6 protein-coding genes (2 of these 6 cut by a window edge) are annotated in these 57,671 nt (G+C 46.3%); 1 reads left to right on the plus strand and 5 read right to left on the minus strand.

From position 1 onward, the window contains the following. Positions 1 to 552 carry the 3' portion of a cytochrome P450 family protein gene (locus ACY3LV_RS07565; protein ID WP_464863600.1) on the plus strand. 666 nt of this gene lie to the left of the window's left edge, so the window shows 552 of its 1,218 coding nt (coding positions 667-1,218); its start codon lies beyond the left edge, outside the window; its stop codon occupies positions 550 to 552. Positions 553 to 594: 42 nt separating this feature from the next. Here ACY3LV_RS07565 and ACY3LV_RS07570 read toward each other — a convergent pair whose 3' ends face one another. From ACY3LV_RS07570 to ACY3LV_RS07590, 5 genes are all read right to left on the minus strand, one after another. Beyond that, positions 595 to 8,214 carry a beta-ketoacyl synthase N-terminal-like domain-containing protein gene (locus tag ACY3LV_RS07570; RefSeq protein WP_464863601.1) on the minus strand — a complete coding sequence of 2,540 codons (7,620 nt, stop codon included), beginning with the start codon at positions 8,212 to 8,214 and terminating at the stop codon, positions 595 to 597. Positions 8,215 to 8,228: 14 nt separating this feature from the next. Continuing rightward, the gene (locus ACY3LV_RS07575; protein ID WP_464863634.1) at positions 8,229 to 24,686 is read right to left on the minus strand and encodes an amino acid adenylation domain-containing protein; all 16,458 of its coding nucleotides are present in this window, start codon (positions 24,684 to 24,686) and stop codon (positions 8,229 to 8,231) included. Between the two features lie 67 nt (positions 24,687 to 24,753). Next, positions 24,754 to 37,506 carry a type I polyketide synthase gene (locus ACY3LV_RS07580; protein ID WP_464863602.1) on the minus strand — a complete coding sequence of 4,251 codons (12,753 nt, stop codon included), beginning with the start codon at positions 37,504 to 37,506 and terminating at the stop codon, positions 24,754 to 24,756. 15 nt (positions 37,507 to 37,521) lie between these two features. Beyond that, positions 37,522 to 51,195, minus strand: a complete 13,674-nt coding sequence (locus ACY3LV_RS07585) for a type I polyketide synthase (RefSeq protein WP_464863603.1) — start codon at positions 51,193 to 51,195, stop codon at positions 37,522 to 37,524. After that, positions 51,179 to 57,671, minus strand: partial view of an amino acid adenylation domain-containing protein gene (locus tag ACY3LV_RS07590; RefSeq protein ID WP_464863604.1) — the 3' end only. 8,645 nt of this gene lie beyond the right edge of the window; the window shows 6,493 of its 15,138 coding nt (coding positions 8,646-15,138); the start codon falls outside the window, past its right edge; its stop codon occupies positions 51,179 to 51,181. Before ACY3LV_RS07590 ends, ACY3LV_RS07585 begins: the two co-directional genes overlap by 17 nt.

Consider the following 57,671-nt stretch of genomic DNA (forward strand, 5'->3'; position numbering starts at 1 on the left):
GGCAGCAAGTTAAGCGAAAAAGAGCTTTATTCGATGCTGTTTTTACTGGTTGTAGCGGGTCTTGAAACAACTGTTAACTTGCTAGGATCGGGCACTCTCGCATTGCTTCAGCACAAGGAGGAATGTGAGAAGCTCAAGCAGCATCCTGAAATGATCGCTACAGCTGTTGAAGAATTGCTGCGATACACCTCGCCTGTTGTGATGATGGCAAATCGGTGGGCCATCGAGGACTTTACATACAAGGGGTTTTCGATCAAAAGAGGAGACATGATCTTTATAGGCATCGGATCTGCCAATCGCGATCCAAGCTTTTTTGAGAACCCGGAAATACTAAATATAAATCGGTCGCCTAACAGACATATTTCTTTCGGCTTTGGCATTCATTTCTGTTTAGGAGCGCCGCTAGCCAGACTGGAAGGCCACATTGCATTTAACGCGCTTCTGAAGAGATTCCCGGATATTGAACTCGCGGCAGCGCCTGATGACATCCAATGGAGAAAAAATGTCTTTTTAAGAGGGTTAGAAAGTCTCCCTGTGTTACTTTCAAAATAACATATTCAAAACGCCCCCTTCAAAAGGGGGCGTTTGTGTTTCTCAGCGCTTCACCAATTCATCTTCTTTCGCTTCATGTTTTTTCCGGAAAGCCTTAAGGAAATTCGCGTTAACAACTCCCCTGTTTGAATAGAGTTTTTCGCAAAATTCTAACATGGCTTTGGAGGCTTTAGGTTCTGTTAATATCATGAAGTGGTTGTTTGATTCGACATCCACCAGATGGAAATGTGGCATTTGCCGCTCCCATTCCTCCCAGTAGGCAGATTGATCAAACGGTGCTTTTTCATTTGAGAAAGTGAAATAAATGTCTAAATCTCCAAAGAAAGACCTGCTTTTATTGCGGAAGTAATAACATTTTACCGCCTCAGGATCAGGCAGAGGCTGAACAGTGTACGATTCAACATCATAGGCACGCTGGGTTTTCATCATTTGCTGAGTCTGCGCGCGTATTTGCTTCTCCACTTTGTTCAATCCCCGTTTTCTTGCCAAATCAATCAGCTCAGACAGGAATTCTTCATCCTCTGAGTTTGTGTCTACCTCTTCACGGCTGATGAGAACGTCAGTAAGCTTATCCGGCTTCGCAATCGATGCCAGCATCGTATTGATCGTTTGCAGCATTGATGTTTTCATAGAAGCTTCATTCTCTTTCATCTCAGAACTGTATGGAGAGTCAATCATCACCATGCTTTTGACAGCAAGACCTTGGCTTTGCAGCTGGCGTGTGACTTCATATGCAATCATTCCGCCTAAGGAATATCCGCCTACATCATAAGGGCCTTCCGGCTGAATGGCTCGGATGATCTCTATATAATAGGAAGCCATTTGTTCAATTCCGTGCAAAGGAGCATGTTGAGTCATAAATCCCCTTGCTTGAATACCGTAAAAAGGGCGCTGGCTTTTTTCTGCAAATGACTGATAGATTTCAACGCCACCTACCCCGCCATGAAACCAAAATACAGGGCGCCCCCGCTTGCCGTCATTTAACGGTATCAATTCCGGGAACGTACGAGTGTGCTCGTTTCGTAAGGAGGCATCCGCCTGTTTCTTTGCGATCAAGTCCGTCATATCCTGCACAGTTTGGCATGCTTGCAGCTCCGCCAAGGTGATGAAAGGATCAACCTTTGCTTGCAGTTGCTGCAATAACTGTATGCAAGAAATCGAATCAAACCCGTAATGCTGCAATGGCTTATGAGGATGCAGTTCTTCTGGATCCATCCCTAATACATCAGCTAACATGTGATGATCGCTACTGTTGATATGCATCTCATGTGAAACAGAAGGCGTATTCTCTAATGCTTGAAAGCCATTCCAGCAGCTTCTCTTTTCAAATGGATAGGTTGGCAACGGTATTCTGCTGGCGCCTTTTCCTTGATAAAACTGCTCCCACGGGATTCGCACCCCTTTTGTCCAGCAAAATGCGATCTTTTCAAGGTTATTCTCAGACAACAGAGTTCCTATCACCATTTCTCTTAATGGACCATCAAGCAAGGTTTCGATATCTGACGAGCCCTCTTCTGCATTCCCGCAAAAAACAGGCACAGAACTTTTTGGCTTTTCGCCTTTTTCCGCAGCTGTTATGCAGTCTTGCAAGCAAATAACCAGTTCTTCTTTACTTCGGACGACCAGCGCCAGGCGGTCCTCCATCTCCTCTCGTCCGGTTTGAAGTGTATAAGCATAATGTGGCAACGACAGTTCTTGTTGTTCGTTCACATAATCAAGCTGCTGTTGAATAACTGCTTTTAGCCTGTCTTGATTTTTTGCTGAAAGAACCACAATATGAGCTTCATTCTCGTTCATATTAACCGGTGCTTTTGATGAAGGAATATATTCTTCTAAAATGACGTGCGCATTTACGCCTCCAAAGCTATAGCTGTTGATACCCGCTCTGCGCGGGATGATTCTGCCTGAGTCGTCCTTTACATCCTCCCATTGCTGGTTCTCCGGAATCATTCGGAAACGGGTGCCCTTTATTGACACCTGATCATTCAATGAAGAAAATCCGGAAATGCCTGGTATTGTTTGATGCTTCATCGCCATGCTGACCTTCATGAGAGCAGCCATACCGGAGACCAGTTCACCGTGTCCAATGCTCGGCTTTAAGCTGCTGATATAACACGGCGCTTCCTCCTGTACTTCCTGTGGAAGTTCAGACTCTAGCTGACTTAAGCCTGAAGTTAACGCACCTATTTCTATCGCGTCTGCCAATGGAGAGGCGATCCCATGCGCTTCGATATAGGCCACCGTTTTGGGATCAATTTGCGCTCCTTCATAAGCCTTCAGCATTGCATCCTTCATACCGGCCGGATTTGGTGCGTGCAGTGACATTCCCCGGCCGCCATGCGATACACCTGTACCTTTAATGACCGAATAAATATGATCGGAATCTTCAATGGCTTTTGGCAAAGGTTTAATGATGAGAACCCCTGCGCCTTCACTTCTGACAAAGCCATTCGCATCTGCTTGAAAGGATTTGGCCTGTCCATCCGCACTCAAATATCCCATTGAGTCGAAGCCAATGAATCCTTTTGGTGAAAGCAGCAAATTCACAGCCCCGACAATGGCTTGTTCACATTCGCCGTTTCGGATGGATTGTATAGCTCTGTGCAAAGCCACAAGAGCGGAGGAACAGGCAGCTTCGTAATATTCGCTTGGCCCTTTTACATTCAGCGCATAGGATATACGGTTTGGAATTAAGGAAGGAATCACAGCTGCATCCGTATTGCCAGCTGCGACGAATACGCCTGTCGGACGGCTTGATAAGGCCTGTCCTGTTAAGCCTGCGTCTTCCATCGCCTTCCATGCATGTGTCAAGAGCAGAAATTCCTGCGGATCCATATGTGCCGCTTCTTTAGGTGATATGCCAAAAAACAGCGGGTCAAACTCACCTATTCCTTCTATAAATCCGCCCCATTGAAGGCTTGATGATCCTTCTTTATCAACTGAGGCAAATTCACGCCAGTCCCAGCGTTCTTTCGGCACTTCAGAGACACAGTTTTTTCCGTGAATGATGTTGTCCCAAAATTCCGTTACGCTGTTTGCTTTCGGAAACTGTCCGGACATGCCGATAATGGCTATGCCGTCGGCTGCATGTTCGATTGCTTTATCCGTTTTCATCTCATCAGCCGGCATCTGTTTCATTTGGTTTTCGATTTGGGCTGATCGTTCCTGCTGCTGATCAACTCCACCAAACAGCTGAACAAAAGATGTTTCATGGTTGTCCGCAAAAAATTCAATAAGCTCTTGAACAGTCGGATATTCAAAAAACAACGTCGGGTTTAATTCGATTTTTGTTTCTGATTCGATCTCCCTTGTCAGCCCAACCAATTGAGAGGAATCAATACCCAATTCCATAATATGAGCTTTTGAGAGAGCCAGTTTTGACGGATCGGCCATGTGTACTGCCAGTTTATTTGTTACATAGCTTTTGATACGGTCTTTTAGACCGCGGACTTTGATGTTCTGATTTTCATTCCTTATTTGATTTGTAACTCGCAGTTGTTTTAACGAGTAACCCGAATAGCGCAGCACCGTTTCTGACGATTCATTGATCACATCTACATCGAACAGCAGCATGTCACCTGTATTCTTAACCAATGTAATCAGAAGCCAGCAATCCTCTTGTATCGTATGTTTAGTAAATTGGATATCATTGATTCCAAAGGGCAGGAAACTGCCTTCAATGTCAAATTGCTCCAAGAAACTAAGGATAGCCAAGTAGGCGCTGTTTGTCATCAATGGGCTTACAGTGTAATGATGCCCGTTTGCCAGATCGCTTTGAGGCAGGCGAATTTTTGCCAGTACGGACTTATGATCTCTGTAAAGATGTGTAATCGTCTTAAATAACGATCCCCACTCAGGGCCATTTCCCGCTTTATACATCTGATCGATGTGATGAAGCTCGGTTAACGAATGCTTTAAGCTTTCGATATTGACTTTTTTTGTTTCAACCAAACTTTTTTGGCATTGCCCGATTGCGGCAGGCTTCCATGTATCAGAGGCCAGCTCACGGTACATGATTTGTAATTCTATGACTTGATTTTTTTGAAGCGGCTTTGCCTGCAGTTCAATGGTCTCGCCTTGTTTGATGACAATTGGATTGATATAGCTTAATTTGCTAATACGGCCGCTGTTTTCCTCAGGAAACATGTTAAAAAATGCGTCAATAGCCAGACTGCTGTATGTTGCGCCGACAAGCACCCGTTCATTGTTGAAGACGTGGCCTTGCACGTAAGGCTCATCATATGTGAATTGATCTTGTATGACCGGATGATTGTTATTGCTTTCGACAGCTGATGGTTTCCCCTGACCCGCCGGAACATCGAAATGAAATGATGTATGATGATCAAATGCATAGTGCGGCAGGCGAACCCAGCTGGATCGGTTCCCTTGAGCTGCTTCTTTAAAATCAACGGATGCCCCTGCTGCCCATTGCTCTGCTGCGCTTGTTTCTCGTTCCTTTTGGGCTGATCCCGCGCATGGCTGTAAATCGAATGATGTATAAATACCTTGCTTGCGTGAGCTTTCTTTTGATGTACGGAACATCTTCAGTTTTTCGATCAGTTCCTGAGTCGATGTTACTGTAAATGCAACCCTATGCTCTAAATCGTGGTTTATTCTTTGTAAAGCCTGTACAATTGGTTCAATATCCAGAGCAGCTTCCTTCTCTAAAAACAATTGCATGTTTTCAAGATAGCTGAGCAGGCTCCATTTTGTTTTTGCTGAAAAAACGGCTGTACACTTCGGCTGGCGGGAAGTAATCCGTCTCTCAGGAGCCATCTCTATAAATTCTTCTATAATGAGATTGGCATAGGCTCCCCCCGCTCCGAAGGAATTGATCATGCTTCTGCGAGGCAATTGCTTTCCTGTTTCAGGATCATTCAAGCGATGCCATGGCTCCGTTTGTTCTTGAAGATAAAAAGCCGTGTTTTCCAGTTTAATATTTGGATTGATAGGTGTTGCGTTGATTGTCGGCACCAGCGTTCCCTTCTTCATCTGCAGTAGCACTTTTGTCAGCTGAGAAATGCCGGAAGCTGCCTCCAAATGTCCCAGATTGGATTTGACAGAACCTATCGCGCAAAACTGTTTCTTATTCGTGTATTGTTCAAATGCGTTTGTTAATGCAATCATTTCAATAGGATCGCCCAGCGCTGAACCATTTGCAGCTGATTCAATATAGCTGATTGTCTCCGGATCAATGCCCGACTGCTCAATCGACCTGACGATTAATTTTGCTTGCTGCTTCGGATCTGGTGCTGTATACATCTGTCTTCCGCCGCTATGATTGGCAAAACTGCTTTTGATCACAGCGTAAATATGATCCTGATCTTCCATTGCCTTCGAAAGCGGTTTTAACAGGACTGCTCCGACACCTTCCCCGGGAATAAGTCCGGTTCCTGTGCCAAAACTTTTGCTTTGGTTTCCGCTTTCCAGCAGATTGGCCCGCTCCAAAGAATCATACTTTGAGAGATCGAGTGTTAAATTGACTCCTCCCGCAATTGCCATAGAGCTGCTGTTCAATTTCAGGCTTTCACAGGCAAGATGGATGGCGTTTAATGAACTGGAGCACGCTGAGCTGACAGCGATACTCGGTCCAGTCAGGTTGAAAAAGTGGGAAATGCGGTTTGCGATATGCCAGTCTCCCCCATTTGAACTGAGCACTGCCTGCTCTAATGATGGGATATTCCAAAAATACTGGTTATACATATTCCCAATAAAGACACCCACTCCGGCATCATCATCCCGCAGTTTATCCAGCCGGGTTCGGGTATAGCCGCCATCCTCAAATGTTTCCCAGACGGTTTCTAAACATAAGCGCAGTTCAGGCGTCATTTCCATCACCCGGCTTGGCTCCACCTCAAAAAGCTGATGGTCAAATGCTTCAATGTCTTGTAAAAATCCGCCATACCGCTTCTTATCTGCCATCTGGATTGAATCTTTTGATAATGTTTTCAATAAAGATGTGCGCCATCTGGATTCCGGCGCCTCTGTAATACAATTGTCTCCAGCGATTAAATGCGCCCAAAGCTCTTCTAAGCCAGCAGACATCGGATAGCGTCCGCTGATCCCGATTATTGCGATATCTTCTGTACCATGATCATTCGTCTGTGCCACTTGGAAATGGCTTGTCTTTTCTTTTTTTAACTCACTATTTGATGCTTGCTGAGTTTCTTTGATCTGCTGCTCTCCGGCAAAGCGGCGTGCGGTAAAAGCAAGCGGCTTACTAGCAGCTGCACGCTCCCTTTGAACAGGTGCTTCGTATTTTGCAGGCTGCTGTGTTTCTTTTAACAGCGCTGTCCGGAGCTTACTTTCGTACTCCTTTACTAAATAGTCGACGAGTTCTTTTGTGTTGTTATGTTCGAATAAAATGGTTTTTGGAAGATCCCCCGTCACTTTTTCTAATTCACGAATGAAATTGACCTGCAAAATCGAATCGATTCCATACTTCTCGAAAGTCGTATCTTCGTGAATACGCTCTGGTGATAGTTTGATCGATTTTGCCAGCGTATGTTTCACAAATTGAATCGTTTGTTCAATGAGAGAATCGTTATTCTGTGAATGAACTTTTTCCGCATCGATTTGTAAATGTGCTGTATCTTCTATCTCAGTTTTCTTTTTTTGACGAACGACTCCGTTACTTTCAGCAGCAATGATCTGCTGGCCGAGCTGATGTGATTGTTCAGCCATAAAGGAAACATGGCGATATCCCTCACTCTCAAGCACCATTTCCCAAGTGTCCGGATACAGACCCGGGCAGCCCGGTATACGGAGAGCAGGATCCTCATACAGCCACCAGCCCTCTAAAAGGCCGAACGTCAAATGCGAATATATATTATGATCACTTATTTCATTTAAGAGGAGCAGTCCGTTCTTTTTCAAAACTGCTTTTGCGTTTCGCAATGTCTGCCGGATATTTTTCGTGGCATGCAGCACATTCGCTGCGATGGCCACGTCATAGCTCCCCGCATCAATATGCTGTTCAGATGCAGGCTTCTCCACATTAAATCGTTTAAATGTCAAATACGGGTTATCCGGGCCGTACTTATTTTCTGCGTGCATTAAAAATGCTTTAGACAGATCTGTATAGCAGTATTCTTTTATATGTGTCTGCCAGGCTTTCAACTTTTGAAAAACAGCCGCGCTTGTACCGCCGGTTCCGGCTCCGATTTCTAATATACGAAACTTTGCCTCAGGCTCTTGCTTCAGACGTTCTTGCAGATAGGCCGTTAGTGTGTTCGCCAGCACATCATTAAAATAGTCTGCGACTTGGTTGTTTTTATAGACGCCTTCTACTAGATCCATTGATGAATTCGGAAACAGGATATCGGTGGCAGACACCTTGCCGGTCAGAATATCCGGCAAGGCTTTAAGTGCTGTCTCCACCAATGTCACCATGGCTTTCATATTATTGTCTTGAAGCAGGTCTGATTTTTGTTCATTCCATTCCTTCCACAGCTCACTCACGGTTCCTATTGAGCGCGTTGGAACATGTCCATTCGCCGTCCGCTTGAGAAATTGATGGCGTTCTAAAATCGAATGGCTTTCTTCTAACCATCTGCCATAGAAATTCTCCAATACTGGCTGGGATTTACTTTCTGTGAAAAAACCTATGGACTGCAATTGTGCGAAAAGCATTTTACAGAGAATGTCTTCTGTGTTCAGCATTGGCGCTCCCCCTCCTATAACAGTTGTTGAATCTTTGTGCTGTCACCCAGGTGATAGCTTCGCAGCTTTTGAATGGCTGAGCTGTGAGTTTCCGGGTAAACTTCAATTGTTTCTTCCATCTGTTCCGCTTCATCATTCATATCGTTTGCCAGTTTCATCATCACCAGCTGCTGCAGCGGTCCCCCGAGCAGCAATTCCAATGCCTCCATCGCTTCAGGGGCTTCAATAGAGCCGATGCCTGCCTGAGCCATTCTCTTCTGATAATCCGGTGAGGAAACCACACCGACGCTTCCCCAATAACTCCAATTCATCACGGCTGCTGCACAAGGCCATACTTGAGAAAGCCGCTGTGCAAAAGCATCCTTAAAACTGCAGCCGGCAGCGTAATTGCTTTGTCCCGAAGCTCTCGCAAACGATTGGACGGAAGAGAAAAACAAAACAAAGTCCAGTGGTTCATGCCGGAAAACTTGAGCCATTCGCACACTGACATCTACTTTTGCAGAAAGAACGTTTCTGAAGCATTCCTCGTTCATGTTCATCAGGCTTTGGTCTTGCAAGACAATGGCAGAATGAATGATGCCGTTGATTTCTCGATACATTTGTTTCATTGTTTCATAAGCGCGCTCCAATTCCTCTCGGTTAGCCGCATCAGCTTGAATGTAAAGCGGGGCAGGCCCTAGGTGCGAAAGTCTGTCGATTTTACTTTGAATAGCCGCATTCATTTTTGTTCTGCCAATCCAAACGATCTGCGCCTGATATGTTCTGATCATGTATTCGCTCCAGACTTCGCCAATTCCGCCTGCGCCGCCTATGATGACATAAACACCTCCGCGCTTATACTTATTTTGCACCGGTTGATTGTTGTGCACTGGAATCAAGCGCAATTTATGCCAGCTCTTATTCCGGTAGGCCCAAGTATTCCCTTCTTCATCAGCAGGCAAGGAAAAGATTTCAGGCACAGGCAAGTTCTCATGTTTCGTGACATCAATCAGCTTTGTCTGCCAATTTGGATATTCTTTTGCCATCGAACCGATCAGGCCGTGCACACCAGCATCGACCGGATCGACAATATCATGCTGATCAACATATTGCGTGTTCGCCGTCACGACCGTCCAGCGTATCTCCCTCTCTCCATAGCCTAAAGACTGGATCGCCTTAATGATTCTGTATATTTGAATCACGCCTTGATCTTGGGCTTCAATCATTTCGTCACCGACTTCACATTCTGTCACACGAGAAGGAGACAGCCACACAATATGGTCAAACGATCCGAGAGTTTCAAGGTGGCTGGCAATCTCATGAATCGATGTGTTCGGCTCAATGTATAGCTCCTTGGCAAACGGGTACTGCCTTTGAACAGCTTTTCTGCTGTTGTCATCCCCTCCGAGGATGACAACACGCTCATCAGCAGGCGGCATGACGCTCTTCACCAATTGAACTTGATCCCATACCGGCGCCATTAGAAGCGCTCCATCAAGAGATGTCTTGATATCCGGTGACTTCGGCTCATCTTGCGGTTTGTCTTCTTCCAGCACCCTTGAGGAAATACCCTTGATTCGCACACACACTCGGCCTTGTTCATCACAGAGATCAATATCCAGTCTCTGTATTCTGTCCTCATTTGGACGAGACGTCACAGAAGCCCACATTTTATCTGTACACGGGCTGAATATTTCGAGCTCTTGGAGCGCAAAAGGCAGGGAAAGCTGCTCGTCATCGGAATTCAGTTTCAGCCCGATTGATGCTTGTAAAGCAGAGTCTGCCATACTTGGATGAAGAACAAATTCGTCCAGCGTGTGAGACACACAAGGAGGCAGGGAAAGCTCTGCCAAGGCTTGATTACGGCCAATATAAAGCCGATCTATTCCTTGAAAACCAGGTCCGTAGTCAATGCCGATTGCCTTAAATAATTCATAACATTGCTCGTGGGAAAGGGTGCTCAGACTGCATTGATCTTGAAGCATGCTGATATCCTGAACTGGAATACCTCCTGCTCGGTTGATTGCAGCACTGCCTTGACAGTGTATTTTCCGCCCATTGTGCCCATCCGCTGTGTAGATGTTAAAGGCCATCTCACCGTCCTGCTGGGGATCTAGACTGATATCGACTTGAACAGGCTTCCCGTCCGCCACAATCGGCTGCACCCACACAACATTTTTGATATGGATAACAGCTTGCTTGTCTTTAAGTTCTCTCACTGCTCTCGAAACGGCGGCATGAACCATCTCAAGATATGCTACACCCGGCATGACCGGGCTTCCCTTCACCTTATGATCGGTGAAAAAGAACTCAGCACCTGTAAAGGTCGAGCTGAAACGCTGCTCTGACAAATCGGATGTATTGGACTGTACTAGCGGGTGCAATGCTGCTGTTTCGAAAATATTTGTTTCATGATGTGTGACTGCTTTTTCTTTCATATCCGTTATCCAGTAGCGTTCTTTTGCAAATGGATAGGTTGGGAGGCTGATGCGTTTCGGCTGTTTGCCGCCATACAGTTTACTCCAATCTATTTCCATGCCTTTTATCCATAATTCAAGCAGTCTTTCATATATTCCGGGCTCCCAGCTGCTTTTGAGCGTTTTCTGTATTTCATCATCTGATCTCAATGTCTGTACAATCCCTTTGTCCGCTCTGCCTGACATGTACTTCGCACTCGCATGTCCAGCTATAAAGAGGTTCAGTTTTTCCAGCAAGTCCTCCGCCGAGACAGCGATGATCCCTAATCTCTCCTCCATTGGATCACGCCCTTCTTGGAGTGTATAAGCAATATCAGTGAGATCACGAGATGTGACAGGTTGGCTGCTGATAAAGTCTGCTAATTGCTGGGCTTGGTCTTTCAGACGATTTTCATCCTTTGCCGACAAGATAAAGATGCCCGGGTGTTGTGCTGTCACAGCTGGCGCTTGTGCAGGTCGAGTGGTTTCTTTTGGAATATATTCCTCAATGACCACGTGGGCATTGACGCCGCCTATGCCAAATGAACTGACGCCGGCGCGCCGTGGCAACTCTCGGCCAGCTTCATCCTGCAGCGATTGCCACTTTTTGGATTCCTGCACAATATAAAACGGGCTGCCTTCCAGTCTGATATACGGATTGATGGTTTCACTGTACAGGCTTTTTACAAGCGTCTTATGTTTTAGCTGCAATAACACTTTAATGACACCCGCCACACCGGCCGCCAGTGATAAATGACCGATGTTTGTTTTCGCTGACCCAAGTCCGCAATGGCTTCCTTGAACAGCCGGGTCACCCGTTTTTTCATACAGCTCTTGAAATGCCGCTTTCAGGCCGTTGATTTCTACTGGATCACCAAGCTCTGTTCCGGTTCCATGCGCTTCAATGTAAGTAACGGTTCTTGGATCGATTCCCGCTTTTTCATATGCTGTTTTTACGACATCCGCCTGAGCCTTCGGATTAGGAGTCGTCAGAGAGTTTGCGCGGCCTCCGTGGTTTACCGCACTTCCTTTGATGACACCGTAAATATGATCACCGTCTCGTTCAGCCGCTGTCATTTTTTTCAGGAAGAGAATGCCGGCGCCTTCACTGACTGCGAACCCATCGGCTCTATCAGAAAATGTTTTGCACCTTCCTTCTTTACTCAGCGCCCCGGCCTTATCATAAGCGATATGGCCTTGCGGCGTTACGACTGTGTTGACACCTCCTGCAATCGCCATTTCACAGTTTCCGTTTTCAATTGCGCATACTGCATGATGAATGGCGACCAAAGAGCTTGAGCATGCAGTATCTATCGGTTCGCTCGGTCCATGAATGTTCAGGAAATAACTGACCCTATTCGGTCCGGCAGAAGGACTCATATTCGCAGCTGCTGAGCCTTCTATGTCTAGATTTGACAGCAGTGAACTATACCCCGTGTTTCCAGTCCCAATGAAGATGCCCGTTTTGGTTCCTGACAGGCTTCTCGCTGAGTACCCCGCTTCTTCTATCGCCTTCCACGCATAGGTCATTAACAGGCGTTGCTGAGGCTCCATCTGCTCAGCCTCAAGCGGCGATATGCCGAAGAACAATGGATCAAAGTCAGCGACTTCATCAATAAAACCGCCCCATTTGACGTTTGTTTTATTCGGTTCTTTTAGAGGGTCTCCGTAATACTCCTGCCAATCCCAGCGGTCTTTTGGAACCTCTGTAATACAATCCGCGCCCGCTTTCAGGTTCCTCCAGTATTCCTCGATGTCCTTTGCCTTCGGGAAAACACCGCTCATCCCGACAATCGCGATAGGCTCAGGCCTATGATCAGCTGTCTTTTCTACTGGCGTTACCGAAGGGTTTACAAAGCGGTTTTCAGTCGAAAACGTCATATTTTTTATATTTTGTTCGACAGGCTGTATCAGCATTTCAGATTCGGCAGACAATTGGGCTGTAAAAGCATTCGGATATTCTTCTGACAGATACGCTGCAAATGCATAAACAGTTGCGTGCTCAAAGAAGATCGTAGGCGTGAGATCCAGCTTGTACTGCTCATTCAGTGTATTTGCGAATTCAGTTAACGTAATCGAATCAAAACCATATTGATTAAACTCCATATCCGTGTCAATCTCTTCAGGTTTGATTTTAAGCAATTGAGAGATTGTTTGCTTCAAAGCTTCTTGAATGTGGTCAAATAAATTGTCTTGACCCATCCTGGCTTCAGGTATCACCGGTACTTGCGCTGTTTGCATTGGCACATCATCAGAAGACGGCTTTTGAGTCAGCTTTTCCCTCATCATGTCTCTGATCCCTTCCATGACAATGACGTGATCTTTGCCGAATGCCAAACCTTTGTAAAGCGCCTGAATGCCGGTCTCGGACCGCATTGGAGTCACACCTGTGTTTTTCAAAGTCATGTTTTCAATTTCTTTATTCGCGCGCATGCCGCCTTCTTTCCAGAGCGGCCAATTGATCGACAGCGTTTGCCCGTGCCTGTACATGGCGGTCACGAGCCCATTTCGATAAGCTGCATAACTGTCCATAAACGCATTAGCCATCGCATAATCCGCCTGCCCCGCGCTGCCGGCAACACCGGATATTGAAGAAAAGAGGATAAAGAAATCTAACGCGAGATGCTCGGTAGCCTCATCCACATTCACAAGCCCTTTTACCTTAGGGGCAAAAACTTGTGTCAGTTCTTCGTTGGTTTTGTTCATGAGATAGTTATCTTTAATCAGGCCTGCGCTGTGAATGACGCCATTCAAGTCTCCGTAATCAGACGTAATGCTTGTGATGAGCCCGGAGGCTTCTTCCGCTTGCGTCACATCAACCCGCCTATATTCTGCTCGGGCCCCTAATCGCTGAAGTTCGTTAAGCTGCGTCTCTTGATCCGCATTCAATGCAGATCTGCCTGTCAGAATGAGCACAGGCTGTTCAGCTTTACGAGCAACCTCTTTTGCAAAAATAAACCCAAGTCCTCCTGCGCCGCCTGTGATGAGGTATACTCCCTTATCTCTCCACGGCAGGCTTATTTCCCGATCAGCCATTTGCATTTCACGCAAATCATTGATGTACCGTTTGCCCTTTTCGTATTTGATGCGCTGATCTCCTGCGTGTCTTTTATTCTCTCTCAGTTTTTCTGCCATACTTTCAATGTTTTCGTTTGAATCGATTTCAATCGTCTGGCCTATCAATTTTTTATTCTCCAGGCTGGCGGTTTTAAGGAGCGCCGATAGCCCTGAAAATGAGTACTGCTTTCTTGCTGCAGAAGTAAGCAGCTGAATCAGGACATTGTCTTGCGGCTTGCTTTTGAGAAGATTCTGTACCGTCTTAAGCGCTTGTTCGGCATAATCTTGGAACCTTTCTGCCAGTCCTTCGCGGAAAGAATCCAAAACGATGCATTCCGCTCCTTTAACTCTTGATTCAATGCTGTCTTTTGTGAGGCCATTCATGTCACAAAGCAAAACAATGTGCCGTTCGTAATGAGGCTCAGGACTTTCTTTTTCACAATCCTTAGGCACCCATTTTTCTTCAAACATCAAGGTTTCCAGCACTTGATCAGGTTCCGTCGATCCATTTCCGCCTTCCGCTGCTCTGAAAGATAATCCTTTCAGCCGTACGCAAACTTTGCCGTTCTCATCTAACATATCAATATCCCGTTTTTGCACCTTATCAGTTGCCTTGCTGCCTTGACTGTACCTTGCGTATACCCACATTTCTGACGAGCATGCTCCGAAGACTTCAAGCTCCTGAACCGCAAAAGGCAGTGTCAGTTGGTTATCTCCGGCGCCTGTCAAAATGCTTGACGCCTGCAAAGCAGAGTCCATCAGCCCCGGATGCATGTTGTATTGGCTGAACGTATCTAAAGCAGACGGATGCAATGACAATCTTGCTAAAACAAAATGTTCGGCTGTATAGATTTTTTCCATGCCGCGATAAGCAGGACCATATTCAAAACCGATCATTCGATAGGTGTCATATACTTCGTCAACGCTGAAATGGCTTTGCTGACACTGCTCCCGCAAGGACTGCAAATCAACCGCTGGCTGATTTTCAGCAGGACTCAATACAGCGCTGCCTTGGCTGTAGACGATTGACTGTTCGCCCGCAATGTCTGGATTACCGTAGATTTCATAGGAAATCTCACCATTTTCCTCCGGTAAAAGCCTAATGTGTATGTGCTGAGGCTGGCCCTCTACAACAATGGGCCGCACCCACACCGCGTTCTTTAGCTTCATGGTACACGGAACACCTTGTACCTCTGCCGCCTGCTCAACGGCCGCCCGCGCCAATTCAAGATGCGCCACCCCCGGCAAGATCCGTTGGCCTTTGACAACATGATCAGCAAGGAAAAACTCTTCTCCCGTATAGATTGAGCTAAACCTTTGTTCCGAGAGGTTCGATGTGTTTTGATGCATTAATGGATGCAGCACGGCTGCGCCAATGCGGAAGGTGTCTTTGTTTGCTACAGGGCTGCCGCTTTTTTCTATATGATCAGAGATCCAATAACGGTCTTTTGCGAAAGGGTATGTCGGCAAGCTGATGCGCTTAGGCACATTCTCGCCATACAGTTTCGTCCAGTCTGCATCAAGGCCTTTTACCCATAATTCAAGCAGTTTTGCGTACTTTCCCCGTTCCATCCATTTTTCGACGGCTTCTTGAATCTCGTCGTCCTCTGTCAGCATTTGCAGTGTGCCTTTATCAATCCTGCCTCTAAATAAATCTTCCACATCGCTTTTGCCTGCTGCAAAGTCTTTTAACTTTTGCTGCAAATCCTCAATGGAACCGGAAATAATCCCAAGACGTTCTTCCATCGCGTCCCGTCCGGCTTGCAGGGTATAAGCGATGCGGGTGAGATTTGCGCCACCATACGTTTCCTTATCAAGCGCATCAGCCAGCTGCTGTGCCTGTTCTTTTAGCCGTGCTTCATTTTTAGCCGATAAAACGAAGATACCCGGATGTTCAGATGTGATGGACGGTACAATCTCATCGGCCGCTTCTGGAATATATTCCTCAATAATCACGTGGGCGTTTACGCCGCCGATCCCAAATGAACTGACACCTGCCCGGCGTGGCAGCTCTTCCCCCTGTTCATTTTTCAGCGCTTTCCATTCTTCCGTTTCCCGTACGATATAGAACGGACTGTTTTTCAGCTGAATGTATGGATTCACGGTTTCGCAGTGAAGACTTTTCGCTAAGGTTTTATGCTTAAGCTGCAATAATATTTTAATAACCCCTGCTGCACCTGCTGCCAGCGATAAGTGGCCAATGTTTGTCTTCACAGACCCCAGTCCGCAATAAGGATTGGCTGATGCATCGCCTTCATTCATACCCAATGCTTGAAAAGCTGATTTCAATCCGTTAATTTCAACCGGGTCTCCAAGCTCCGTCCCGGTTCCGTGCGCTTCAATATAGGTCACGGTTTTCGGATCGATACCCGCTTTTTGATATGCCGACTGAATGACATCCGCCTGCGCCTTCGGATTAGGTGTCGTTAAAGACGCTGCACGGCCGCCGTGATTAATTGCGCTGCCTTTTATGACTCCGTAAATGTGGTCTCCCGCTTCTTCAGCCGCTTTTAACTTTTTCAGAAACAGGATGCCTGCCCCTTCCCCATGAGCAAAACCATCGGCTTGATTTGAAAACGTCTTGCATTTCCCTTCTTTACTGAGCGCACCCGCTTTATCAAAGCTGATATACACTTCAGGAAGGATAATCGTATTCACGCCGCCCGCTAATGCCATCTCACAAGTGCCTTCCTCAATTGAAGAGATGGCGTGGTGGATAGCCACCAATGAGCTGGAGCATGCTGTATCAATCGGTTCGCTCGGCCCATGAAGATTCAGGAAATAACTGACCCGGTTCGGACCGACTGAAGGGCTCGTATTGGCTGCCGCTGAGCCTTCTATTGCCGAGTCGGCTTTTGACAAAAGGGAGCTGTACCCTGTATTTCCGGTTCCGATGAAGACGCCTGTTTTTGTGCCTGACAGACGTTTTGCCGAATATCCTGCATCTTCGATCGCTTTCCAGGCGTAAGTCAACAGTAAGCGCTGCTGAGGTTCCATTTGTTCAGCTTCACGCGGGGAGATGCCGAAGAATAATGGATCAAAATCGGCAATTCCGTCGATAAAACCGCCCCATTTTACATTCGTTTTATTGCCTTCCTTCGCCGGATCACCTTCATATTCCCGCCAATCCCAGCGGTCTTTCGGAATTTCCGTCATGCAGTCTTTGCCCTCTTTTAAAGTCTCCCAGAACGCATCAACATCTTTTGCCATAGGGAAAATCCCGCTTATGCCTACAATCGCAATTGGCTCATGGCCAGCATCACTTTGTGCGGCGTTTGGCAATATGACTTGCTGCTTTCGGCGTCTTTTAGCTTTGACATGCAAGGCTTGCTCCTGTTTGGCAGCAGGCTGAACCTGAGCCGATACAGCGCGCACAGCAAATGTGTTCGCAAATACCGCTTGATATTCTTCGGCCAAATGCTTGCCAAACGCATGAATCGTCGGGTAGTCAAAAAAGACGGTTGGCGTCAGCTCTAACTTATAGGCGCGGTTCATATGGTTTGTGAATTCCGTCATTGAGATAGAATCAAATCCATACACTGTCATCTCGACATGATCATCAATCGTTTCAAGCTTGACCTTTAACAGCTTGGCGACCTCCCGTTTTAACATCGCCTTTACTTTATCCAGTAAACTGTCTGTATCAATGCTTTTTACTTGTTCAGTCAAGTTCTCTGTTTCCTTCTTTTCCATAGGTGCTGAGACGGTTTTTGCGAACATGTTTTGTTTTATCTTATGCCCATCGCCTTCAATCACCATTACTTGGTTTGCTTCGGAATGAAACGCTTGATATAATGCCTGAATACCTTTTTCTGCTCTCATAGGAACAATCCCGGCCAGTTGCACAAGCCTTTTCTCTGTTTCTTGGTCGACCTTCATGCCGCCCTCTCTCCATAATGGCCAGTTTATGGAAAGTGTCTTTCCGTGCCGCTGGCTGATTTCGGCAAGCCCATTTCGATAGCCTGCATACATATCCATAAATACATTGGCTGCCGCATAGTCAGATTGACCAATGCTTCCTAAACTTCCTGAAATAGAGGAAAAGAGAATAAAGAAGTCCAATGGCAAGTCCTTGCTCGCTTCGTCTAGAAAAACAATCCCTTTTACTTTAGGCGCCAGTACGTCGTGCAGGTCTTCTGCCGGTTTATTGACCATGTAGCTGTCTTTGATGATTCCCGCGCTATGAAGAATGCCGTCTAGACGGCCGTACGTTTTCTGAATTTCGTCGATGAGCTGGCAGACTTCAATCTTATCGGACACATCTGTTTGCCGATAGGTGACCTCAGCCCCCTTGTCGTGAAGCTCTTTAAGCTTTTTCCTTTTGCTTTCGCTAAGAGGTGAGCGGCCCGTCAAAATAACTGTTGCATTCTTCGTTTGTTCCGCGATTTCGTTTGCAAAAATAAGGCCTAATCCTCCGGCACCTCCTGTAATGAGATAAACGCCATCGTCTTTCCACGGCTTGCTGATGTCACGGCTGGCCGTTTTGATGTCACACCAATCAGCAATGTACCGAGTGCCGTTTTGATATTTGATATATGAATCGCTGCTCATTTGATTTTCTTTCAGTTTGCCAGCAATGCTTTCTCCGCTTTCTTCACTGCTGACTTCAATCATTTGGCCGGTTAGTTTGGCATTTTCCTGTCCGGCTGTTTTCAGCAGTCCTGTCAGCCCTGAAAACACCTGCTGTTCTCCTTCGGAAGAGGTTACGACCTGAATAAGCGTGTCGCCTTTCGATTTCGTGCGAATGAGCTCTTGTACCTTTTTAAACACTTGTTCCGTATATGAATGGAAACGCGCCTCCATTGAAGAAGGCCTTCCTTCCAGGCTGAAAACATGGACACCCTCGAGTACTGCTTCAATCTGTTTTCTCGTCTCATGATCATATTCACATAGGAACACGAGATGCTCCGCATATTTTTTTTGACCTGCTCCGTCAGCTGCCTTTTGTTCTTGCCAAACGGGCTGAAGCAATAAAGTTTCAGCTTTCATTTTTGATGGTTCGGTTTGTATATCTGCCTCCATTACTCTCGTCGAAAATCCTTTCATCCGCACGTAAATCGTGCCATGCTCATCGCATAGATCGATATCGACTTTCTGTATCAGATCCCCCGGTTTGTTTTTCGAGTTGAATTGAACATAAACCCACATGTCAGAAACGCATTGCTGAAAGATCTCAAGTTCCTCCAGGGCAAATGGGAGTGCCGCCTTAAAGTCTTCACCGCGTGAAAGCTCCGCCCTAACGACGTTTTGCAAATATTCAGCCGCCTGCAACGCCCCATCCATTACACTTGGATGAAGAACATAATCGTCTGACGTATGCATGACAGATTCCGGCAGTGATAATTTGGCAAGCAGCTGCCCGTCGCCTTTATATACGGCTTTTACACTCTTGTAGCCAGGACCGTAATCGGCACCGATCATTCCTTCATAAAACAGGGCAGCGTCCAATCTGTTTTGATCACATCGGTTTTTGATCTCAGCAAGATCCAGCGCTTTTTCTTGGTTTATCTGAATCAATTCCGCTATCCCCTGGTTATATACCACCGGTTCTGCATCAGCAGATTCCGGCTCACCATACATCCGATAAAGAATGTGTCCGCCGTCTTCGTCATAAAGTCCGATGTTTACTTGAACTGGCTCATTTCCTGCTACAACTGGACGCATCCAAACAACATTTTTCAGGCGGATTCCGGTTTCTTGATCTTCTAAACCGCCAATTCCTTGTTCTATCGCGGCTCTTGCCATTTCAAGCGTGACCGCTGCCGGCAAAATTGCCATGCCTTTAATGATATGCTCGGCAATAAAATACTCTTGTCCTGTAAAGATGGAGCTAAACCGCTGCTCTGACAGAACCGATGTATTATGGTGCACCAAAGGATGCAAACACGATGGTTCAATTGTTGTTACATCGCTGGTGCTGCTTTCAGGCCAGTATCGTTCTTCAGCAAAAGGGTACGTCGGCAAACTGATACGGCGCGGCTTCGTATTTGGATAAAGTCTGCGCCATTCAACATGAAAGCCTTTTGCCCACATCTCAGCAAGCTTTTTCAATTCTTCTTTTGATATTCGTGATGAAGCCAATTCTTCTGCTTCAGCGTTTCCAAGCAGCTGTTCAGCGGATGTCATTCTCGTTTTTTCTCCTTGAATACTGCTTTCTGCTAGGGTCTTTCCATTCACAAAAGCTTCCAGCTGTTGTTTCCATTCTTCCAGATCGTTCACCATAAAAATAATCCTGCTGTCCATTGCTTCCCGTCCGACCTGGAAGGTGTATGCAATATTTCTTAGAGACATATGCGCTTGCTCGTTTTGACTGATATAGATCAGCAGTTCCTTCACGTATGCTAGGAGCCGCTCTCTATTTTTTGCCGATACAGGAATGAGATAGGGCGGATTGCCTTCGTTCTCCGCTCTCATATCAGAGATGTTTTCATATTGCTCAAAAATAGCATGGGCGTTAGTGCCGCCAAGACCGAATGAGCTCAGAGCCGCCCGATGGACACCTTCTCGTTTCTCTAATGGCTTTCGTTCACGGACTAGATAAAAAGGCGAGCTTTCAAACTTTATATTCGGATTCGGCTCAGTGCAGTTGATGGTCGGTGCAAGTTCATTATGGTATAAGCTCATCGCAACTTTAATGCATCCGGCTAGCCCAGCAGCTGTATCCATATGGCCGATATTCGTTTTCACTGAACCAATTCCGCAAAATTGTTTTTTGTCCGTGTATTGCTTGTACACTTTATTTAATGCAGACATTTCAATAGGATCGCCTAATTTCGTTCCCGTTCCGTGCGCTTCAATATAGCTGACCGTTTCGGGATGAATGTTGTTTTGATCCAATACATGCTGTATCACTTCTGTTTGGCCTTTTACACTTGGCGCATAGAAGCCGGCCTTATCTGCCCCATCATTATTGATGCCTATTCCGCGCATAATGGCATAAATATGGTCTCCGTCTTTTACGGCATCCACAGCTTTCTTCAGCAGGATAACCGCTACGCCTTCGCCCCCGGCCATTCCGTCTGCTGAAGCATCGAAGGCCTTAACATGTCCGTCGCTTGAAAAATTCAACCCGTTTTGGTGCACGTAGCCGATCGCTGATTGTGCGTGCAATGTTGCGCCTCCGACAAGCGCATATTGAGATTCACCTGATGTCAGGCTTTTGTATGCCTGATACAAGCCGACTAGTGATGAAGAGCAGTTAGAATGAACAAAGTAGCTTGGCCCTTTTAATCCGAGCTTATGTGAGATCATCGTCGGGATGGTTCCGCTTTGGGCTAAAACCCACGAAACATAGCCATCAGGTGATTCATGCCCTTCTATTGCCTCCTTCGGCAATAACGTTCTGTATGAATTGCTGCTTGCAGACATATATACACTTGTTGCCGGAATCTCATTTGCCACATATCCTGCATCCTCAATCGCTTTCCAGGAATGCAGCAATAAAAGGCGGAGCTGAGGGTCCATATACTCAGCATCTCTCGGAGAAATTTGAAAGAAACCAGGGTCGAATAAATCTTTCCCCTCGATCGCAGATTGCACAGGCACATAGTCAGGATGTTGAATCAATTCTTCCGGAACTCCGTTTTCGCGAAGCTCTTCTTCAGAGAAGAACTGAATGCTTTCTTTGCCTTCTTTGATACGATTCCAAAAGTCATGATGATGCTTCGCCCCAGGAAACTGGCAGGATATCCCCACAATCGCAACACTATCGTCAAAATAGGAAGGAATCGTCTGCTGCGAGTATTTTCCATCTTCTTTGAGATCATGATTGTCTTCAATTTGAGTTATGGCTTGATCTGCGTTTTTCATTTCCAAAATGTATTGGCTTATGGCACGGATCGTGGAATGCTCGAATAGCTCAGTGACACTAAACTCACAATACAATTCTTTTTTGATTCGTTCAGCCACGGCTACAGCCAGAAGCGAATCGCCGCCCGCATCGAAAAATCCGTCTTCCGGCCCAAAGCCGCTGACCTTGAGCGTTTCCTCCCAAATGCGAAGCACCTGATCCTCTATTTCCGTTAACTGCAATTGATTTGATTTCTTTCTATTGAAAACGATCTCTCGTTTTTCCAGTTCTTTACGGTCCACTTTCCCGCTAGGCGATAACGGCATCTTATCTAAGCGGATAAAGTGTGAAGGTATCATATATTCCGGCAGACTGGATTTTAGATGCCGGCGCAAATTTTTTGGATCTGCAGGGGAATGTCCGCTTTTCTCTGTATAATAAGCAGCGAGCTGTTGATGGCCTTCCAGCTGCTTCACCACAACCGCCTGATCTAAAATGCTCGGTAATTCACCCAGCTTTGTTTCTATTGCGCCAAGCTCGACGCGAAAACCGCGTATTTTGACTTGGCTGTCAATCCGTCCTAAATACTCTATGTTGCCGTCAGGAAGCCATCTTGCTGAATCACCTGATTTATAAAGTTTGGTCCCCGGTTCAAACGGATTATCAATAAATTTTTCAGCCGTAAGGCCAGGCTTATGATAGTAGCCTCTTGCCAAACCGGCTCCCGCAATGCAAAGCTCACCTGGTTTTCCGATCGGGACAGGCTTCAAATGCCGGTCCACAATATGAATTTTCGCGTTGGAGACGGGCTTTCCAATCGGTGTATGGTGACTTGCGATATCTCCTTTTCCGCATCCGAAATACGCAGCGTAAATGGCGGCTTCCGTAGGTCCGTAAATATTTTCAACATGGCAGTTTTTAAAGATCGATACCGCCTTTTTCACTAATTCTTTAGGGAAAGCTTCGCCTGCAACCATCATATACTTGAGCGGTCCATCCTCTGTGAGCTGCTTGTTGTCTTTCGCCGTTTCTAAAAAGACATGCAGCATAGCCGGCACAAAATTAATGTGGCTCACTTGGTATTTTTCTATATAATCCATACAAAGCTGCGGTGATTTTTCTCCATTAGGCGGAAGAATCACAAGGCGGCCGTTTCCGATAAACCATCCGAATAATTCCGAAATCGATACATCGAACACATAGTTCGTTTTCAGTAAATATGCATCCTCAGCAGTCACGGGATAGTGGGATTCAAGAAAATTCAGGGTATTCATAATGCTTCGATGCTCTACCATTACCCCTTTAGGCTGTCCTGTGCTTCCCGATGTGTAAATGATATAGGCGAGATGCTCCGGTTTTACTTTCCGCTTTAAATCGCTGCTTTGCTGATCTGTATAACCGTTTCGGCAAGCCAACTCGATATTGATTGCTTTTACATGGCTGCCAGTTAATCCGCTGATCGAATGACGAACGTTAGGTTGGGTCAGGACAATGGATGCCTGACTGTCATCGAGCATGTACTCCAACCGTTCTTGCGGGAAGCTTGGATCTAACGGCACATACGCTCCGCCGGCTTTCAGTATCCCTAAAATCCCGATAATCATATCAAACGAACGCTCTGCACAAATTGCAACGGGGTGTTCAGGTCCAACCCCCTGATGTTGAAGGTAGACTGCCACAGATGTGCTTTTTTCATCTAGTTCTTTATATGTAAGAGACCTGTCTTCGAAAATCACAGCAACCGCATCCGGGTTTTGTTTCGTTTTTTCCTCAAATACTTCATGTATACACTTGTCATTTGGCGTGTTTGTCCCTGTCGCATTCCATTGTTCCAGCAAACTATTTTGTTCTTGATTTAACTGAAAAGAGTAGGTTTCAAGCGGCAAAGACGGATCCTCCATCATATGCTGCGCGAGCTTCATATAGTTCTCCATCATACCTTCAATGGAGGACAATTCATATAGATCAGGATTGTACAAAAGATGAAGCACTGTATCATTTTCTTGCTCATATATTTCGAGTGCCAGCTCAAATTCTCCCTCTTGCCGAATATCCTCCATATATTCAATGCCAAGCGTTTGATATGATTCGAGCACTTTTTGTAAGCCTGTTGTCTGAAAGAAGTTTTGGTACAGAAAGGCTGTTTGAAAAACCGGCGAATCCGCTGCCGAGCGGTCTACATTCAGCTCTCTTACCAATGCAGGGAACGGATACGCCGCATGGTCCAGACCGTCAGCCATTGTCAGCTGCAGCTCCCGAATAAATGCTGTAAATGGCTGGGATCCGATATTCTTGCTCCGAACAGCCATCATGTTGATAAAGTATCCGATAATAGATTCAAAGCTATCTTCAGGCCGTCCCATTGTCGGAACGCCGACAATGATATCCTTTTGTTTTGTATAGTGATGCAGCAGTACCTTGTAAATGCAGAGAAACACAGCCGATTCATTCACATGATAGGTGCGGGCAAACGATTTGATTTGATTCCTCAGGTTATGAGGGAGCAAGCTTTTATAAGCTTGCCCCTTGAATTTTCGTGCTGAAGACCGCGGACGGTCAGCAGGAAGATCAAGAACTGGCAGATTCCCAGACAACTGTTCTTTCCAGTAAGCGAGATGCTCTTCCCCTTTTCTGCTGTTCAGCATCCGGGTTTCCCATTTGACAAAATCATAATAATCAGCCGTTAGCGTCTGCTGCACCGGTTCAACCCCATTCAGCAAATGTTGATACGCCTCGAAAAGCGACGATATCAAAGTCAGCATCGACACACCGTCAAATATGATATGGTGAATCGTGATGAGCAAAATGCATTCTTCGTTTGACCGATGAAAAAGATGTGTGCGCCATAACGGACCAGCTTCCAAACGAAAAGGCACTTTTGCTTTTTCTTTTAGAAAAGGCAGTATCTCTGCTGATTTCATAGTCGATATATCCTCTTCCTCAAAAGAAAGAGCCTCTGAAGACTGAACCGTTTGAAATGGAATGCCATTCTCCTCTTGAATCACACTGGTTAAAACAGGATATTGTCTCTGTACAAACAGAAGGGCTTTCTTGAACGTCTCTGCATGTATTGGTTTAGTGATGCGAAAGCATAAAGGAATATGATAAGCACTCATTTCAGGAGACATTTTTTGAAGCATCCACAGCCCTTTTTGCCCTTCTGAAAGCGGGCTTTTGAACTGCCGCTTCATGCCTTGAAGATGTTGTTCCACCTCAGAAATGGTTAATTCTCCTGATCTGAAGGCATCGAGAATTTCTTTATGATTCATACGATTTACTCCCTTCTATGATGTTTTGCACACTCTTAAAATCCAGTTTTCCTTGCGCCACCTCTTGCATCAATCCGATGATTTGCTCGTCTGTATACGTTCCCTTTGTTTGATGTGCTGCCGCGCTTTGATTGCGTTTTTCAGCTTTTAAGGCCAAATGAGCGGATAAATCTTGGACTGTCTGATATTCAAGGATTTCCCGGCCAGTCACCTTCATCTGCGTGATTTTTTCGATATGACGCATCAATTTTCGGCCAAGAATTGAATCCATCCCATAATCCAAAAAGTTTCTTTTGAAGCTTATTCGCTCCTCAGATATGCCCAACTCTCGTGCTAAAAATTGAACAATGATCTTTTGAATGTGTGTTTCTCCATTAGGCTCGTCAATCTCTGTTTTCATGTCTTGTATATGCGGTTTAGCGGCCTTTGTTTGATGATTGCCTGACGAAACCCAATACCGCTCCCTTGCAAACGGATAGCCAGGTAAAGGAATCGTCCGAACGTCATCGCCTTCATGAAGGAATTCCCACGGGATCTGATGTCCTCGCACCCAACATTCCGCAATGTTTTCCAAATTTCTTTCTTTTGTGAGAGCTTGCAGGAATGTTTCATCCTGTTCTACTAACATCCCTTCCGTATGTCCTATATAAAGGGATGCCTGTTGGCCTGATACCTCACCATTCTTCATTGCTTCCGCGTATTCCTTCAATTTTCGCACCAATTGCTCCTGATTGTTCACAACAATCGCGATCCTCGCTTCCATGGCTTTTCTTCCAGCCTGAAGTGTATATGCAACATCAGGTAAAGATAGGTTCTGATTCTGCTCAAGATACACAATCATGCGGCTGACAGCATCCTGAAGCCGATCGTCATTTTGGGCCGATAGTACGATAACCTGCGGGCATTCAGCTGACTCTTTATGCCGCTGTGTGAACGGCTGCTCATCCGGGATGTATTCTTCAATGACTGCATGGGCATTGGTGCCGCTGATACCTGTCGTGCTGATGGTTCCCATCCTCGGATTCTGATTTTTCCTGATCCATGGAAGGTTCTCTTTGCAAAGCACAAACGGGCTTTCTTTAAACTGAATATACGGGTTGTCCGCTTTACAATGATGAGTAGCAGGAATCGTCTGGTTTTTTATTGCCATCAGCATACTGATTAAAGCAACCACCCCTGACGCTGCAAATGTGTGTCCGATTAAAGGTTTAATCGAGCTCATCATGCAGAATTGCTTCTGCTTCGTGTATTTGCTGAACACGCTTGTTAACGCTTGGACCTCAAGCGGATCACCAAGATTCGAGCCGGTACTGTGCGCCATCACATATTGAATGTTGAGCGGGTTGATTCCATTTTTTTCATAAATGTTCTCGATCAATTCTGTCTGGCTAAAAGGATTTGGTGCCGTAATGCCATTGGTTTTGCCATCGTAATTCACACCGCTGGCCTTTATGCAGCCATAAATGTGATCATTATCTTCAATGGCCTTTGATAATGGTTTCATGAGAACAGCAGCCACCGCTTCACCTGGCACCAGACCATTGGCATCTTGGTCAAATACTTTACATTGTCCGTTCGGAGACAGCATCTCGGCTCTTGTCAGCGCCTCAAATGACATTTGAGAAATATTCAGGCTGACGCCGCCGGCTAAAGCCATTTCACAATCTCCCTGACGGAGGGCTGAACATGCCTGATGAATCGCCACAAGTCCAGATGAACATGCTGCTGTCAATGCCATATTAGGTCCTTTTAGATCTAATGCGTATGCGATTCGCGCAGATAATGTGGCGTTTTGTGTTCCGTTAATGTAATCCGTATCTCCGGTTAAATGCGCATATTCTCCTTCTTCCACACCTACGTAAACACCGCATGATTTTCCTTTTATTCGATGTCCCATATAGCCAGCGTCTTCAAATGTGTGCCAAGCTTCCTCTAGAAAGATGCGCTGGCGCGGGTCCATGCTTTCAGCTTCTTTAGGCGATATTTGAAAAAACAGCGGATCAAATCGGTCTATGTCCTTCAAAAATGCGCCCCATCTCGGCACTGCTTTTTCTGGACCTCCGTTAGCTCCCCCCCAGTCCAAGCGTTCTTTCGGAATGGCAGTGATACAATCTTTCCCGTTTTTCAGATTGTCCCACAGCTCCATGACCGAATCAGCTTGAGGAAATTTGCCGCTCATGCCAATAATGGCGATAGGCTCATCGTGAACCTGCCGGACGCTTTTTTTGCTGGTATCCAGTTCTGCAGGAACCGGAGCATCATCTTCAAGATTCTTTTGTGCCTCAGGTACATCATCCCGGTAAAATGCTTCGATCAGCTCTTTGTGATCCGTTAAGAAGAAACGGATTAATTCCTGTAAAGTCGAGTAACCAAAAAATAAAGCCGGTGTCACTTCGATGTTGAAATGCTTTGTTAACACATTCGAGAACTTAGCCAAATAAATGGAATCAAATCCGAAGTCGGCCCAATTTTTGTTCAAATCCAGCTTGTCCTTTGAGATTTTAAGCAATGTGTGAATACGCTCTTTCAGATCGTGTTCTAAACGCTTTTCAACGCTTAGCGTTTTTACCTCGTCTCTTTTTTCTAGTACAACTGGGGCTTGAATGGCTGGTTTCGGAATAGCTGATTCGGTCATTCCTAAAAAGCGGCTGACCCGGCTGGCCTGACCGGCTACCACAAGATGCTGAGCATCCTGCTGAGACAGGATGTGTTCGAATAGGCGAATGCCTTCATCGGCTTCTAAGAAGCGCTGGCCGCTTGATTTCAGGTACAATTCGGTTGTTTCTTCATCACCGATCTTCATTCCGCCATCTTTCCATACAGGCCAGTTGATGACATACGTTTTGCCGCTATGAAGCCCATTTCTGTACTGTGCATAGGCCATTTGGAACCGATTTCCGACCGCATAATCACAACAGCCAAAATCTCCTAAAACCGCAGAAGACGAAGAAAAATAACAAACAAAATCAAGGATTTCATTTTCAAGCCATTCATCAAGCGCTATCGTACCGCTGATTTTCGGTTCAATGATGCGCTGGAAGCTATCGATCTCTTTATCAAAAATAGCAGAATCGCTCTCGATACCAGCTGCATGAATAACGCCGTTGATGGCGCCAAATCGGTCTTTCCCTCGTTTCACGCAGTCTCCCATCGCGATAGGATCAGAAACATCTGCCTCTGCATACATGGCTTCGCCGCCTAGATCCTTTAATTCTTTTATTTGCTTTTGCTTTTCGTCATTGAAAGGCGACCGCCCTGTCAAAATAAGGTTTGCGGCATAGTTTTTAGCCAAATGCTTGGCGAATAAATAACCGAGCCCTCCTAAACCGCCTGTCATCAGGTAAGTGCCGCCAGACTTCAATTTGCTGTCGTTCGGTTGTATGGTGGTCTGTTTAATGTGACATACACATCGTTTCTCATTTTGATACAAAACGGTTTGTTCAGTTGAAGCCTGTAATTCCGTCCAGATTTTACGAGCCCAATCATCCATCGATTCTTGATCTGCCGGCTGAAAGATTCCAGTCACTTTTGTATGTGGAAAAACAAGCCCGAGTGAGCGTTCGAAGCCAATCCATGATTCCAGATAGCTCCGGTCAAGACCATTTTCAAAACGTCCCGCCAGCAGCAGCCGTGAAGGATGGAACTTCGCTGCGGACATCCCTTGTAATAAATAGACAATGCATGAATGGTCCTTTATATAGCTCTCATCTTCCGCAGGCCACATATAGAGGATTGCATCTGGCTCTCCATGTTCCTCCTGAATGCTCTGGAAGGCTTTTTCAAAAGTGTCGGGTTCTTGCCGCACAATCTGATAGCTGTATTGAGACTGTTTGCTGTACACCTCACCCTGCGAAATAAAAATGACCTTGGTGTCTTGATCAACTTTTTTCACTGATGAAGCGAAGGCGTTTTGCTTTTCTCTATCCGTCAGAAAACAGATGAGCGTTTTGAAGCGTTTCGATGTGAGAGTTGCCGGTTCTTCTTTCCACACCTCTTGAAAAGTCATAACCTCAAAATGCTCTTCTGTTTGTTGTTCTTTAGACGCTGAGGCCTTTGCCTGATCTGGTGCCCAATAACGTTCTCTTGCAAATGGATATGCGGGAAGACTGATCCGGACAGGCGTATTTGTTCCATACAGCTTATCCCAGTCAAAAGACAAGCCTTTCACCCAAAGATCCAGCAGTTTCGTGTATTTCCCTTTGCTCATCCATGCCTCTATGATTTTTTCTGTATCTTCATCTGCCGATAAGACCGCTAATGCTTTTTTGTTCTCATCGATGCGATCCAGGTACAGGCTGTCTGCTTTATTTTCGATAAAATCGCGGAACTTTCTCTCAAGATCCTCTAATGATTCCGCTATAAAGCCCAGCCGTTCCTCCATTGCTTCACGACCCGTTTGCAAGGTATAGGCGATCCTGATCAGATCTGTTTTGCAGTACCTTTTTTCTTGAATGGCTGTGAGCAGCTGTTCCGCTCTTTCTAGCAGCCGTTCCCTGTTTTTCGCTGACAGCACAATCAGCGCAGGAGGAAAAGCTTCAGGCGTTTGCGCTTCTGTTTGCGGAATATATTCTTCAAGAATCATATGAGCATTGGACCCTCCAGCGCCAAAACTGCTCAATCCGGCGCGTCTCGGCACCTCCTGTCCGTCAATCACCGGGCGCTTCCATTCACCAAGATGCTGCTGAACGACAAACGGAGTATGGCTGAATTCAATGTTTGGATTCAGTCGCTGAGAATGCAGTGACGGCGCAATTTGACCGTATTTAAACTGAAAAAGTATTTTTGTCAGTCCTGCAATTCCGGCTGCACTTTCACAATGACCGATATTTGATTTACTGGAGCCGATCGCGCAAAACTGTTTCTCCAGCGTATCTTCCTCAAATGCTTTTGTTAATCCCGCTATCTCAATCGGATCTCCTAATGCGGTGCCTGTTCCATGCGCCTCCAAATAACTGATGGTTCGGGCAGGAATATTGGCGCGCTCAATCGCTTCTTTAATCAGCTGTGCCTGTGCATGGGGATTTGGAACCGTATATCCATTTGTTTTTCCTCCGCTGTTAATCGCACTTGCCTTTATCACACCGTAAATATGGTCTCCGTCTGCTATTGCTTGTTGCAACGGCTTTAACACAATGGCGCCTACGCCTTCACCGTCGACAAATCCATCTGCGTCATCGCCGAAAGATTTACATGTATCACTTGCAGAGAGCATATTCATGACAGATAGGTTCTGATAATGAACCGGGTCAACAACTAGATTGACACCGCCGGCAATGGCGCAATCACTCGATCCGCTATAAATGCTTTCCAGCGCTAGATGAATCGCTGTCAGAGAGGATGAGCAGGCTGTATCGACTGCAAGGCTTGGGCCTTGGAAATTCAGCAAATACGATATTCTGTTTGCGATAGACCAATAGCCGTAGCCGGTCGGATAATTTTTGTTCATGACTCCGGCAAAGACGCCGATTTTTCTGCTTGTACAGAGCGTGTCAGGCGTGTATCCCGCATCTTCTATACTTGCATAAGCGGTTTGCAGAAATAATCGCTCCTGAGGGTCCATTCTTTCTGCTTCAAGCGGAGAAATCTGAAAAAATAATGGATCAAATTTGTCCATATCTTTGATAAAGCCGCCCCATTTCGTATAAATCGACCCTTCTTTTCCTTTTTCTTTATCGTAATAGGCTTTCCAATCCCAGCGTTCTTTCGGAATTTCCTCAATACAATTTCTACCTTCTTTTAGATTATTCCAAAAGTGTTCAGCTGTCTCCGCTTGAGGATAACGGCCTGAAATGCCGATAATGGCAACGTCACGACTGGCAGGAGCGTGTGTTGGCGTTTCTTTCTCCCTGCTGAAGCCAAACTTGCGATAGCGCCGCTTTCCTTTAGCGTCCTGCCCAGATTTTTTTGAAGACTTATTCATGCTTGCGGCCGGTGTCTGTTGGTGAACTTGACGGTCAAGACCTGTCAGTTTCATCAGCGCTTCTGTTTTTGTTTGGATGAAATGCTCAACTAACGCGTCAATCGTCTGGTACTCGAAAAATAAAGTGCTGCTTACATGGTCAAATTCTTTACGCAAGGTATTCGTCAGCTGGACAACGACGATAGAATCAATCCCGTACTTTTCAAGCGGTTCAGATGACTCAATCTTGCTAGCAGGAATTTTCAATGTTTCCCCGATTAGTTTTTTCATATATTCTGTGCTTATTTCTCTGAGATGAGCATGATTTGATTGTCCTGTTTTCTCCGAATCTACGTTTTGTGTATTAGCTGGCTCCTTATTAGACGCTAATGAAACATCCTTCTCTGGCGAGATCACAGTTTCCATCATCATACGGCGAACCAGCCCGTTGCTTGAGCCAGCGACGATCTGGTGACTGAGATCATGGGCCGCTTCGGCCGGGAAGAAGACAGATTCAAAGCCTTCGCTTTCAAGTGCCGCTTTCCAGCTGGTAGGATATAAGCCTGGGCAGCCGGGAATCCGTACTGCAGGATCTTCATACAGCCACCAGCCTTCCAAGAGACCAAAGGTGATGTGAGGGAACAGGCTGTTTCCCGCCATTTCATTCAGCAGCAGCATTCCGTTGTTTTTCATCACTGCTTTTGTATGCCGCAGCGTTTGACGGATATTCTTTGTCGCGTGAAGGACATTGGCTGCAATGACGACATCATAGCCGCCAGCCTCGATTTCCTGCTGGTCAATCGGTTTTTCTACATCAAAAAGCTGATACGTCAGGTACGGATTTTCCGCCCCATATTCCTTTTCAGCATGCAGCAAAAATGCTTTGGACAGATCTGTATAACAGTATTCTTTGATATGGTTTTGATAGGCTTTCAGTTTTTGAAAGATTCCGGCGCTCGTGCCGCCTGTGCCTGCCCCTATTTCCATAATGCGGATGGATGCCTGCGGATCGTGCTTCAGCCGTTCATCCAGATAAGCTATTAACGTATCGGCAAGCACTTTATTAAAATAGTCTGCCACTTGGTTATGCTTATAGATGCCTTCTACTAATTCCATTGAGGACTGAGGAAACATCATATCTGTGGCAGGCACTTTCCCTGTCAAAATATCCGGTAATCCTTTCAGCATGGTTTCTGCTAAAACAACCATCGCTTTTGTATTGCTGTCTTTGAGCCATTTTTCTTTTTTCGCATTCCATTCTTTCCAAAGCAGCGCGATATCCTCTGCTTGATCCTTCCTTACCAATGAATCTCCATCTTTCTTAAGATAATCATGCTGCAGAAGGAATTCACTGCTTTGCCGAAGCCACTTTTCATAAAATTCACGAGTCTTGTATTGTTGAAGGCGTTCAATCGATAATCTATGACCATCAAACAGCCCAGCCGTTTGCAACTGGCCTAACAAAAGTCTGTAAAGAAGATCGTCCAGCTCTTCGTGTGTCACTCTTTGAAATTGTCCTGTTTTCTGCAGGCGCCCCTTCAGGCTTTCAGCGTCTGCCGAAGGGTGCTCAGAATAAAGGGTGATGAATTCTTTCTGATTCACGCCTTCGACTGCTACAGGTTTTGTCGTATGAATAAATGCCGTTTGGCTGACTGGTCCAGAAAGCAGTGCTTCTAACGCCTTCATACCTTCCGCAGGCTCAATTAAGCCTAAGCCAATTTGATTCATAAGCTGTACATACTGTTCATCCTCGGCCGCTTCACTGTTCCCCCAATATCCCCAGTTCATGACTTTTACAGGACAAGCCCAGGTATGAGAAAGTTGGTGAGCAAAAGCATCTGCAAAGGCGCAGCCAGAGGCATAATGGCTTTGCTTTACATTTTTGATGTGTGCGACAAGCGAAGAGAAAAACAGAACAAAATCTAAATGTTCCTGTTGGAACACTTGGGCAGTACGAACACTGGCATCCATCTTCGCCGCTAGTCCGGCAGTAAATTCTTCCATCGTCATATTATCCAGACTTTGTTCAGATAAAACCATTGCAGAGTGAACGATCCCGTGAATTTCAGGATGACGCTTTTTCACTTGATCATAAGCCTGCTGCAATGAATGCATATCCGCAGCATCGGCTGCAATATAGTAAGGCTCAGGGCCAAGCGCTGAGAGACGGTCTATTTTCGCCTGGATGGCATCATTGATTTGACTGCGTCCAATCCAAACGATTTGCGCCTGATAGCGGCGGATCATGTACTCACTCCAAGCCTCTCCGATGTATCCAGCACCTCCGATGACCACATATACTCCGCCTGTTCGGTAAAGCGTGCCATTTGACGGTGAGTACCGATATGGGATCAATTGCTGCTGATGCCATTGCTGATTCCGATAGGCCCAAGTGTGTCCGAGACGGTCAGCAGGAAGCGTAAACATTTGATGTATCGGCCACATGCAGCCTTCTTCAAGATCAAGAAGACGGATTTTCCAATGCGGATATTCCTTAGCAATTGTGCCGGCGAGTCCATGAATGCTTGCATGAGCGGGGTGAACTTTCTCAGATGGAGTAACCGGCTGTGCTTGGACGGTCACAAAAGACCACTCTAGCTTCTTCTCACCATAGCCTAATAGAAGACATGCCTTCACAAGCTTAAATGCCTGAAGAACGGCCTCTTCTTGACCTTCACTAACGATATTCTCCGGGTGTGACGGGGCCATCCACAATACATGGTCAATGCCTCCGCACGCTTGCAGCTTGTCCGCTATTGCAGCAATGTCATCTGCAGACCGGATATCGATAAAGGAAACCTGCGGATGATGCTGCTTTATTAACGTCCGTTCACCTTCAGTACCACCGCATAAAACAGCACGCGCAGCAACAAACAAAGCATTGTCCTCACCATTTGGAGAAACCGGTTCCCAGACAGGGATCATCATCGTATGGCCTGTCAGCGGAGAATCAGCTGCTGTTTGAGGCTTTGTCTGCTCTCCATCAAGTGCCCGCATCGAGGCACCCTTCATTCGTACACAAACGTTCCCGTTCTTATCGCATAAATCAATATCATACTTTTTGACTTTGTCGCCCGCTTTACTGTCTGAACTATAACGAATATAAGACCATATCTCCTCAGGACACGGGCTGAAAACATCCAGCCCCTGCAAAGCAAACGGGAGAGACAGCTGGCGGGCTTGCGAGTCAGCATTGACAGAGCTGACGATAAAACCGACTGTGGCATGGAAGGCGGAATCCATCAAACTCGGGTGGAGCGTAAAATGCTGCTTGCCGTCTTTTAGAAAAGCGGGTAACGAGATTTTTGCAAGCAATTGATCATGTCCGACAAGCACTTTTTCAATCCCTTGATAGCCCTCGCCATAGTCAAGCCCAATCTGTCGAAACGCCGTATAGCATTGTTCTGACGTCACTGTATCCAGACTGCATTCTGTCTGGATGGATGCAAGATCTAAAACAGGAGTGTCCGCTTCAGCTGAAATGACTGCACGGCCTTGACTGTGTATCATCGGGGTTTCTTCTTTAGTTTCAGAGCTGCTGTAAATGTCAAAGGAAATGTCCCCGTTATCCTCAGGATAAAGGCCAATATGTATTTCTTTTGGTTCACTTCCTATCGTGATCGGGCGGATCCAGACGATGTCTTTAAGCGACACAACTCTTTGTTCACCTTCCAGATCGCCCGCAGCTTTTTCCGCTGCTTCCCTTGCCATTTCTAGGCAGGCAACGCCCGGCAGGATTTTCTGTCCCTGCACAACATGATCAGATAGGAAAAATTCTTGACCTGTAAAAACAGAGCTGAAGCGCTGCTCAGTAAAGTCTGACGTATTGCGGTGCACCAGCGGATGTAAGGTATGATCTACTATGCTGGTTTTTGTTTCAGGAGCTGGTATCCAGTAGCGCTCCTTTGCAAACGGATAGGTCGGAACACTGATTTTAAGCGGTTTGCGATCGCCATATAGCTCGTCCCAGATGACCCGCTTTCCTTGAACCCATGATTCAGCCATTTTCTTCAATTCGCTGTTTGTTAATGTTGGTCCGGCGGCCTCCTGGTCCTGCTTGGCTTGCCCAGACCAGCAGCCGTCGATCTCTATTTCACCATTTGCAAACGCCCGAAGTTTAGCAGATAAATCCTTTATGTCCTTCACGATGAAGGCTGCCCGCTCCTCCATTTCCACTCGGCCTGTCTGTAATGTATAAGCTAACGCTACAAGATTGACGTCTTCGCTCAGAAAATCAAGGAGCTTAACAGCGTAAGACTGCAGACGGTCTTTATTTCTCGCGGACAGAGGAATAATCATTTCTTCATTTTTCGCTAAAATCTGCTCTGAACGGCTCTCTGTCGGAATATATTCTTCCAAAATAAGATGAGCATTTGATCCTGAAGCGCCAAACGAACTTAAACCGGCGCGGCGGGGATATGTGACGTCCAACCCGTTTTCTGTAAAAGAAGGCTGCTGCCATTCCTTTGTATCATGCTGGACAAAAAACGGGGTTTCATCCAGCTGCAAATATGGATTCAGCTCTTCCGAGTGTAGTGAAGGCACCAGTGTTTTATGGTGCAGCTGCAGGACAGTCTTCGTTAAACCGCTGATACCGGCTGCAGATTCGGCATGGCCAATATTTGATTTCACAGAACCAATTGAACAGAATCGCTTGTCCTGTGTATTTCGGCTGAAAGCCTTCACCAATCCTTGTATTTCAATCGGATCTCCTAATGAGGTGCCAGTGCCATGGGCTTCAATATAGCTAATGGTGCGCGGATCAATTCCTGTTTTCTCTAAGCACGCTTCGATAACATCAGCCTGAGCTACCGGGCTCGGAACTGTAATTCCGCTTACTTTTCCCACATGATTAATGGCACTGCCTTTGATGACAGCGTAGATTCGGTCACCGTCCTGTTCAGCTTTTCGGAGCGGCTTTAACAATACTGTTCCGACACCTTCTCCAGATACGTAGCCGTCCCCGCCTTTGCCGAATGTATGGCAATAGCCATCACTTGAGTGCATCCCGACACTTCCATAGCTGATATATTTAGCCGGATGCAGTGACAAATTGACGCCTCCGGCAAGCGCGGCCTCACATTCTCCATTCCGGATGCTCTCTATTGCCAGATGAACAGCAGTTAATGAAGAAGAGCAGACCGTGTCGACCGCCATGCTTGGACCGTGGAAATTACAATAGTAAGAGACCCTATTGGCAATTTGCGCATAATTCAGCGATAAAGGAAATGGATGATGTTCTGATAGAGCCTCCGCTCCTATAAGGGAGTAGTCCTTATGCATAACACCTGCAAACACGCCGACATGCTGCCTTTTATTTTCTCCCTGCGGTGAAGCAATTGTTTCTGGTGTATACCCCGCATCTTCAATGGCTTCCCAGCACGTCTCTAAAAATAAGCGTTCCTGAGGGTCCATCGTTTCCGCTTCACGGGGTGAAATCCTGAAAAATTGAGGATCAAAACAATCAGCATGCTCGATAAACCCGCCCCATTTTGACAATGGCTTGCCCGAAGGTGAATCCAGCCCATTGTTATCCTTCCATTCCCAGCGCGAATTTGGGATCTCCGTGATGCAGTCGGTACCTGCCTTAAGATTTTCCCAAAATTCCTGTATGTTTTTCGCCTTAGGATAACGGCCTGCCATTCCGATAATGGCGATATCCCCCCCGATCTCTGTTGAGGAGGGAGAGACGGCTGAAGAATCCCGCATTGGTTTAGGAGACTGGCGAACTGCATCGTCCGCCTCTCCAATTGAATAGTGATCAGCAAGATACACAGCTAGTTCTGCAATCGTCGTATATTCAAACAGCAGCGTTGGCGAAAGATCCGCTCCGATCTCAGTCCCTATCTTCTGAACCACTTTTAGCAAGGATGGTGAATCCAGCCCAAGCTCATAGTATCCGGCGTGGATATCCATTTGTTCTGCTGGTCTTTCAAGCTGTTCAGCAAGCAATTGACGCAAATACGTTTCAATTGCTGTATAGTCCCGACTAGGATTCTGAGAGACAGCATGAATTTCTTTTCCAGAATGAAGGGCTGCCGCATCACGTACAGACTTGCCTGCAAACTGTTTCAGCTCGGCCACTTTTTGTCCGGAGGAATTAAAATATTCAATCGTCATATAAGTGAGTTCTTTCTTCTGGCGCACAGATGAAGAAAGGATCCGTGCTGTACACTCTTTTTGCAATCGTTCTGAAGCTGAGAAAGATTCATAACACAGTGGCAGATACATCGTTTGATCTGAGAGAAGGCAGCTTGAACCTATACCGCTGCCATCAATGAGAGTCGGATGAAACAGAAAAGCTTCAGAATGGCGCAGTGCTTCCTGTCCGACAGATAGATCAATCAAAGCACCCTCTTTGGTTTTATAAATCTGCCCTTCCGCCTTCATCATGCCAGTATGCACTAATTCTTGAGAGCGGCATTGTTCATACAGTTCATCTAAATTCAAAATCCTTTCAGCTGTATGTTTCCACTGATTATGGTCTATTGAATCTTCAAAAGCAGTCCGCTCTTTACGATGCATGTCAGCCGTCACATATTGTCTTTTGTCCGAAAGCGACTCACCACGCTGTTTTTGTCCGTCGATGATGATGGACCATGTCCCTTTCTTGCTTTCAGACACGTGAATTGTGAGAGCAATGTCATACAATTCGTCTGCGATCAAAGGGTAAAAAATAGTCAGGTTTTTTAATTCAAGCTCTTGATATGCGTAACCATGTTCTTGGAATACTTGGTAGATCAAATCTATATAAGCAAGGCCGGGTAATAACGCTTGTCCGTATACCTTGTGGTTGGACATGATAGGATTATTTAATGAAATGTGCAGTTGTTCAGTTATCATTTTCCCACTCCTCTCTTATTTGAAAGTTTTCCAAAACATTTCTTTCGGAGCCCCTGCGTCTGAAAGCACTTTTTTCTGCACAGTTTGAGCTGATGGTTCTGTTAAAACGGGCTGCCGGCTTAATTCCGGCAGAAGCAAAGGTTTTCTTCTAATTAAACGCTCACCCGATTCTTTCCAGGCTTCCACAATCAAATGGGCATTCGTGCCGCCATCGGCAAAACAATTGATTGCCGCAGCCGGTGTTGTCTCCTTCCACTCGGCTTGTGATTTACAAAAATACAAATCGGTCTCTTCTATATCAAAATGCGCCATGCTTTCGTCACCTGACAGGAAGGGAACCAATTGTCTATGGTTCAGCATTAAAGCCACTTTAATCAGACTCGCTATTCCTTCTGCACATAAAGGGTGGCCGATGTTAGGTTTCACTGATCCCAGCCCTAATGGCGCCTTTGAACCGGAACGGTAAATGGCTTGAATCGCCTTCAGTTCAAGTAAATCTGTCACCGCTGATCCCGAGCCATTCGCTTCGAGATAACTGATTTCTTCAGGCTTTTTGCCGCTTTTTTCAAGCGCTGTCTGCATGACATCCTTTTGCGCCTCGAGATTCGGTGAAGATGGGCCTGCCGTTCTTCCGTCATTGTTAATAGCAGCGGCTTTAATGACTGCATATATGGAATCTCCGTCTTCGAGTGCTTGGCTGACGGTTTTGACGAGAACCATACCCACGCCTTCTCCTAAAATGACACCGTCTGCCCGCTTATCAAAAATATGGAATGACGGTTTGTCAGATAAAAGTCCGCGCTCCTGAAACATATGATGCGCATCAGCATCAAGCAAACTGACGCCGCCTACAACCGCTGCCTCAATATCTCCGCTCCGCAGAGCTTGAATGGCCATATTCAGTCCGACCAGTGCAGAGGAACAAGCAGTATCCAGCACAATACTTGGTCCCCTTAAGTCAAAAAATTGTGAGATGTTAGCTGCTAAATAGTTTTGTCCGCCAGCCACAATCGGATTTCTTGCTTTTGAAAGACTGGACGGATCAGGCTTGTGCTGGCTGCGGCCTCCTATATAAACACCAGCCTTCATGCCTTTCACTTCTTTTTCCGTATAGCCTGCGTGATACCACAGCTTCAGGCTTTCCTCCAATACAGCCAAAGCTTGAGGGTCCATCGCTCTGACATCGTTCTCGGACATCATGAAGAAATCATGATCGAATCGATTTATATTATCAATGAGGCCCGCGTAATTCGAGCTGGAGTGCCCGAATCGTTCAGGCGGTACAGGTTTAATCGCAACCCGTCCATCCCGAATTAAATCCCAGTATGCCTCAAGTGTTTCCGCTTCAGGGAATCTGCAAGTAAGTCCGATGATGGCGATATCTTCTGCAAGACCCGCCGTTTTCTCATGACTGGTCTGTTGCGGCTGCTGTTCTGGCATGGGTGCCTGTTTTATTGACGATCGCGCCTTGACAGGTGTCTGTTTCTCAGAAACGTTTCGGTGTAAAACAGCTGATACGTCATGTTTTGATATGAGCCAGCTTGCAAAGGATTCTATTGTCGGATATTCAAACAAAATTGATGGATCAATGTCTCCGTTTAATGCTTGGTTCATCTGCTGTACCAGCTGAGCCAAGATAATCGAGTCGATTCCGTATTCTTGGAAAGGCTCATCCGTTTCAAAGTCTTCAGCTGCGATCTTCAGTTCATCTGAAAAAAGAGTTACGAGCCATTCGACTGTTTCACCGAACAGGTTGTGAGTGCTGTCTTGCTCTTTCGTCTCAGGAGGTGAGAGAGCTTCAACAGGCTGTATAAGTTTGTCCGGCTGCCATACGTTTGTATCCGGGATCGCCGGCAGTACGACAGCATGCCGTGTATCTGATAGAATCTGATCCAGCAGCTGTAATCCCTCACCGTTTGTCAAGCTCACCAATCCAGTCTGTTCTAAAGCTTTGCTTCGAACCTCACCTAAACCGGTCTCCTTCCAGTTAGGCCACTGAATGCTGACAATTGGACATCTCTCTTTATGGGCCTCTGCAAAATAATCCATAAAAGCATTCGCCATCGCATAATCAGCTTGTCCGGCTGCAAGAACAGGAATGGCCGCTGATACAGATGAAAACAAGGCAACAAACGCCAATGATTCGTCTTTCAGCAAATCAAACAACGTTTGCAGGCCTTCGACTTTCGGTTCAAGCACCTGTTCAATCTCTTCGAGCGATTTTCTGATAAATGCCGGATTATGTTTGTTCACCTTCCCGGCACAGTGGATGACTCCGCCAATCTCCCCCATTGTTTCGTGTATGGTCTTCAGGCTCTGTTCAACGGCAAGCGAATCGGTCAGGTCCAGAGACAGCACTTGAACTTCCGCACCCATGGCTTCTAGCTCTTGAATGGCGTTTATTTTCTCCGCGAACGAGACATTTTTTACTGAATTCCACTGGTCACGCGGAGGCAGCTCTTCTCGGCCGATGAGGACCAGGCGCTTTACGCCGTATGTTTTCACAAAATGCCGGGCACACAACGAACCGAGACCTCTTGTCCCGCCTGTAATAAGCAGGACTTTGTCTGCTGAAAACGATACTTGTTTATGATAAAGACCGGCTGTATCTGCTGATTGCTCTGCCAAATATGCGCGGTACCGCTGGCCGTTTCGATAACAGACTTCAGATTCTGTGCTATTAGCATAAAACTCGTCTGCAACCAGTCTGGCCAGCTCCTCATGAGAAGTTGCAGACTCCATATCTGCATGTCTTGATGTAAGATGGCTGTACTCGCTTTGAAGCATGCGGTACAAACCGGCTCGTGAAGCACCGGATAAATGAACAGCTTTATTTTCGAAAGACTCCAGTCCTTTCGTTACACCCAAGATCGTCAAATGATGCTTGCTTGTGCATCCTTGTTCGATTAGCTTTTGGAGCCAGTTTATCCAGCTTATAGATTGCTCATGGCTCGTTCCGCAACCGATCAGATCGACTGCTCCAGAGATATGTTCAAAGTCAGCAGAAGATACATGATCGAGCTCTTGACTGTTAAATATACGGTAATTCGAGAAATACTTCGAAAGCTCTTCCGCTAATGCCATTGTCTCCTCGTTTGCTAATATGGCAACGGTTTGATTCGTACGTTCTGCCGGTTCAATCTGACAGTGCTGCCACTGCTTGTGCAGAAAGCAATGCTTAGTATTCGGCTCGGAGTAAGGCACTGCCAAACCACTGTTTTCAGGCTTGTCTTCTTCATTTGGCAGCCAGTAATACTCTTCTGCAAACGGATAAGCAGGCAGACTGATTCGGCGAGGCTTGTGATCTCCATAAAACCCGTTCCAATCGACCTGTAATCCTTTCACCCATAATTCCGCCACCTTATCAAGCCTTTTCTTCTCTATCCATGTTTGCAGCAATGCTTTGGCATCATGATCTGTTTCAAACAGCTTGATTTCGCTTTTCTTCGTTTTTACGTGAGCGGAAAATATGCTGCTGTTTGGCACATCCGCTAAATAATCACCTAAAGCTTTGATAACTGCTTCTTTGGAATCCGCCAAAAACGCCATCCGATAATCCATCGCTTCCCGGCCCGTCTGAAGTGTATACGCCATATCCTCCAGATTGATTTCTTCATTTGAATTCGCGAAATCTTTCATTACTTTTGCATAGGCCTTCAATTGCTGCTCTTTTTTCGCTGAGAGTACAAATAATGTTGAATGATGCTGCTTTGTCAGTCGATCATTCCTCTTTTCAGCCTGGTATTCTTCTAACACAATGTGGGCATTCGTCCCACTATATCCGAAAGAGCTGACACAGGCTCTTCTCGGTTTTCCATCGGCCGATTCCCAAGGCTTCAGCTCTGTATTTACATATAAAGGCGAATGTTCAAATTGAAAATGCTCATTCGGTGTCGTGAAGTTCAATGTCGGCACCAGCGTTTTGCGGTCCATACACAACAACACCTTTTGAACACCGGCTACTCCTGCCGCCGCAGATGTATGTCCAATATTGCTTTTGACGGAACCGATTGCGCAAAACTGCTTTTTGTCTGTTTTTTCTTGAAATACGGTGGACAGAGCCTCTAATTCAATTGGATCACCTTGTTTTGTTCCGGTGCCGTGCATTTCTACATAACTGATACTCTCAGGATGTATGCCGTATGTTTCGTATATGTCTCTTTCCAGATCCATTTGGCTTTTCGCACTCGGTGCCGTGATTCCGTTTGTTTTCCCGTCTTGATTAATACCTGAGCCAATGATGATGCCATAAATATGGTCACGGTCCGCTTCTGCATCTTTCAGCCTTTTTAGTACCAGCGCACCCGCACCCTCGCCGGGCACGAAACCATTCGCACCATTATCAAATGCTTTACATTGCCCATCAGGTGAAAGCATGCCGGCCTCACACATGCTGATATAAGATTCCGGCGTCAGGTATAAACTGACACCGCCGACCAGCGCCATATCAATTTCTTTGTTTATGAGTGCCTGTCGCGCTAAATGTGTGCCGACCAATGAAGATGAACATGCGGTGTCAATAGGAATTGCAGGCCCTTTTAAATTAAGAAAATACGGAATACGCGCCGCGGCGATCGCAAAGCTGTTACCGGTGGCATTTGCCCTTGCCTGCTGATTCAGCATGACCCCATATTCATTGCTCATAATGCCGAGATAAACGCCGCATCTTTTCTCATTTAATGTTCGGGCGTTATATCCAGCGTCCTCAAAGGCTTTATAGCCTTCCTGCAAAAATATTCGATGCTGCGGGTCCATCAGTTCAGCTTCTGATGGCGGAATATTAAAAAACAACGGATCAAAATGTTCAATATCATCAAGCATCCCCATTGATTTACAATAGACTCTCCCTTTTTTGTTCAGGGCAGGATCATAGAATTTGTCAATATCCCACCGTGATGTTGGAATATCCCGAATCGCATTTCTCGCATGAACCAGGTTATCCCAATACTCTCTTACATTCCTGGCGCCCGGGTACCTTCCCGACATCCCGACAATCGCTATTGCATCCTCCCGGTGATCTTGATGAATAGGAGCCGGTTTCTTCTCAGGTTCTTTCTTTATTGGGTATTGAACGGACTGAAGCGGACGCTCTGCCGGCTGTTTAACAGCTTCAGAGACCTCATGCTGATCTTTCATTTCTTGTTTTCTATTAAGATGCGTTCCAAGCTCAGACTTTAGCATCTCGGCAAAATCACGTATCGTTGGATAATCATACACTTTAGTGACTGAAAAAGACGTGCCATATTGCTTATTCACCGCTTTTATCCATTCGATCCCGGTAATCGAGTCCATTCCGATATCTATGAACGCTTCATCAATATCCACCTCGTGCGGCTCCATAAATAACACGTCTGCTATGCTTTCTCTAAATTCTTTATGCAGCGTTTCAATTGCCCCATTATATTGGCTTGATGCGGATATTTTAGCTGCTGCATATCGAATGGTTGCTGCAGGTTCCTCCTGCAACGGCTGATGGTGCTCTAACCGCTGCAGGGAGATATTATCCGGTTTAGCAGCAGGTGCTGCTGTTTTCTGTTTCATCGACACATACGTCTCCGGTTGCTTCGGAGCATCGCTTTCTGCTGTTTTCTTTCCAGCTTGTGTGCTTAACTCATGTGTTAAGTAAACAGCGAAATCACGTGTTGTCGGATAATCATAAACCTTGGTGACATTTAGTGATGTGCCATACTGTTTATTTATGGCTTTTATCCATTCGAGCCCGGTAATTGAATCCATTCCGATATCTATGAATGCTTCGTCTGGATCAACCTCGCTTTGAGCCATGTACAGCACTTCCGCTAAGCTAGCCGTCAGTTCATTGCACAATTCTTCCGCCGAGATCGTCTCTGTTTCTGTACCTAATGGAAGCGGAGATGCTGCTCGCTGCAAACGATCCTGATTGGCTGTTAAAGGCTGTAACGTGATATTGGCAGGCTTGCCGCTGGCTTCCCTGGCTTTAGACGGCTTTTGAATGACGGACTGTACCGGAACGGGTGGTTCCACTGTTCTTTTTTCCTCAGCCTTTGTTGCATTAACTTCTACCCAATAGCGATCTCTTGCAAAAGGATAGGCGGGTAAACTGATGCGCCGAGGTTTTTGATCCTGGTAGAGCGTGTTCCAGTCGATACGTAAGCCTCTTACCCAAAGGTCTAACACCTTCGTGTACTTTCCTTTTTGCATCCATGCCTCAATTGTTTTTGACATATCTTCATCAGCGGCAAAAGCGGCAATGGTTTCTTTGTTGCGTTTCACTTGTCCTCGAAAGATATATTCACGATCTTCTGTACCGGAAATACATTCAGTCAGCTTTTCTTCAAGCTCCTGCATCGTTTCAGCAACGAACGCCAGGCGATCATTCATCGCTTCACGTCCGACTTGCAGGGTATAGGCGATTCGGTGCAAATCTGCTTCAGCATATCTTTGTTCACGAATGGCATGCAGCAATCGTTCCGCCCGTTTCTGAAGTTTTTCTTCATTTTTTGCGGAGAGCACAATGACAGCCGGCTGTTTCCCCGCTGGCGAACGATCTTGCTCAGACTTCGGAACATACTCTTCTATTAAAATATGGGCGTTTACTCCCCCGGCACCAAATGAAGAGATGCCTGCGATTCTCGGATATTCAACGTCTTTTCCATTGACAGAAACGATCGGCCTCTTCCATTCTTCTAGCTCTTGCTGTACTTTAAACGGTGAGTTAAGGAAATCAATATTCGGATTCAGCACGTTTGAATGCAGGGAAGGCGCAAGCTGCCTGTATTTCATTTGGAGTAATACCTTGGTTAAGCCTGCGATACCTGCCGCACTCTCGCAGTGCCCCATATTTGATTTGGCTGAGCCTATTGCACAATATTGTTTGTCATTCGTTCGTTGCGTAAACACTTTGGACAACCCTGTCATTTCAATCGGATCTCCAAGTGAGGTTCCCGTGCCGTGCGCTTCGATATAACTGACAGTCCGCGGGTCAATCTTCGCTTCCACAAACGCCTTGTTGATCACATCTGCTTGGGCATTCGGGTTTGGAACTGAGTAACCGTTTGTTTTTCCTCCGTGGTTAATGGCAGTCCCCTTAATGATTCCATATATGTGATCGCCATCTTCAACGGCTTTAGACAATGGCTTAAGAAGCACTGCTCCTACGCCTTCTCCCGGCACATAGCCGTCTCCGCCCTCACCGAAGCTTTCACATCGGCCTTTACTGGACATGAATTTGTTCTGCCCGAGCATCAAATATTTATTTGGGTGGATTGAAACATTCACGCCGCCCGCGAATGCCGCCTCACACTCTCCGCGCTGCAAGCTTTGGCAGGCCAAATGAATAGCGGTTAAAGAAGAAGAACACATGGTGTCCAAAGCAATACTCGGCCCATGAAAATCAAAATAATACGATACCCGATTCGCGATGGATGATGGATTTCCTGTTAAAGCCAGAGACCTGCCCCGCGCCTGCTCTTGCGCCCCATACAGCTGGTATTCTTCGTACATGGCTCCGACATATACCCCGACACTTCCGCCAAGCTCCGAATCACGCTTACGGCCGAGATGCTCTCTTGTATATCCTGCATCTTCCATCGTTTCATACACGCACTGCAAAAATAGCCGCTCCTGAGGGTCCATTAATTTTGCCTCACGCGGTGAAATATGGAAAAACTGCGGATCAAACTTGTCTACATCCTTCATAAAGCCGCCCCACTTGCTGTAGGTTTTTCCAGGCTTATCCTTATCTTCATCATAATATAGACTATGATCCCAGCGGTCTTCAGGAATTTCCGTAATACAGTCTCGCCCGTCCCTCAGGTTTTCCCACAATTCATTGATGTTGTCTGCCTGAGGATAGCGCCCAGAGATACCAATGATTGCAATTTCCTCTGTTTCCTTTTCTTTTGACTGCTTCTGCCCTTTTTCTTGCAAAGGAAAGAATCCGGGCTTTCTTTGGGCAACTGAAATTTCTCTCTTTTCAGGCTCTGAAACTGTTTTTCTATTTTCCGCAGCGGAAGGTTTGTCTGTTTCAATTTCCAAGATGTCCAGAAGCTTTTCTCGGTGGGAATCAATAAAATACCGGGTTAATGACCGAATATCCTGATATTCAAAGAACAATGTCTTGGACAAAGACCCAAATACTTTTTCTAATTGACCTGTTACATGCATGATCATAATAGAATCGATCCCATAATCCTCGAGAGGAGCTTCAGCATCAATCTGGCCGGCCGGCAGCTTGATAACCGAAGAAAGCACTTGTTTCACATAATTCTCCGCTTTTTCTCTCAATGTCTCTTCATCGACTCCTAGGACAATGTCTGCTCTTCCCGTATCCTGACTGCCATTTCTTTTTTTCGTATTTTGGGATTCACCTTGACCATGTCCCGTTTCATACAAAAATGCACGAATCCGATTAGCAACACCGGAAGCCACTAATACTTGCGGCTTTCCTGACGCCCAGCCATGGTATAATGCCTGAATCCCATGCCCTGTTTCCATGGCCACCATGCCTGTTTCTTTTGTCAGCATCCTCGCAGTTTCAGCATCAATATGCATCCCCCCGTCTTTCCACAGCGGCCAGCATACCGAAAGAGTTTTTCCATAACGTTTGTGCAGCGCTGCTTGGCCATTTCGATATTCGCTGAATGCATTCATAAATGCATTCGCCATTGCGTAATCAGCCTGCCCCGCGCTTCCCACTGCTCCGGCACCTGAGGAAAAAAAGATAAAGAAGTCGAGCGGAATATCTTTCGTTGCTTCATCAAGATGAATCAGACCGGCTACCTTTGGAGCGAGCACGGTTTGAACTTCTTCTTTCTTTTTCTTAATAATAAAATTATCTTTTATCATACCGGCGCTATGAATGATACCGTTCAAGCCTCCGTAAACGTTTTGGATCTCTTCTAATAAGTCATTAACAGCTCGTTTCTCTGTCAGATCCGCTTGTCTGTAAACCGCTTGAACACCAACTTTCTGTAAGGCTTGAAGCTGCTCCTGCTTCCTTTCATTGAGCGGAGAGCGTCCTGTCAGGATCACAACAGCATCATTCGTTTGGTTTGCGATTTCATTTGCAAAGATGAAGCCAAGGCCACCTGCACCGCCTGTAATCAGATAAACACCTTTATCTTTCCATGGCATGTCACTTAAGTGCTCGCCAGCAACCTCTTTCCATTTGCTTACAAACCGTTTCCCTCGCCAATAGCGAATATGCGTGTCACGCGGACAGCGTCTGTTTTCCTCCAATATTTCGATTAGGTCACTACTAGACATCTCGGTATCTAATTCAATCAGCTGTCCAGTCAGTTTGGGGTTTTCCAGTTCAGCCGTTTTGAGCAGTCCGGTTAAGCCGCTTAATAGCTGCGGCTCGTTCAACACAGGCACCGCCACTTGAATGAATGTATGTCCCCCGGTTTTCGATTGCAGCAGCTGCTTGATTTCTTCAAATAACTGTACGGCATACACTTCAAACCGTTCATCAATTGCCTCTTTATAATGCTGCAATACTGTACAGTCAAGATCATTTCGGATGCTTTCCAGTTGTTCTCCAAAATCACAGATAACGACTTTATGTGTCTCGGATACTATAAACCCCTGCTCCTCGGCAGGAGCATTTTCTTCCCAAACGTGTTCAAACAGCAGCGTGTCAATTGTCTCAGAAGGATCTTCTGCATCTGCTTCTAACACTCTTGCAGAATAGCCCTTCATTCGCACGCAAACCTGCCCCTCTTCATTGCACAAATCGATATCAAGCTTCTGCATGCGATCCCCAGCTGCACTGCCCTCGCTGTATGTGATCCGCGCCCACATAGATATCTCGCAGCCTTTGAAGATTTGGACATCCTGTATGGCAAAAGGCAGCATCGCCTTTCTGTCTGCTAAACTCGTAATGTGTCCCAGCCTCAAACCGATAGATGCTTGAAATGCCGAATCTATCATGCTCGGATGCAGGACATAATGGTCTTGCGTACCGGAGATCACAAGCGGCATCGTCAATTTCGCAAGAACTCCGTTTTTGCCGGCATATATGCTATCGATCGCTCTGTGGCTGTCACCATAATCAATGCCCATTTCTTCATAAGCCTCGTAGCAATCAGAAGGTGACAGAATCTGCTCATTATCGTTTGCCTTCAGTTCTTCAATGTTTATTACAGGAGGTTCATCAGCCTCACAAAGCACTGCATTCCCTTGTCCGTATACAACCGGCGCCTTCTCTGCGCTTTCAGGCTCCTGGCAGATTTCGAATGCAACCTCACCATTTTTCTCAGGATATAAACGTATGTGTATGTCCGCTCGCTGTTCTGTGAAGGCAAACGGCCGAACCCAGACAATGTTCCGAAGCCGGAATCCTGTCGGGAACTGATCTCCAGCTGCCTTTTCGACAGCCGCCCGAACCATTTCCAATAAAGCTGCACCGGGTAAAACCCGCTCGCCCTTAATGACATGATCCTTAAAGAAAAATTCACGTCCTGTGAACGTTGAACGGAAGCGTACTCCCGACATGTCAGACACATTTTGATGCAGAAGAGGATGAAGGACATGCCCTTCCCCTTTTGATAGACGAGTCACTGTCTCTGCTTTAGGCACCCAATAACGCACCTTTTCAAAAGGGTATGTCGGCAAGCTGATCCGCTTTGGTTTCTTTCCTTCGTAAAGAAGGGTCCAGTCAATCGCAGCTCCGTTGGCCCACTGCTCCGCAATCAGATCGAGATTTCTTTGTTCCAGCGATTTATGTACCGTTTCGGCGGAAAGCGATAAATCACTTCCTCTTGACATTCGCCCCATCCAGCAACGCTGAATCGTTTCGCGCCCTTCTGCAAAAGCCTTCAATTGTCCGGTCAATTCTTGAATGCCGGCTGCTGCAAAAGCAACCCGCTCTTCCATCGGTTCACGGCCCACCTGCAATGTATAAGCCAAATCTCTAATCTGAATCCCATCATGAAGAAAATCCAAGAGACGTTTTGCATATACACGAAGACGTTCTTGATTACGGGCAGAAAGCGGGATAACAGCGGGCATGCCAGAAACTGACGGCAATGAAACGCCCTGCTCCGCTGTTTGAGGAATATATTCCTCAAGGATAATATGTGCGTTTGAACCGGTCGCCCCAAAGGAACTGATACCCGCCCGGCGCGGATAAGGGATGTTTTTCTCATTTTCCCTAATAACAGGTAGCTTCCACTTTGCTGTTTCATGCTGTACATAAAATGGAGACTTTTCAAAATCTACGTACGGATTTAGTTCTTCTGAATGCAAAGAAGGCACGAGAGTCTGATGGTGAAGCTGAAGGGCAACCTTGCTTAAACCGCTGATGCCCGCGGCGGATTCAGCATGTCCGATGTTTGACTTAACAGAACCAATCGAACAGAACTGCCGATCCTCTGTATATTGACGGAATGCTTTTACCAACCCCTGAACTTCGATCGGATCTCCTAAGGACGTACCGGTTCCATGCGCTTCCACATAACTAATCGTCCTCGGATCAATTCCCGTTTTCTCCAAGCATGCCTCAATAAGGTCAGCTTGAGAAACTGGACTCGGCACTGAAATGCCGCTTACAGTGCCCACATGATTCACTGCACTTCCTTTAATGACGGCATAAATGCGATCTCCGTCTTCCTCCGCCTGGTGCAAAGGCTTTAATAAAACTGCACCGATCCCTTCAGCCGGTACATAACCGTCTCCATCTTTGCCAAATGTACGGCAGTGCCCGTCAGTGGAAAACATATCCCAGACCCCGTATGTCATATATTTATTAGGATGCAGGGACAGGTTCACTCCGCCTGCTAACGCGACATCGCATTCACCGTGACGAATGCTTTCCAGCGCCAGATGTACAGCGGTCAGAGATGAGGAGCATACCGTATCAACCGCCATACTCGGACCGTGGAAATTACAAAAGTAAGACACTCTGTTGGCAATTTGCGCATAGTTGAGCGAGAGAGGAAACACATTTTCCGCTGATGCTTCTTCAGCGCCGACTAATGTATAATCCTTGTGCATGACGCCCGCAAAAACACCTACATGCTGCCTTTTGTTTCGTCCTCTAGGTTTGGCCAAAGTCTTGGGCATGTAGCCTGCATCCTCAATCGTTTCCCAGCAGGTTTCTAAAAACAGCCGCTCCTGAGGGTCCATTGTCTCTGCCTCTCTCGGCGTGATTCTGAAAAATTGAGGATCGAAGCAGTCTGGGTCGTCAATAAATCCGCCCCATTTGGAAATGTCCTTACCTGAAGGAGATGTGATTCCTTCAAATCGCCGCCAATCCCAGCGCGACTCAGGAATTTCGCTAATGCAATCCTTACCCTCTTTCAGATTGTTCCAAAATTCATGAATATTGTTTGCCTTCGGATACCTGCCCGCCATGCCGATAATCGCAATGTCGCCCGATTGCTCAAAAGATGCAACACGAGAAGAGTCTGTCCGTCCGCTTGTCCTCCGTCCTTCGGCAGTTGTAGCGCCGATTATGCTATTGGAGACGTGTTCTCTTTCAATTTGATCAAGGGAACCAGCGGCACTAAAATGCTCACCATAATCCTCGGTAAGAAACGCTGACAACTCCGCAATGGTGGTATGCTCAAACAGGAGAGTCGGCGAAAGGCTCTCACCGATCTTGTCACTGATCGTTTCTACCACTTCAAGCAAGCCTGATGAATTCAATCCCATTTGGTAATAGCCGACATGCTTTTCAATTTGTTCGATCGGTTTATTTATTTTGTCTGCGATTAATTGGCTTACAAACTGTTCAGCCCCGCCATAGGTATCCATACTGCCGGATGAAGATACCGTATCTGCAGCTTGAGTATGCTCGGCTGCGTCCTTTCCTGTCTCTTGTTTCTCCTGTACATCCTGATGCTTTCCGCTAATCAGCTCTGCTTCACGCACTAGTTTGCTTGTGAAGTTTTTCAGTTCAGCTACTTTTTCACCGGAAGCATTGAAAAATTCAAGTGTTACATAAATCAGCTCTTTTTCCTGACGGACAGAGGAACGCTTAATTCTGGTCATGCAATGTGTCTGCAAAAGTGCTGAAGCGGAAAAGGATTCATAGAACAGAGGCAAATATAGCCTCTGTTCCCCTTTAAGCAAAGATGTGAGCAGATTGTTGGCACCCACCCCGCTCCCGTCTATGAGAGTCGGATGAAACATAAAGCCTTCTGCATGCTGCATGGCTTCCGAGCCGAGAGAAAGATCGAGAAGGACGCCGTCTTCCCCTTCATGAATGCAGCCTTTCGCTTTCATATATTCACTGTGCACCAATTCCTGACGTCTGCATTGTTCATATACATCATTAAGCTGAACAACGTTCTGCGCAGCTGCTTGGATCTGGTTGAAATCCAGAGTTTCTTCAAAAACAGCAGGAGAGTGGGTATGCATATCAGCCTTCATATAGAGCTTTTCTTCTGAAGCTTCATTCCCTTCACTTTTTTCAATGCCTTTGGCTGTGATTTGCCACTTTCCTTTTTTTGTCTCCGCACATTCGATATCGAGAGCGATTACCGCACCCTGTCCCACCGTCAGCGGCTGATAGATGGATAAATTCCGCAGCTGAAGCTCTGAGCAGGTGTAGCCGTGTTCTCTGAATATCTGGTAGATCATATCGATATAGGCCAATCCCGGAAGGACATGTTGTCCGTAAACCACATGGTGATATATAAACGGATTTTTTAACGATAATGTGAGTTGTTTCGTTATTTTTTTCACGTTAGACCTCCACCTCATAAGTATCCCATATGTTTGCCGCATCCATTTTTAAGGTCTCCGCTTCCGGCTTTGACTCGCCATGCGAAAACGCCCGTTTCTTTAATTGGGGAGGCGATATCGGACTGCGCTTGATAGCGCGTTTTTCATCTTTTTCCCACGCCTCTACGATGACATGAGCATTCGTCCCCCCATCGGCAAAGCAGTTAATGGCCGCAGCAGGCTGCAAATCTGTCCAGTTTTCCAACGTTCGGGTGAACGTGATATTCGCTTTCTGTTGATCGAAATGCGCCATCTCTTTTTCACCTGATAAAAATGGGACGAAGCGTCGCTCTTTCAGCATCAGTACAACCTTAATAAAGCTGGCGATCCCTTCCGCACATAGCGGATGCCCGATGTTCGGCTTTATTGAGCCAAGAGAAAGAGGCAATGAGTGATCGGAACGGTACACCGATTGGATCGCTTTCAGTTCAAGCAGATCGGTTACCATTGAACCTGACCCGTTTGCTTCAAGATAGCTGATGTCCTCTGGTTTTTTCCCGCTTTTGGCAAGCGCGTCTTTCATGACTTCCTTTTGCGCCTCCAGATTAGGTGTTGCCGGTCCTGCCGTTCTACCATCATTATTGACCGAGGCCGCTTTCACGACAGCATATATGGTATCTCCGTCTTCCAGCGCCTGTTTTACTGTTTTTAACATGACCATTCCGACGCCTTCACCTAACACAACTCCGTCAGCACGCTCATCAAACACATGGAAGGATGATTGCTTGCTTAAAATGCCGCGCCGGTCAAATAGCCTGTGAGAGGCATCTGAGCTTAACAAGCTGACACCGCCGACTAAAGCAGATTGAATATCACCGCTGCGCAGAGCTTGAATGGACATATTCATGCCGACCAAAGCTGATGAACAGGCTGTATCTACTACAACGCTCGGGCCGCGGACATCGAAAAATTGTGAAATATTAGCCGCTAAATAATTTTGGCCGACTGTCACGATCGGATTCTTCGCATGGTGAAGACTCTCTTCATCAGGTTTGTGCTGGCTTCTTCCTCCAATATAAACGCCGACTGGCTTCCCCTTTATTTCCTCAGGAGTATATCCGGCGTGATACAAGAGCTTCAGACACTCTTCCAATACGAGTAATGCTTGCGGGTCCATCGCCCTTACGTCTTCTTCATGAAGCAGAAAGAAATCAGGGTCAAAATGGCTGACGCCATCAATCACGCCAGCATAATATGGTGTTTTACAGCCCCAGCGTTCTGCCGGAACCGGGACGATTGACGAACGCCCCTCAGATAATAACGACCAATAGGTTTCCAGCGTATCTGCAGAGGGAAAGCGACAAGACAGCCCGACGACAGCAATATCTTCTGTATGAGAATCCAGTGAAAGAGTTACTGGCTCTTTTATCTGGGCGGCAGAAGCACGATCTTCCGCAGGGCCGGTAATACCTGCCTCCGTTTTGTTCTCCAAAGGTGCTGATGTATCCGATATCCCGCCTCCGAATAGATTGGACAGCATTTCGGAATAAGAGCCGATCAGCCAATCTGCGAACCTTTGAATTGTCGGGTATTCATATAGAATAGATGGATCGAGCGCTGCTTCTAGTTTACGGTTTATACGCTGAAGCACCTGTGCCAAAATGATTGAGTCCACTCCATAATCTTGAAATAAGCCATCAATCTCGAAATCTTCACGTTCAATTCTCAGCTCTTCGGTAAACAAATCAACCAGCCAGGACTGTGTTTCAGATAATAGTCCATCATTTTTGAAAATTTCATCGGTCCCATCGATGTCTTTGACCAGCGGGCTCTGTAAAGTCAATTCGCGTAAACCGTCCTCATGCTGTTTTCTCCGCTTCATCAGCAGCTCCGGCTCCCAATTTATTTGATTCGCCACCGCAGGGAGAACAACCGGTTTGAGCGTTTTAGATAAGATTTGATCCAAAAAACGCAATCCTTCTGAATTCGTAATGCTCAACAAACCGCTTTCTCGATATGCATGATTTGTTACTTCACCCATACCGGTTTCTCTCCAATTCGGCCACTGAACACTGATGATCGGCGTATTTTTCTGATGTGCTTCTGCAAAATAATCCATATAGCTATTTGCCATAGCATAGTCTGCTTGTCCCGCCGAAAGCTGCGGAATAATGGCTGAAACAGAAGAAAATAGTACAAAAAACTGTAATGGCTCGTTACACACGTGGCGATATAGTGTTGTCAGCCCAGCCACTTTAGGCTCCAGCACCCGCTGAATATCATCGGCCGTTTTACGGATGAAGGCCAAAGTATCCATATCTGTCAGACCTGCGCAATGAATAACACCGCCAATCGGCCCTAAGGTTTTCCTGATATGTTGCAGCGTTTGCTCAACAAGAGCCTCATCAGATAAAGGAAGCGGCAGCATTTGCACTTGCACACCCTGTGCTTCCAGTTCCCGGACTGCATTGATTTTTTGTGCCGCGGATGTGTTTGCTGTCTCCAAACGAGCCCACTCCTCTCGCGGAGGAAGCTGCTCTCGTCCAGTCAGCACCAGCTTTTTCACTCCATAGTGCTTCACAAAATGCCGTGCGCATAATAGCCCGATGCCTCGCGTCCCGCCTGTAATGAAAAGTACATGATCTTTCGGGAAGGCCATGCTTTGATCGGCTCCCTTACCTGTTTCAGGATGCGCTTTTAGAAAGGCCTGGTACCGCAAACCGTCTCTGTAGCAAACCTCCGCATCATGGGAGTCCGTATAAAACTCATCTGCGATCTGCTTCGCGAGGCGATGATGGTCAATAACCTCCTCTGCATCCATATGTCTTGATGTAAGGTGGCTGTACTCGCTTTGAAGCATCCGATACAAACCAGCCCGCGAGGCGCCTGCCATCCGGACGGATGTGTTTTGGAACGATTCCAGTCCCTTCGTCACACAAAGCAGCCTGAGCCCCTCTTTATGCCCGAATTCAATCAGCCTTTGCACCCATTCAATCCAATCCAGCCGGCCTTCATCTTCTTCACCGCAGCCGATGACATCTACTAGGCCGCCAAACTGTTTCCAATCGATGTCTGACTGATTACCGTCTAACCGGCTCACATCTAATAAGAGATGATTCGGAAAATAAGCAGACACTTCAGCAGCCAAATCTGCTGTCTCTGGATTGCTCAGGATGGCAACCGTCCGAGTCCCCGGTACCTTTGAGCCAACCGGGCTCAACCTCCATTGTTTTGTCAAAAAACATGCAATGCGCTTTTCACTAGCATTAACTAGTTCTTTCTTCTCCGGTTCTGAATGTTCCTTTGCCGGTACCCAATAGTGATCCTTCGCAAATGGATATGAAGGGAGACTGATCAAGCGCGGTTTGGTCTCGCCGTATAATGTATTCCACTGGATCGCCACGCCTTTGACCCATAGATCCGCAAGTTTGGCGTATTTTCTTTTTCTGATCCAAGCATTAATTGCCATCGCCATATCCTCATCTGCTGTAAAAATAGCCTGGGTTTCTTTGTTTCGATTAGACTGTCCCCGGAAGAATTCTTCGGTTTCTTTCTTATTGTCAACAAACGCTTGCAGTTTTTCTTCAAGTTCCTGCATCGTCCCCGCAATACACGCCAGACGCTCATCCATTTCTTCTCGCCCGACTTGCAGGGTATAAGCGATGCCGTGCAAATCCTGATCTGTATATTTTTTCTTGCGAATCGCCTCCAGCAATTGCGAAGCACGATCCATTAGCCTATTTTTATTTTTAGCCGACAGCACAATCATGTTTGGCTGTTCTGATGCCATTTGTTTTGAATTGGCATCTGGAATATATTCTTCAATCACAATATGTGCGTTTACTCCGCCAATCCCAAATGAACTGATTCCGGCACGGCGCGGAAGCTCGTTTCCGTCACGATCTGTGACAGCCTTCCATTCCTGTTTTTCCTGAACAATGTAAAACGGACTGTCAGCCAGCTGAAGATAAGGATTAAGCGTCTCGCAATGCAGGCTTTTCACTAACGTTTTGTGCTTCATTTGCAGCAGCACTTTGATCAGACCTGAAATACCTGCGGCAAGCTCTAAATGTCCGATATTGCTTTTAACTGAGCCGATGCCGCAACGGTGATCCGGAATGTCCGGCTGGCTGCCGCCTCTCTTATTGGATAATTCCTTAAACGCAGCTTTCAGCCCGTTTATTTCAATCGGATCCCCCAATTCAGTCCCCGTTCCATGGGCTTCGATATATGTGACCGTGCTTGGATCTATGCCTGCTTGTCGATACGCACGCACTAACAGATCAGTTTGTGCTTTCGGATTAGGTGATGTCAGGGTATTGGCTCTTCCGCCGTGATTTTCCGCCGTCCCCCGAATAACGCCGTAAATATGATTTCCGTCGCGCTCCGCGTCTGCAAGCTTTTTCAGCATGATCATTCCGACACCTTCGCCTCTGACATAACCATTGGCATCGGCGGAGAAGGTTTTACACCTGCCTTCTTTGCTGAGCATGCCAGCCTTGCTGTAGCTAATGTGCGCCTCCTCGGTTAGGATCGTGTTTACGCCTCCTGCAATTGCCATCTCACAATCGCCGCTTTGCATCGCCGTCACAGCACGGTGAATGGCTACAAGAGAACTGGAACAAGCTGTTTCAATAGGTTCACTCGGACCATGGATATTCAGAAAATAACTCATTCTATTCGGGCCAACCGAAGGAATCATATGACCTGTAGCCGCATGGCCTTCAATTGGAAGATTCGCTCTATGGAATAGGTCTTTGTAACCTGTGTTTCCAGTACCGATAAAGATACCCGTCCCTGTACCCGAAAGGCTTTGCGGCGAGCACCCTGCATCTTCCAGCGCCTTCCATACATACGTCATTAACAGACGTTGCTGAGGGTCTACATAATTGGCTTCCCGCGGCGAAATACCAAAAAACAACGGATCAAACTCTGCGACACCATCAATAAATCCGCCCCATTTGATGTCGGTTTTATTGGCTTCAGTGTCAGGGTTTCCATAATGCTCCCGCCAGTCCCATCGATCTTTTGGCACTTCTGTGATGCTGTTTTTGCCTTCCTCAAGGTTTCTCCAAAATTCATCTATATCCATAGCGCCAGGAAATCGGCCGCTGATGCCGACAATTGCAATCGGCTCAAAATCGGCAGTCTGCTTGCTTGTTTCTTCTTTTGCAATAACGGGCTGTTTGAAGCGGTGCTTTCTGCGCGTTGTACTTTTCGGAACTTCAGGAGATATTGTCTGTAACTCTTCTTGCCCCTCTGATTCTGCGCTCTCCTGAACAAAAGTCTCCTCAAATTCATCTATCAAATATTCAGCCAGGCTTTGGATGCTTCCATATTCAAAGAAAACGGTCGGCGTTAGTTCCAAGTGATAGGTTTCGTTGATCTTGTTTGTAAAGACCGTAAATGTAACCGAATCAAACCCGTATTCACTCAGCTCTGTATTGACATCAATATCTTCACTATCTACTTTTAAGATCGCACTGACCATGTTGCCTAATGATGCTCTCAGGCTATTTAAACGGTGAAATGAGCTTGACGTTTCATCTGTATTATTAACAGCAGCATCTTGATTCAATTCTCCCGGATGCGATGTCATTACATATTCAGTCAGACTTTGGATGCTTCCATATTCAAAGAATATGGTCGGGGTTAGTTCCAATTGGTATGCTTCGTTGATCTGATTTGTAAAGACCGTAAATGTAACCGAATCGAATCCGTACTCACTCAGCTCTGTATTGACATCGATATCGTCGTTGTTTACTTTTAAAATCGCTCCAACCATTTGAATCAAAGACGCTTCTAATTTTTGAATTTGACCGTGAGCCTGATCTGCGTTTTTCTGCTCTTTCCGTTTGGCTGTCGTTCCTGTAGAAAGCAGTTTTTGCTTCATTTTCTGAAGCTGTCCTTCCATCACAAAAACTTCCGGCTTATCAGATGCTATTCCTTGATAAAATGCTTCCAAGGCGCTATCTGTTGGCATCGGGACCATTCCCATGGTTTTCAGCATTCTCTGTTCAACTTCAGCGCCGACTTGCATACCGCCTTCTTCCCATAACGGCCAGTTAAAGGAAATGGTTGAGCCGAATCGCTTCTTTGATACCGCAAGGGAACGCCGGTATGCAGCAAATGCATCCATAAACGTATTGGCTGCCGCATAATCAGCTTGTCCAGCGTTTCCTAAACTTCCGGAAACAGATGAGAATAAAATGAAAAAGTCCAATGGAAAGTCCTTGCTGCATTCGTCTACATGTAACAATCCGCTTACTTTTGGCTGCAACACTTCTTGAAACTCTTCATTCGATTTTTGAACGATGAAGTGATCTTTAATGCTGCCTGCACCGTGAATGATTCCGTTGAGTGTGCCATACTTTTCTTTGATTTCCTTCATGAGACGCCGAACCGCTCTCTGATCACTGACATCAGTCTCTCGATAGACAACCTCCGCCCCCATGCTTCGCAGAGTCTCCAGTTCATTTTTCTTACGCTCACTTAAAACAGAGCGTCCTGTCAGC

Source organism: Bacillus sp. 11C (assembly GCF_055486375.1).

What these genes read in the sequence shown, in the direction of transcription:
- ACY3LV_RS07575 (WP_464863634.1), bottom strand. Translation starts at nt 24,686, where the DNA reads ATGAAGCGGCAGTTCAAAAGCCCGCTTTCAGAAGGGCAAAAAGGGCTG.
- ACY3LV_RS07580 (WP_464863602.1), bottom strand. Translation starts at nt 37,506, where the DNA reads ATGATAACTGAACAACTGCACATTTCATTAAATAATCCTATCATGTCC.
- ACY3LV_RS07570 (WP_464863601.1), bottom strand. Translation starts at nt 8,214, where the DNA reads ATGCTGAACACAGAAGACATTCTCTGTAAAATGCTTTTCGCACAATTG.
- ACY3LV_RS07585 (WP_464863603.1), bottom strand. Translation starts at nt 51,195, where the DNA reads ATGAGGTGGAGGTCTAACGTGAAAAAAATAACGAAACAACTCACATTA.